The sequence below is a fragment of the Chryseobacterium sp. SIMBA_029 genome (assembly GCF_046535275.1).
In the GTDB taxonomy this organism is placed as follows: domain Bacteria; phylum Bacteroidota; class Bacteroidia; order Flavobacteriales; family Weeksellaceae; genus Chryseobacterium.
The window spans coordinates 1-57,671 of sequence record NZ_JAWRXA010000008.1; the positions used below are offsets into that span (position 1 = coordinate 1).

43 protein-coding genes (1 of these 43 running past the window's edge) are annotated in these 57,671 nt (G+C 36.5%); 13 read left to right on the top strand and 30 right to left on the bottom strand.

The genetic code is table 11. From position 1 onward, the window contains the following. The coding region (locus SB679_RS15150) for a hypothetical protein (protein ID WP_410703127.1) at positions 1–180 on the top strand (180 nt) is incomplete at its 5' end. A gap of 351 nt (positions 181–531) precedes the next feature. Here SB679_RS15150 and SB679_RS15155 read toward each other — a convergent pair. The 4 genes from SB679_RS15155 to rpsA form a co-directional block, all read right to left on the bottom strand. After that, a complete protein-coding gene (locus SB679_RS15155; RefSeq protein ID WP_410703128.1) occupies positions 532–1,527 on the bottom strand; it encodes an alpha/beta fold hydrolase in 996 nt (331 codons plus the stop codon). Between the two features lie 87 nt (positions 1,528–1,614). After that, on the bottom strand, positions 1,615–2,589 hold the full coding sequence (locus SB679_RS15160; RefSeq protein ID WP_410703129.1) for an EamA family transporter: 975 nt from the start codon (positions 2,587–2,589) through the stop codon (positions 1,615–1,617). Positions 2,590–2,718: 129 nt separating this feature from the next. Then, positions 2,719–5,337 carry a T9SS-dependent M36 family metallopeptidase gene (locus SB679_RS15165; RefSeq protein ID WP_410703130.1) on the bottom strand — a complete coding sequence of 873 codons (2,619 nt, stop codon included), beginning with the start codon at positions 5,335–5,337 and terminating at the stop codon, positions 2,719–2,721. Positions 5,338–5,617: 280 nt separating this feature from the next. Beyond that, on the bottom strand, positions 5,618–7,417 hold the full coding sequence (gene rpsA / locus SB679_RS15170) for a 30S ribosomal protein S1 (RefSeq protein WP_034715337.1): 1,800 nt from the start codon (positions 7,415–7,417) through the stop codon (positions 5,618–5,620). Between the two features lie 312 nt (positions 7,418–7,729). Here rpsA and SB679_RS15175 point away from each other — a divergent pair, with 312 nt between their 5' ends. From SB679_RS15175 to SB679_RS15185, 3 genes are all read left to right on the top strand, one after another. Further along, positions 7,730–8,998 carry a carcinine hydrolase/isopenicillin-N N-acyltransferase family protein gene (locus SB679_RS15175; RefSeq protein WP_410703131.1) on the top strand — a complete coding sequence of 423 codons (1,269 nt, stop codon included), beginning with the start codon at positions 7,730–7,732 and terminating at the stop codon, positions 8,996–8,998. Between the two features lie 72 nt (positions 8,999–9,070). Beyond that, entirely contained in the window at positions 9,071–10,378 is a 1,308-nt protein-coding gene (locus SB679_RS15180; RefSeq protein ID WP_410703132.1) for a DEAD/DEAH box helicase, read from the top strand. A gap of 41 nt (positions 10,379–10,419) precedes the next feature. Further along, positions 10,420–11,244 carry a PhzF family phenazine biosynthesis protein gene (locus tag SB679_RS15185; protein ID WP_410703133.1) on the top strand — a complete coding sequence of 275 codons (825 nt, stop codon included), beginning with the start codon at positions 10,420–10,422 and terminating at the stop codon, positions 11,242–11,244. Positions 11,245–11,367: 123 nt separating this feature from the next. On the opposite strand, the gene SB679_RS15190 is transcribed toward SB679_RS15185, so the two are convergent. Then, on the bottom strand, positions 11,368–12,261 hold the full coding sequence (locus tag SB679_RS15190) for an SMP-30/gluconolactonase/LRE family protein (RefSeq protein WP_410703134.1): 894 nt from the start codon (positions 12,259–12,261) through the stop codon (positions 11,368–11,370). Positions 12,262–12,622: 361 nt separating this feature from the next. On the opposite strand from SB679_RS15190, the gene ccoG reads away from it, so the two are divergent. Then, positions 12,623–14,065 carry a cytochrome c oxidase accessory protein CcoG gene (gene ccoG / locus SB679_RS15195; protein ID WP_410703135.1) on the top strand — a complete coding sequence of 481 codons (1,443 nt, stop codon included), beginning with the start codon at positions 12,623–12,625 and terminating at the stop codon, positions 14,063–14,065. A 3-nt stretch (positions 14,066–14,068) separates the two neighbouring features. Here ccoG and SB679_RS15200 read toward each other — a convergent pair whose 3' ends face one another. Beyond that, on the bottom strand, positions 14,069–14,953 hold the full coding sequence (locus SB679_RS15200) for an AraC family transcriptional regulator (RefSeq protein ID WP_410703136.1): 885 nt from the start codon (positions 14,951–14,953) through the stop codon (positions 14,069–14,071). 240 nt (positions 14,954–15,193) lie between these two features. Here SB679_RS15200 and SB679_RS15205 point away from each other — a divergent pair, with 240 nt between their 5' ends. Continuing rightward, complete coding sequence (locus SB679_RS15205) at positions 15,194–15,538, top strand: MerR family transcriptional regulator (protein WP_034715348.1); 345 nt, start codon at positions 15,194–15,196, stop codon at positions 15,536–15,538. A gap of 208 nt (positions 15,539–15,746) precedes the next feature. Then, on the top strand, positions 15,747–17,039 hold the full coding sequence (locus SB679_RS15210; protein ID WP_410703137.1) for a hypothetical protein: 1,293 nt from the start codon (positions 15,747–15,749) through the stop codon (positions 17,037–17,039). A gap of 81 nt (positions 17,040–17,120) precedes the next feature. Here SB679_RS15210 and SB679_RS15215 read toward each other — a convergent pair whose 3' ends face one another. The 7 genes from SB679_RS15215 to SB679_RS15245 all read right to left on the bottom strand — a co-directional run bounded on the left by SB679_RS15215 (position 17,121) and on the right by SB679_RS15245 (position 22,717). Next, positions 17,121–18,344: a YncE family protein gene (locus tag SB679_RS15215; RefSeq protein WP_410703138.1), complete on the bottom strand. Its 1,224-nt coding sequence runs from the start codon at positions 18,342–18,344 to the stop codon at positions 17,121–17,123. A gap of 234 nt (positions 18,345–18,578) precedes the next feature. After that, positions 18,579–19,301, bottom strand: coding sequence for a 23S rRNA pseudouridine(2604) synthase RluF (gene rluF, locus SB679_RS15220; protein WP_410703139.1), 723 nt, complete (start codon positions 19,299–19,301; stop codon positions 18,579–18,581). Beyond that, positions 19,301–19,879 carry a hypothetical protein gene (locus tag SB679_RS15225; protein ID WP_410703140.1) on the bottom strand — a complete coding sequence of 193 codons (579 nt, stop codon included), beginning with the start codon at positions 19,877–19,879 and terminating at the stop codon, positions 19,301–19,303. The genes rluF and SB679_RS15225 overlap by 1 nt, the downstream gene beginning before the upstream one ends. Beyond that, positions 19,876–20,574 (bottom strand): tRNA pseudouridine(55) synthase TruB, encoded by a 699-nt coding sequence (gene truB, locus SB679_RS15230; protein ID WP_410703141.1) that lies wholly within the window; start codon positions 20,572–20,574, stop codon positions 19,876–19,878. Before truB ends, SB679_RS15225 begins: the two co-directional genes overlap by 4 nt. Positions 20,575–20,597: 23 nt before the next feature. Then, complete coding sequence (locus tag SB679_RS15235) at positions 20,598–21,416, bottom strand: undecaprenyl-diphosphate phosphatase (RefSeq protein WP_410703142.1); 819 nt, start codon at positions 21,414–21,416, stop codon at positions 20,598–20,600. A 102-nt stretch (positions 21,417–21,518) separates the two neighbouring features. Continuing rightward, entirely contained in the window at positions 21,519–21,815 is a 297-nt protein-coding gene (locus SB679_RS15240; protein ID WP_034715359.1) for a DUF3098 domain-containing protein, read from the bottom strand. A 2-nt stretch (positions 21,816–21,817) separates the two neighbouring features. Then, the gene (locus tag SB679_RS15245) at positions 21,818–22,717 is read right to left on the bottom strand and encodes a cell division protein FtsX (RefSeq protein ID WP_034715361.1); all 900 of its coding nucleotides are present in this window, start codon (positions 22,715–22,717) and stop codon (positions 21,818–21,820) included. Between the two features lie 90 nt (positions 22,718–22,807). Here SB679_RS15245 and rsmA point away from each other — a divergent pair, with 90 nt between their 5' ends. After that, positions 22,808–23,578, top strand: a complete 771-nt coding sequence (gene rsmA, locus SB679_RS15250) for a 16S rRNA (adenine(1518)-N(6)/adenine(1519)-N(6))-dimethyltransferase RsmA (RefSeq protein WP_410703143.1) — start codon at positions 22,808–22,810, stop codon at positions 23,576–23,578. A 59-nt stretch (positions 23,579–23,637) separates the two neighbouring features. Here the strand turns inward: rsmA and SB679_RS15255 are convergent, their stop codons facing one another. The 9 genes from SB679_RS15255 to SB679_RS15295 form a co-directional block, all read right to left on the bottom strand. Further along, a complete protein-coding gene (locus tag SB679_RS15255) occupies positions 23,638–25,899 on the bottom strand; it encodes a choice-of-anchor L domain-containing protein (RefSeq protein ID WP_410703144.1) in 2,262 nt (753 codons plus the stop codon). Between the two features lie 213 nt (positions 25,900–26,112). Beyond that, on the bottom strand, positions 26,113–29,694 hold the full coding sequence (locus SB679_RS15260) for a choice-of-anchor L domain-containing protein (protein WP_410703145.1): 3,582 nt from the start codon (positions 29,692–29,694) through the stop codon (positions 26,113–26,115). 462 nt (positions 29,695–30,156) lie between these two features. After that, positions 30,157–32,511: a choice-of-anchor L domain-containing protein gene (locus SB679_RS15265; protein WP_410703146.1), complete on the bottom strand. Its 2,355-nt coding sequence runs from the start codon at positions 32,509–32,511 to the stop codon at positions 30,157–30,159. 265 nt (positions 32,512–32,776) lie between these two features. Continuing rightward, the gene (locus SB679_RS15270; protein WP_410703147.1) at positions 32,777–33,328 is read right to left on the bottom strand and encodes a DUF1003 domain-containing protein; all 552 of its coding nucleotides are present in this window, start codon (positions 33,326–33,328) and stop codon (positions 32,777–32,779) included. A gap of 12 nt (positions 33,329–33,340) precedes the next feature. Continuing rightward, the gene (locus tag SB679_RS15275; RefSeq protein ID WP_410703148.1) at positions 33,341–34,111 is read right to left on the bottom strand and encodes a TIGR02757 family protein; all 771 of its coding nucleotides are present in this window, start codon (positions 34,109–34,111) and stop codon (positions 33,341–33,343) included. Between the two features lie 7 nt (positions 34,112–34,118). Continuing rightward, on the bottom strand, positions 34,119–35,033 hold the full coding sequence (locus SB679_RS15280) for a ribonuclease Z (protein ID WP_410703149.1): 915 nt from the start codon (positions 35,031–35,033) through the stop codon (positions 34,119–34,121). 128 nt (positions 35,034–35,161) lie between these two features. After that, positions 35,162–35,740, bottom strand: a complete 579-nt coding sequence (gene rdgB, locus SB679_RS15285; RefSeq protein ID WP_410703150.1) for an RdgB/HAM1 family non-canonical purine NTP pyrophosphatase — start codon at positions 35,738–35,740, stop codon at positions 35,162–35,164. A gap of 5 nt (positions 35,741–35,745) precedes the next feature. Further along, positions 35,746–36,255 carry a hypothetical protein gene (locus SB679_RS15290; RefSeq protein WP_410703151.1) on the bottom strand — a complete coding sequence of 170 codons (510 nt, stop codon included), beginning with the start codon at positions 36,253–36,255 and terminating at the stop codon, positions 35,746–35,748. A gap of 6 nt (positions 36,256–36,261) precedes the next feature. Beyond that, positions 36,262–37,092 (bottom strand): CPBP family intramembrane glutamic endopeptidase, encoded by an 831-nt coding sequence (locus SB679_RS15295; RefSeq protein ID WP_410703152.1) that lies wholly within the window; start codon positions 37,090–37,092, stop codon positions 36,262–36,264. A 354-nt stretch (positions 37,093–37,446) separates the two neighbouring features. Between SB679_RS15295 and SB679_RS15300 the strand changes: the two genes are divergently transcribed. After that, positions 37,447–38,169: a hypothetical protein gene (locus SB679_RS15300; RefSeq protein ID WP_410703153.1), complete on the top strand. Its 723-nt coding sequence runs from the start codon at positions 37,447–37,449 to the stop codon at positions 38,167–38,169. 92 nt (positions 38,170–38,261) lie between these two features. Continuing rightward, positions 38,262–39,857 carry a peptide chain release factor 3 gene (locus SB679_RS15305; RefSeq protein WP_410703154.1) on the top strand — a complete coding sequence of 532 codons (1,596 nt, stop codon included), beginning with the start codon at positions 38,262–38,264 and terminating at the stop codon, positions 39,855–39,857. A gap of 71 nt (positions 39,858–39,928) precedes the next feature. Here SB679_RS15305 and SB679_RS15310 read toward each other — a convergent pair whose 3' ends face one another. Beyond that, positions 39,929–42,232, bottom strand: a complete 2,304-nt coding sequence (locus SB679_RS15310) for a reprolysin-like metallopeptidase (protein WP_410703155.1) — start codon at positions 42,230–42,232, stop codon at positions 39,929–39,931. Positions 42,233–42,619: 387 nt separating this feature from the next. Here SB679_RS15310 and SB679_RS15315 point away from each other — a divergent pair, with 387 nt between their 5' ends. Then, positions 42,620–43,585 (top strand): hypothetical protein, encoded by a 966-nt coding sequence (locus SB679_RS15315; protein WP_410703156.1) that lies wholly within the window; start codon positions 42,620–42,622, stop codon positions 43,583–43,585. A gap of 226 nt (positions 43,586–43,811) precedes the next feature. On the opposite strand, the gene SB679_RS15320 is transcribed toward SB679_RS15315, so the two are convergent. Both SB679_RS15320 and SB679_RS15325 read right to left on the bottom strand, forming a co-directional pair. Further along, positions 43,812–44,177, bottom strand: a complete 366-nt coding sequence (locus SB679_RS15320) for a hypothetical protein (RefSeq protein WP_410703157.1) — start codon at positions 44,175–44,177, stop codon at positions 43,812–43,814. A gap of 22 nt (positions 44,178–44,199) precedes the next feature. Next, positions 44,200–45,339 carry an acyl-CoA dehydrogenase gene (locus SB679_RS15325; RefSeq protein ID WP_034711031.1) on the bottom strand — a complete coding sequence of 380 codons (1,140 nt, stop codon included), beginning with the start codon at positions 45,337–45,339 and terminating at the stop codon, positions 44,200–44,202. 145 nt (positions 45,340–45,484) lie between these two features. Here SB679_RS15325 and SB679_RS15330 point away from each other — a divergent pair, with 145 nt between their 5' ends. Next, positions 45,485–47,263, top strand: coding sequence for an AMP-dependent synthetase/ligase (locus SB679_RS15330; RefSeq protein WP_410703158.1), 1,779 nt, complete (start codon positions 45,485–45,487; stop codon positions 47,261–47,263). Between the two features lie 145 nt (positions 47,264–47,408). Here SB679_RS15330 and SB679_RS15335 read toward each other — a convergent pair whose 3' ends face one another. Further along, positions 47,409–48,185 carry a zinc ribbon domain-containing protein gene (locus SB679_RS15335; protein ID WP_410703159.1) on the bottom strand — a complete coding sequence of 259 codons (777 nt, stop codon included), beginning with the start codon at positions 48,183–48,185 and terminating at the stop codon, positions 47,409–47,411. A 2-nt stretch (positions 48,186–48,187) separates the two neighbouring features. Continuing rightward, on the bottom strand, positions 48,188–49,285 hold the full coding sequence (locus tag SB679_RS15340; protein WP_410703160.1) for a Nif3-like dinuclear metal center hexameric protein: 1,098 nt from the start codon (positions 49,283–49,285) through the stop codon (positions 48,188–48,190). Positions 49,286–49,346: 61 nt separating this feature from the next. Here SB679_RS15340 and SB679_RS15345 point away from each other — a divergent pair, with 61 nt between their 5' ends. Further along, entirely contained in the window at positions 49,347–50,174 is an 828-nt protein-coding gene (locus tag SB679_RS15345) for an ion transporter (protein WP_410703161.1), read from the top strand. Between the two features lie 378 nt (positions 50,175–50,552). Here SB679_RS15345 and SB679_RS15350 read toward each other — a convergent pair whose 3' ends face one another. The 3 genes from SB679_RS15350 to dnaE all read right to left on the bottom strand — a co-directional run. Further along, positions 50,553–52,517: a T9SS type A sorting domain-containing protein gene (locus SB679_RS15350; protein WP_410703162.1), complete on the bottom strand. Its 1,965-nt coding sequence runs from the start codon at positions 52,515–52,517 to the stop codon at positions 50,553–50,555. 126 nt (positions 52,518–52,643) lie between these two features. Beyond that, positions 52,644–55,352 carry a fibronectin type III domain-containing protein gene (locus tag SB679_RS15355; RefSeq protein WP_410703163.1) on the bottom strand — a complete coding sequence of 903 codons (2,709 nt, stop codon included), beginning with the start codon at positions 55,350–55,352 and terminating at the stop codon, positions 52,644–52,646. Positions 55,353–55,678: 326 nt separating this feature from the next. Continuing rightward, positions 55,679–57,671, bottom strand: partial view of a DNA polymerase III subunit alpha gene (dnaE, locus tag SB679_RS15360; protein WP_410703164.1) — the final stretch only. Its footprint extends 2,675 nt past the window's final position; the window shows 1,993 of its 4,668 coding nt (coding positions 2,676–4,668); its start codon lies off the right edge, out of view; it ends in the stop codon at positions 55,679–55,681.

The window sequence follows — 57,671 nt, forward strand, 5'->3', positions numbered from 1 at the left end:
GCTCTGCGCTCCCCCTTAAGGGACTGCAAAGATACAAACTTTTTTAAATTATCAAAATTAAATCCTGATTATTTTTTAGTTCATTCCTTATCTCAATTACTGTCTCTGCGCTACCTACTATCTCTCGTTTTCAGTGGGGCAAAGATAGAAACTTTTAACCACCACACCAACTTTATTTAACATAAAGTTTACTTTTAATTCATATTATACACTAACTCCCTCACTTGTAGAAGGTAAAATTTAAACATTTATTTAAATTTGGGGAGGTATACTTCTATATGGATCATAGGACCTGTATATTTCGGTTAAAGCCGAGGAATATTTTTTATTGACTTTATTTATTGAGGCCGGGCTAAAGCCCAACACTATTGAATGTTTATTATTCTAGATAGAATATGAGGACAACATTATCGGTTAATATTATTTCTAATATAAACCGATGGATCTTTCTGCTTTTTCTGTTATACTATAATATAAGGTAGAGCCACAATGCCATTTTATTTTAAACTTATTGTATTTGATCAGGCTGCATTATTTAACAAAATTATATAAAGCATCAAAAAACATTGAATATACTTCTATGTGGGGAAGATGTCCAACGTTTTCAATCTCTATCAATTTTGATCCGGAGATTTCTTTTTGGGTTTTCTTTCCCAGTTCTTGATACTGTCCCATTTTAGATTGAAGTTCTTTGGGCGCTCTGTCTTTTCCTATAGCAGTCCGATCTCTGGTCCCAATAATTAATAAGGTAGGAACTTTAATGTTTTTAAATTCATAACAAACCGGCTGGTTGTAGATCATGTCTGAAGTGAGTGCAGCATCCCAAGCTACTTGTGGATAGTCTTTATGTAATGTCCATCCAGCGATCAGATCTAACCAAGGTTGGTATTCATCTTTCCATTTATTATCATAATAAAATTTCATCTGATACTTTTTGTAGGTATCAGCCGTATTTTTCAATTCAGATTGATATGCCTGGTCGATGGTTTGATACGAAGCGAATGTTTTATAGTCTTCCAGGCCGATAGGATTTTCGAGAATTAGTTTTTGAACGCGATCCGGATACAGCAATGTAAACCGTACAGCTACCATTCCCCCCATTGAATGTCCTAAAACGATAGTCTTATCAATTTTAAGCTGATCCAGAATTGCCTTTGTATTTTCAGCAAGTTGAGAAAAAGAGAATTGATAGTTATGAGGTTTTGAAGATTTTCCAAATCCAATCTGGTCCGGAATGATCACTCTGAACCCTTTATCTGAAAGGTCTTTTGCCGTTCTTTCCCAATAGGCTCCATTAAAATTCTTTCCATGAAGCAGCATGATCGTTTTTCCATTAGAGTTTTGGGGATGAACATCCATATAAGCCATCTTCAAATTGTTATCCTGAGACTGGAGATCAATAAAATGGACTTCATAGGGATATTGGTAATTTGAAAGCACAGCATCCAAAGGTTTTATTTGAGAGAACATCAAAGTTGGCACAATCGATAGTATGATTACTGTTATTATATGTTTGCAATATTTCATGAAATTTTATTTTAGTTATAAAAATAAAAAAAACCGCTTCAAAGGAAACGGTTTTCGACTGTTATTTTAATTTAAACATTTATTTTTTTAAGATAATTCTGCTACTTTAAGTTCTTTCTTAGGCAGATTCATTAAAACAATGGCGAAAAGAATCAGAATAATTCCAATCCATTGTATTAAAAATACTTTTTCACCCAGCAACACAAAGGCCATCGTTACAGAAACCGGAAGTTCTAATGATGACACGATACTTCCCAACCCCAATCCTGCATTTGGAAAACCTATATTGAATAAGACAGGCGGAATAATGGTTCCGAATAACGCCAGAATAAATCCGTATGTCCAGAATATTGAGTAATTAAATGAGTGAATGTGTTCTGTATTATCTGTAAAGTTTAAATACACTGATCTTAACCCTTCAGAGTAAAGCGGCCCTATCTGGGCGAAAAATAAGAACAGAAGTACAACAACAGATCCTCCCAGCAGCATAATAATACTTTTCCGGAAAACAGGAAGATGAGTCGCCAAGGTATTGGATGTAAACATTGTCATAGTATAAGATCCCGCTGCCATTAGTCCCCAGAAGACTCCATGCCAGTCAAGCTCAATATCCATATTGATAAGGTTAGTGGCTAAGACTGTTCCTAATAAAACAATAACTACTGATATTACCATTCTTGCATTCGGTAGTTTTTTCGCCAAAATACTCTCTACAACAACACTGAACCAAACGGACTGCATTAAAAGTACAATAGCAATGGATACATTAATGTATTGTACGGCGATATAATAAAACAGACTGGTACACCCAAGAGAAGTTCCAGCGAGCATAAGCATTTTCACTTCTTTGGAACTTGGTGACGATAATCTTTGTTTTGATGTTATTGTCTGGATAAAATTAAGGATTAAAAGCCCTACGATTCCCAGTAAAAATTGCGATGTGGTGACTTCGGAAGTCGTGTAGCCATCATGATAAGACATTTTTACAAATGTTGCTAACATACCATATATACTGGCCCCGATCCCTACAAATAAAACTCCTTTTAGTATATTCTTCTTCATATTTTTTTTTTTAACAGCCCGCAAATTTACGACATATTAATTTAAATCACCGTCAGCATTGGTATGATAGATAAACAAAATCGTCCCAGGCAGGCCTGAGACGATCTTTATCATTGATGAGATGAATTTTTATTTTTTTACAATCACTTTTGATAAAGCATCGAAACCAAGGCCTTTTACTTTAACCATATATGTTCCGTTGATTAATCTGTTGGTAGAAATTGCTTTTTTAGCATCCGGAGAAATTTTATCTTCAGAAGAAACCAACTTACCTGACATATCATAGATTTCAACACTTACTTTTCCAAGGGTATTGCTTGGGAAGTTGATATAGAATTCATCTTTAGCAGGGTTTGGATAGATAGAAATGGTATTTTTAACCGCTTTTATTTCTTCTGTTGAAAGTGCAGAACAATCATCCGGCAGTAATAAACTTTCTGTCTGATCATTAATATTTGTTTTACTTCCTGCTGATGCACCAGCTCCCAAACCTCTTTTAGCAAAAACTCTCCAGATCATACATTTATCCTGTCCTCCGGTTGTTGCCATTTCAGCAGCTAAGATTGCATTCCTACCATCAATAAAGGTAGGATTACAAGCCTGAAGCTTCAATGCATCCGTTACCAGTTGCAACACTCTGGAGCTTCCGTTAGTAGTATTTGCTGTAACATCTGATGAATACCCATATTTTTCAACATACTTCCAATGCAAATCCCATAGCATGGTTGCCCATACAAATCCTATAGAATGGACATCAGGAACTAAAACATTATTCGCATTTGGATACTCCATCCCATTAGTATCAGTATAGGTAAAATTATTGATCGTAAAATCAGGAGAATACTTTGCTGGTCTTATACCATCGCCTGTGATTGACTCCCCTGCTGCATAGGTTCCCATACCTCTCGCTACAGATGCATTATCTCCTTCTTTATTGGTTAGCATTATTGCAAAGAAATCGGACCAGCCCTCACCCATTTGTTCTTTATCAGCAGATGAATTCAGACAGTTATACCCTGTACCTGTTAATCTATTTGATATTCCATGTCCATATTCATGGGTAACGATTCCGTTATCAAAGCTTCCATCTGGTGTTATACTTGTTGCAGGATCATTTTTCAGTGTTACATTTACAGTTGTATTTGCTGTAAGCTGACTTTTAATATATTCGCCTTCAGCATTTGTAATTAATACTGATGGTATAGTAACGGTAGCATCTGTTCCAGACATATTGGATAAAGTAGATCCATTAGCCGTGTTGTTATAAATAATAGCTGCTGTTGCCCCAGCATCCTGAAGGGTTTTTGTTTTAATAACAAATGAGCAAGTTCCTCTTTCCACCAAACCAATTTTTCCAGCAAGTGATCCTGCTGGCAACGCTGTACATCCATCCAATACTGAGGAAAGCTGTACATTACCTGTTACTCCGGTTGCATCTAAAGGGTTACCAAACACAGCTGTTCCTGCTCCAGGCTGGTGGGTAATAGCAGAAGCGGGTGTATTATAAAAAAATAATCTCGTAACTGTAGACCAAAGATACATCTGCATTTTCGGATTGTAATTATCGGGAGGTGAGGAAAAGTTAGCGTTATTCAAGCCACCACCATCTTGTGCTTCTGCATATACTGAATCATCATCTAGTCCACCATTTGCGAAATTGTTCTGTTGGAAATTTTTTGCAGACTCTGTGAAACCGAATTTGTAAAATACATCATGAATTCTATTATTTAAATAAAATAAATTCGTGATCGCAGCATTTTGATTAGCCGTAGATGTTCCGTTAATACTAAAAGGAAAATCAAAATTTCTTGACGCTCCTCCTTCTGCTGAAAGTCCTGGTGCATTTATACCAGCCGTATCTTCGTAAGCATATACATTATTTCCTCTGGTATAGGTATAATGATTGGTACCATCAGAATGCCAACCTTCTGGCGACGCCTGTAACGTCCATGGATTGGTAATAACAGATCTTGATCCAAACGTAGCTGCTTCAATAGGCAGTGGAAATACATTATATGAAGCTGCGTCCGGAAGTAATAATGAAAAATTATTCTGATCTGTTTTAGTTTCCGGGCCAGTCATTACATTTCCAATATGATCTAAATGGGTATCATCAGTTTCTGACGCATAAGAATGCGGTCGGAAGTTACATGACAAGGTAAGGTTAATTTTTTCTAAAATAGACCCGGTATTAGCATCAACCAGAATATCCCAGTAATTAGAAGATTTTGGTTCTTGTAAAATATATTCGTAAGCGAGACGTAAATTCCCATTCCCGTCATTGGCATAGACTAACCTTTGATTCGCTGAGCTAGCTCTCTTTCCATTTTTTTCCAGAAATCCAAGGATTGAGAAATTAGCGACTTCTGAAATTTTTAATTCATCTGCTATCTTTTGAAGTGCAGTGGTTTTATTGATTGCTGCAGCATTTGGCGTAGATGAATTGTAATCATGCACAAAAGTATCTGTATAATACACTACTTTGCCATCCTGAACCAATGCAGTTCCTACAGAGTTATGAACGGGCAGTCCATTATACGTCTGTTGAAATTTGACGACGCTTCCTTTTAATGATTTTGAATTATCAACATTGTCGACAATAAAATTGGTAAGGTCAGACTTTTTATATTCTCTTATCTTGTTTTGAGAAATATAGTCTTTAATCAGTTTCTCGTTATCTTGTGAAAATAAAGAGGAAGGAATCACTGCGAATACAGCAAACAAAAGGGGTAAAGTTATCTTTTTCATTTCTACTAATAAAGGCGCTAATTTACAAATAATTCACATTCAGAAATTACTTTATTTAAAAATTTTACAAAATAAACAAATTACTAATAAATAGTCCACACAAAAACTGATTTTACATTTTCCACAACACCTAAATAATTATGTTTCCGGCATAAACAAATCAGTTTAAGCCTGTGTAATATATACCTGGTAGAAATGTATGTTTCCTTTAAAGATCAACACTATTTCACAAAAAAAGCCACTCTTTCGAGTGGCTTCAGATATTCATATGGTGTAAGGATTATTTACCCTCTTCCATTTTTCTTTTCAATTCTGCTAATGCATCGATATCTCCAAGAGTTGATCTTTCTTCGTTGTTTGAAGAAGATGATGTATTATTAGATCTGTTGTTAGAAGATTCTCTTACGTTTTTCTTCTCTTCATCTCTAAAGATACCAGTATGAGATACTACTACTCTTTTGAATTCTTTGTTGAATTCGATTACTTTAAACTGAGCATCTTCACCTTTTTTGATTTTAGATCCATCTTCTTTCTCTAATAATCTTGAAGGACAGAATGCTTCAACTTCAGCATCTTCGAATTGTACAGAAGCTCCTTTATCGTGAACTTCTACAGCTTTACCAGCGTGGATAGTTCCTTCAGCATATTTAGTTTCGAATTTATCCCATGGGTTCTCAGTCAATTGCTTGTGACCTAGAGATAATCTTCTAGCTTGGATGTCTAATTCTAGAACTACAACATCTAATTTATCACCTACTGCACAGAACTCAGATGGGTGCTTGATTTTCTTAGTCCAAGAAAGATCAGAGATGTAGATTAATCCATCGATACCTTCTTCTAATTCTACAAATACACCAAAGTTAGTGAAGTTTCTTACCGTTCCTACATGCTTAGATGCAACTGGGTATTTAGCTTCAATATTTTCCCATGGATCTTTAGATAATTGTTTCATACCTAAAGAGATTTTTCTGTCTTCTCTATCTAAAGTAAGTACTTCAGCTTCTACTTCATCACCTACTTTTACGAAATCTCCTGCAGATCTTAAGTGAGTAGACCAAGACATTTCAGAAACGTGGATCAATCCTTCTACACCTGGAGCGATTTCTACGAATGCACCATAGTCAGCAAGAACTACTACTTTTCCTTTTACTTTATCTCCAACTTTCAAGTCAGCAGAAAGAGCATCCCAAGGATGAGCTTCTAATTGCTTCATACCTAACTGGATTCTAGTTTTCTCATCATCAAAGTCAAGGATAACCACTTTCACAGTTTGTCCGTCTTCTAAGATTTCAGATGGGTGGTTCACTCTAGACCAAGATAGATCTGTAATGTGAATCAATCCGTCTACACCTCCTAAGTCGATGAATACACCGTAAGAAGTAATATTCTTAACAGTACCTTCAAGAACCTGACCTTTTTCAAGTTGAGCGATGATTTCTTTTTTCTGACCTTCGATATCTGCTTCGATCAATGCTTTGTGAGATACTACTACGTTTTTGAACTCAGGGTTGATTTTCACAACTTTGAACTCCATAGTTTTACCTACGAACTGATCGTAATCTTTAATTGGCTTAACATCAATTTGAGAACCTGGTAAGAATGCTTCGATTCCGTGAACGTCAACGATCATACCTCCTTTAGTTCTAGACTTAACAAAACCGTTAACGATTTCTCCAGTTTCGTGAAGTTCGTTTACTCTATCCCAAGCTTTAAGCGTTCTAGCTTTTCTGTGAGATAACTGTAATTGTCCTGTTTTGTCTTCTCTTCTGTCTACCATTACTTCAACTTCGTCACCTACTTTTAGGCCTGGGTTGTAACGGAATTCGTTAAGAGAAATAACACCTTCTGATTTGAAGTCGATGTCAACGATAGCTTCTTTATCAGTTAATCTTACTACTTTACCAGTGATAACGTCGTTATCATTTAAACTGCTTAAAGATCCGTTGTAGATTTCCTCTAAATCGCTTTTTTCTTTTCTTGCGTCTGCATCAAGACCTGATTCGAAAGAATCCCAATCAAATTGTTCTGGTGCTACGTTTTGGTTTAAAATAACCTCTGCTGAATTTGTCTCTTTTGACATTTTCTAATAAAATTTGTATTCCTTCTTTTTTAATGGTCTGAATAAATGTGGATTTAAAAAATACGGAAGTAATTAATTTATAATATTTTACCTTTTCAAACCTTACCCACAAAAAGTGGTGCAAAGATATGAAATTTATTTACAATGAACAACAGATTTTTCTTCTCTGTATAATTCATACTCAATAAAAATATTACCCTGTAATCCAGAACATCTTTATCTCTATTGCTTTATAAATCAATATTTTATTTTAAGCCGCGCTTTAACAACCTGACTTTATTCTAATCCAACCATGCATAAAACAATATAATCATGCACAAACATTTCCTTCTATTATTAACCTGCATCTTATTTTATAGCAGCCATACAATAAAAGCCTGTACGATCTTTTCCTGTTCCAGAGGAGGAGAAGCTTTCGCCGCAGCTAATGAAGATGACACCACTCCTTTTACCAGAATATGGTATAATCCCGCTACAAAAGACCGCTACGGATCAGTCTGTTTCGGGGCACCGGATATGCAGGTAGCATCAGCAATGAATGAACACGGATTATTTTTTGATTTCGCCGCAGCCAATTATGACCTCAGTAAATTAGCAGCTCCAAATCTTCATAAAGGATTTCTAATGTGGGAAATATTAGGAAAATGCAGAAATGTGAAAGAAGCGATGGTGTATCTCAAGAAATATAACTTTTATGGCCAGGCTAAGATTTTAATCGCAGACAAAGAAGGAAATTCTATTGTAGTAAATCCAAAAGAGATTATTGAAAAGAAGGGTGAATTTCAGGTGAATGCCAACTGCAATATGCTAAATGGAAAATTATCTTGCAGAAGACCTGATATAGCTAACGAAATGCTTGCAGGTTCAAAGCAGAACGGTGTAGAGTTTTTAAAAACGATACTGGATAAAACACATCAGGAAGGGGAACTCAACACCCTATACTCCACTATTTATGATTTGAAAAAAGGAATCATCTATGTCTATCTTTTTCATAATTTCAATACAGTGTATTCCATAGACTTAAAAGCTGAACTGAAAAAGAGCTATCGAATAGAGAATCTTGCAGATCATTTTTCTACCAATTTTGCCTATGAAAACTATTCAAAAAATCACGCGCTCTACCTTAAAGAATCTATTTTCCAGGAAATAACAGACAAAGGATTAGATCCAACTATTGATCATTATATTGCAGAAAGCGAAAAAACATCAGCCACCAACAAAAACCTTGACCCGGCTTTGCTGGAAGTAGCCTTACAGCTTATTAAATACTCATGGAATGCCCATACCAACGGTGGAATGTGGGGCTATTGGTTCAGTGTGCCGGAAGGCTATGAAGTACTGCAATACAAAGATCCTAAAATAGATGCGGCGCAAAAACTGTTGCAGTATTTATCTGCTAAAGATTCTTCAGATCCCAAGCTTCAAAATTTCATGTATGAAATATCCGGCTTTACAAATCTTATCCAGGGAAACAGGGACACAGCAAGAGAATTGTATGAAAAAGCAATACACAATCCCGACCAGACTTATACTGTTACTTTGACGCGTGGAAAAGAAATGCTGAATAGAATCAGCAGGTAATTTCTGCCTGTTTATTGCTTTTTATTTTACATTTCCCATTCGCAAACCGTTCCTTTATTTTAACTTTGCAGCATGGAATTAGAATCAATATATCAAAAACTGCAGATTCAGGATATGAATCAGATGCAGAAATCTACATATAAAACCTCTGAAAATAATACGGATGTTGTTTTGCTCTCTCCTACGGGTTCAGGGAAAACACTCGCTTTTTTATTTCCGGTCCTTCGGAATCTTAAAAAAGATGTTTCAGGAATCCAGGCATTGATTTTAGTTCCGGCAAGAGAACTGGCGCTTCAGATTGAACAGGTTTTCAAATCAATGGGAACCGATTTTAAGGTTTCTGTCTGCTATGGCGGCCACGATAAAAAAATTGAAGTCAACAATTTAATTGAAGCTCCGGCTGTTTTAATCGGAACTCCGGGAAGAATCGTCTACCACTTGAGAAATAACAATTTTGATCCTTCAACGATTAAAACTTTGGTACTGGATGAGTTTGATAAGGCATTGGAATTAGGCTTCCATGAGGATATGGAATTCATATCGAATTCTCTGAGAGGTCTTTCCCAAAGAATTTTAACTTCTGCCACCGCTATGGATGATATTCCAAAGTTTACAGGATTAAAAAATGAAAAAATTATCGACTTTTTAAAATTGAGTGAAGTAAAACCTGATATTCAACTGCGAAAAGTAATGACTATTTCGGAAGAGAAACTGGATACTTTATTTAATTTAATATGTAAAATCGGCAACAAAAGAACATTAATCTTCTGTAATCACCGTGAAGCGGTAGACCGTATTTCTGACCTTCTGGCTGACAAAGGAATCGACAGAGAAACTTTCCACGGCGGAATGGAACAGGATGAAAGAGAACGCGCCCTGCTGAAATTCCGAAACGATTCTGCCAGAATTTTAATAACGACAGATCTTGCTTCCAGGGGACTTGATGTTCCTGAAGTGGAATCTATCGTTCACTATCAGCTGCCTTCCAAAGAAGATGCTTTTATTCATAGAAACGGACGTACAGCGAGAATGAATGCTAAAGGTTTCGCTTATTTAATCATGACTGCGGAAGAGAATTTCCCGTTTATTAAAAACAATACTCCTGAAGAAACGGTTGCCGGATTCGATAAAATACCTGGAAAGACACCTTTCCAAACGGTTTATATCAGTGCCGGTAAAAAGGACAAAGTGAATAAAGTAGACATTGTAGGATATTTAATTAAAAAAGGGGAACTTCAAAAGGAAGATATCGGTTTGATTGAAGTAAAAGACACCACTTCTTATGTTGCCGTTGCAAGGGCAAAAGTAAATGCTTTGCTGAAGAAATTGTCCACGGAAAAGCTGAAAGGAAAAAAAGTAAAAATGGAAGTCGCTTATTAATTAAGACTAAAACATCAAATTAATTTTTATAAAATTCATATATGAAAATTAAAACATTCATTGTAGATGCGTTTACTGATAAATTATTCAAAGGAAATCCTGCTGCTGTTTGTATTTTAAAACAGCCTGTCAACGAAGAAAATATGATTCAGATTGCCAAAGAATTTGGTTTTTCGGAAAGCGCATTTGTGATTCAAAAGGGACCGTCTGATTTTTCTATACGTTATTTTTCTCCGGTCACTGAAATCCCTTTATGCGGGCACGCTACGATAGCATCTGCAAAAGTTTTATTTTCGGAATACCAGCATCTCAATAACATAACATTCCAAACTCAGTTTGGCCATACTCTTGAACTTAACAATAATATTGATCAGATTGAGATGGTCTTTCCTGTACATAAGACTCAAAAATCTCTGTTTCCTGATGATCTAAAAGAAGCAATCGGGATAAAAAACATCATCAATTGTGAATATAATGAGGATCATAATATTCTGATGGTGGAAATAGAAAGCAGCAAGGAACTGCAGGATTTAACCCCCGATTTTGCCGTACTGAAACAGATCAAAACACCAATCAGCGGAGTTCTGGTAACAGCCACTTCTTTGAAAACCGATTATGATTTTGAGTACCGCTACTTCTGGCCATGGTCGGGATCCAATGAGGATCCTGTGACGGGAGGGGTACAAAGCTTTTTATGTAAATACTGGTCTTTGAAACTTGATAAAAAGATTCTTCGTGCCTTTCAATGCTCTGAACGCACAGGAAGTATGGAGGTTGAATTAAGAGGAGATAAAACAATAATAAGAAGCAATGCTGTAATATTCCTAACCGGTGAGATTGATCAGCTAACAGATGAATCTATGTAATACTGAAATGATTTGGAGCTAAACTTCAAAAATTAATTTTAGAATAAAACCTGTTTTACAGATAATAAAAATAGCTGATGAAAGTAATCTTACAAATTATTTCATCAGCTATTTCTCTGACAATTATTTTACTCCTCTTACTTTAGTTGGTAATATGTAAACAGATTTTGAGGCCGTGATGAATAGTACATCATTGTTTTTCCCTCCAAAAGCAACATTAGACGTCCATTTTTCAGGAATAGGAATCTGATAAATCTTTTTCCCGCCACGATTGAAAATATGTACTCCATTTCCTGTTAAATAAAGACTTCCGTGTTTATCTACCGTAATTCCGTCTGAGCCCATTTCACAAAAGAGTCTTTTTTCAGATAATTTTCCTTCACCTAGAATATCATATACATAGGTTTTTCCAGCATCGATATCTGAAACGTATAATTTTTTAAACTTCTCACTCCCCACAATTCCATTTGGTTGGGTGAAGGTGTCCAGTTTGGTTATTTTTCCATTTTTATTTCTGTAATACAGACTTTTATCAGGAATTTCTTTCTTAAAATTAGTCCAGTAATCTCTTTCATATAGCGGATCCGTGAAATACATTCCTCCGAAAGAATCATTCCATACATCATTTGGTCCGTTCAGTCTTTTGCCTTCAAAACCTCTGAATAAAACCTGTATTTTTTTATCTTTTGAGATCTTCCACATTTCTCCCTGGTCGTCGGAACAGGTGATCAGGTTATCATCTTTATCGAAATTAGTACCGTTTGCCCTTCCCGTTTTATTTAAAAATTCGATCACTTTATTAGATTTCCAGTCCCAATAATAAATTTTATCATTCGGCTGATCCGTGAAATAAACATTTCCTTCTTTATCCGAAGATGGTCCTTCAGTAAAACTAAATTGATCCGAAACGACTTCCGGCTGAACCCCATCATAAAACATATTCTTGTAATTTACTGATTTACAGTTTACTAATACGAAAACCAAACCAATGAGCCCTGTTTTAAATATATTTTTCATTTCCTTATTATAAAGTTCACAATTTACGAATTGGACTCATACAATACCAACCTTATTCTCTCATTTTGATTTATTAACAAAAAATCACAGCATCTCCGATTGTGAAATATCTTCTTTACATCAGTTATTTCATTAACCTGTTTAAATAATCCTTTTACAAATGTACATCATCTGATTTCAAAAATGTCCTAATAATCCTATTTTACAAGTAGATACTATTAGTAACAAAATAGTTTATTTCAGAGCTTTGCATAAACGAAAAGAGGATTCATTTTCTTATGAAAATGTTTCAACAAATGGGATATTAATCAAGCTTTAAGAGATTATATGACAATCTTTTAAGCGTAATACAAGTACAGCAATGAGCATAGAGCCCGGAAATATAACAACTTCAGCTATTGAAAATGAAGATTTCAGAAATTCAGTAGGAACAATGGATGAAACCGGAAACCGGAAATGGGTGTTTCCCCGGAAACCTAAAGGAAAATATACCAATTACAGAAATTACACGAGTTATCTCCTGCTGGCCTTATTTTTTGGACTCCCTTTCATCAAGATTAACAACAATCCTTTTTTGCTGATTAATGTTATCGACCGAAAATTTTTCATCGTAGGACAGCCTTTTTATCTTCAGGATTTTTTCATTCTTGCTCTGGGAGCAGTGACTTCAGTAATCTTTGTTATGCTGTTCACCGTGGTATTTGGAAGAATATTCTGTGGCTGGCTATGTCCGCAAACCCTGTTCATGGAAATGGTTTTCCGTAAAATTGAATATTGGATCGAAGGAGACCGAAATAAACAGATGAAGCTGGAGAGACAGGAATGGGATGCTGAAAAAATACGGAAAAGAGTGACAAAATGGTCGGTTTTCCTTTTGGCATCATTGCTCATCAGTCATTTTATGTTCATGTATATTGTAGGCTATGAAGAGGTTTTAAACATTATGATGCAGGGTCCGGCAGAAAGTCCTTTCCAGTTCATGGGGATGCTGGCTTTTACGGCAACGTTTTATTTCACTTTCGCCTGGTTGCGTGAGCAGGTATGTACACTGGTTTGTCCGTATGGAAGGCTTCAGGGAGTGTTAATCGACAAGCAGACCATTAATGTATATTATGATTTTAAGCGGGGAGAAAACCGTTCAAAATGGAGAAATAATGAAGACAGAAAAACAGAGGGAAAAGGCGACTGTATCGATTGTCATCAATGTGTAGTGGTTTGCCCAACCGGTATCGATATCAGAAACGGCCAGCAGTTGGAATGTGTTAACTGTACCGCCTGTATTGATGCCTGCGATGAAGTAATGGAAAAAGTCGGGATGCCTAAAGGACTGATCCGCTATGCCACAGAAGCCGAAATCGAGAATCAGGAACAGTTCAAGTTTACCGCAAGAATGAAAGTCACTACCCTTTTCCTTGCTTTGCTTATTGGATTTCTTGGATTCCTGATGTACGACAGAGGATCAATGGAAGCAAAATTCATCAAACCTGCAGGATCCACCTTCTTTATTAAAAATGGTAAAATAACAAATACGTTCATTTATACCCTTCTGAACAAAACCAATCAGAAAAAGACCATTACGATTAAAGTCCTTACTCCTGAACATGCTGAAATCACCTACTTTGGATCAGACAAAATCACTTTGAAAGGGGATGAAATTCTGAAAGGAAATATCAACATCACTTTTCCGGAAGATGACATTAAGTTTTCAAAACAGAATATGGTGATCGGTGTTTTTGATGAAAAAGGGGAAATGCTGGATTCTTTCGACACTACTTTTGAAGGTCCTTTTAAACTTTCTCTATAATTATTAAGCCTTATATTTCTTTATAAATTGCGTGGGAGTCATTCCGGAATTTTTTCGGAATACTCTCACAAAATAGGAATATTCTTCATAGCCTAACCGAAAAGCAATTTCTCCAAGACTTTCATCAAGGTACATCAGCATTCTTTTGGCTTCCAGGACCACCCGCTCTGTAATCACATCCGTTGCTGTTTTCTGAACGGTGGTTTGGGCAATTCTGTTCAAATGTTTGGGTGAAATCTCCAGCAAAGACGCATAATACGCCATGGATTTCTGGGTGGTAAAATGCTGTTCCAGCAGATTTTCAAAATGCTGGTAATGCTTAAAATAAGAAATACTTGCGGGTGAGGCCAGATGTTGGTAGTCTTTTGAAAACTGCCTTGCCGCATGGATGAAAATCTGTGACATTACAGAGAGAATATACGATTCTTTCATTAAATGTTGAGAATGGTATTCTTTTCCCAGCTCTTCAAACTGAGCAATGCATTTCTTCAGATCATCAGACTGCAACTGAAGTTTTCTGGGAAATGCCACAGAACCGAAAAAGGGAAAATTTTTAAGCTTCTGATTAACATAATGCATCTCATAATATTCCTGAGAACAAAAGAAAATATAGCCATCTATGTCTTCAGAGAGCTCCCAACTATGGATTTGGCCCGGTGATAGAAAAAACAGACTGCCTGCGGAAACTTCGTACTTTTGGAAATCAATTTCATGAACGCCTTCTCCTTTCGTAAAAAGAACGGCTGCATAGAAATCATGACGGTGAGGTTTTTCAATATGTTTATGCCCCAACACCAAATGGTTTTTCATTGAGTTGAAATAAAAATCCGAGGCTTGGGTTCCCGGCTGGAAAAGATCAATATGAAGTACGGAGATCGAATTTACCACCTATATTTTTTTAAGCAAACAAATGATTTGCTGATTATAAAAATACTATAAATAAAAGCAAACTGCAAGTTCTGCCTGTACTGAATGAAGAAATTGACATCATCAAATTGAAAATATGTTGAAATATAGCCATTCGAAGTGAAGGAAACGGTTGTTACAGAACATTTAAACAAATATTTGACCCTGCATATTTGGGTTAAACTTTAAAAAATTTTATCTTTGGCTTTTAGGATTCATACAATGAAGATAAATTTACCTGATAAGCTATATTATTCAATAGGAGAAGTAGCTAAAGCATTTGATGTAAACACCTCATTAATACGCTATTGGGAGCAGGAATTCCCTATTATTAAGCCTAAAAAGAACAAGAAAGGGAACCGTTACTTCACTCCTGAAGACATCAAGAACCTTCAGATGATCTATCATCTGGTAAAGGAAAAGGGATATACTTTAGACGGTGCACGTGTTGCACTGACAACAAACAGTAAAATTTCTGAGACTGTAACCCTTATTGACCGTCTGGAGTTTGTAAAAGCTGAGCTTTTAAAGCTTAAAGATTCTCTGGGAGAGAAAGATTCTGAATAATGTAATCAAAAATACATAATAAAAGCTTCCTTTGGAGGCTTTTTTTGTGCTTAATGGTTTAGAAATCTTGGGGTTATAAGGTAAAACCATTCACCATAAAAAGTATTTTTGTGTATTTTAAAAATCATTATAAAGAATTTATATTCTAAAATAATGCATTCCTATGCTTACCATTGCTTCACTTTGCTTTTATCATTAAGTTTACGATATGATGAAAAAAAGCTATTACCAAAAACTGGCATTGATGGGATTATTGCCCATTGCCTTATTGATCTTTCAGCAGTTTACGAGCAAAGAAAAAGGAAGTTTTTCTGATGTAAAATTCATTACAGAAGCAAAGGTTCCTCTTGACTTAACTGAATTTGACCCTAACGTTCTGGATGAGCAGCAATGGCAAAAGCTCGGCTTTACTGAAAAGCAGATTTCAACCATTCTGAACTATAAAAAAATAGTAGGCGGAAAGTTCACCTCCAAGGAACAGCTAAAAAAATGCTATGCGATCTCCAGCGACCAATTCAAAGTCCTGGAATCATATATTCTTCTTCCGGAAAATGGTAGAGCATCTTCTGCAGCAGCATTTAAAAGTTTTGAGAAAAGGCAGCTTACAATTTCAAGAAAATTCAATCCTGACGAACTTTCTGTTGATGACTGGATGGCTATGGGATTGAGCGAAAAACAGTCTCAAGCTATTTTAAAATATAAAAATTATTTAGGTGGAAGCTTTATCAGCAAAGAGAAGTTTAAAGACTGTTTTATTATTTCCACTGAGAATTATAAAAAATTAGACCCCTATTTGCTTCTTCCTGCAAAAACGCCTGAGAATTATAAAAATTTCTCTAAAAATTACAATAAAGAGAAACAAAAAATACAATATCATTCTTTTGATCCTAACAGTACGGATACAAATGGCTGGCAATCGCTTGGCTTTTCGGAAAAACAAGCTCTGGGTATTATCAATTACCGGGACAGAATCTTAAAAGGAAGCTTTAAAAGCCCGGAAGACCTCCAGAAATGCTTTATGATTTCTGCTGAAAAATTTGAAGAATTAAAACCTTATATTAAAATTATCCCATCTATTGCAACTGCTACAAAAAAGACAGAAACTAAGCAGGAAACCGATTTTTCAAAAATCAATCTGAATGCGATTACGTTCAAACAGCTTGTGGAATTTGGTCTGGATGAAAAAAGTGCTGCATCTATTCTGGGTTTTAGAAAAAAACTGGGTGGATTTATCAATAAGCAACAAATTCTTGATACGTATAATATTGATAAGGAAATCGTCGGAAAATTAATTTCTACATGCCCGCTCGATAATTCTGGAGTTGCCAGGTATACTTTGGTTACAGCTCCTGAAGAATGGCTGAAGGAACATCCTTATTTTAAATATTCTGCTGATAAAATTATATTCTACCGGACAACCTACCCTGATGACAGGAAGATTCTGAAGCTTTTAAAATTAAAGCCTGAGTATGAGGAAAGAATGAAATTATATTTAAAATAACTGGAAACCCTACAGCAAAAACTACCCAAAACAGCAGATACTATTTTGGGTAGTTTCTCATCTGAGGCATTATTTTAAGTTTTAGTGGTGCATGTAGCTGCTTGGACCATTAGTTCCTTCAATGGATTCAGGCAGTATTCCATATTTGCCGCGTAAATCGACTGTACCTAAGGTTTTCCCCGTCTCGATTTCAATAACACTAATAGTGCCAGAATTTAAGTTAGGAATATTCAACAAGTTATTTTGTACTGCGACAACTTCTTTTCCTTTTTTCGTCTTAAAGAAAACCATATGATGGGCTCCTTTATCTGCGGTAAGGGTTTTTAAAAGTTTTAGCTGAGGAAGGTTGCTTATATCAAAGACCAAAACTTTTCCGGGATCTGCAAAACTTACATAGAGCCTGCTGTTATCATCAATGTACATTTCGAGTGCCCAGCCTAATCCTAGTGTACTCCCATCAAACAATTTGGTAAAAGCATCATATTTTTTGGTGGTCGCATTGTATGGAGCAATCCAGATATCACCGCCCAGCATTGTTGTTGCAAGGGCATATTGTGGAAATTTTCCACGCAGTAACAGAACCTCGACAGGACTGGACATATCCGTTGGTGAGTCTGCGACCAGATAGGTTTCTTTCAATTCATAGGTGTTTAGATCTAATAAAGTACAAGTGTTCCCCATCCCAGTAGTAAGATCCGGGTGAATGGTTGAAGTGACCATCATTATTCCTTTTTCCTCATTAACAGAAATACCATGGGGATACATAATAAATTGATTTGGATTGGTTTGAATGGGCGCCTTAATCGTTTTGATAAGCTGGTTAGTATTTGCATTAAAAACACCTATACTGCCATCTTTTGGCCCTCCTGCTCCGCCCATAAAAGTCATCAAATATCTTCCGTCATTGGTGAAAAACAAATTTTCTCCTACTGTATTCTCTCCTGTATCAATAGGTGTTGCATTAACTAATTTTGGCTGTCCATTTTTGTCTTTTTCCGTTTTTATCTGGTACAGATAACTTCCTCCTAAAGCAGTGGAATATAATTTGTTGGCACTCTGATTATAATAAAGATGGTGCGGCAGGACACCAACCCCTAATTCAAGTTTGCTGCTAATACTTCCAAAATTTGGGGCTTCAGGATCGAGCTCAATGACAGCTATTCCATCCGGTAATCCATTCAGGCTTCTATAGTCAATGTAAAAAGCAGTATCGTGCGGAAGCTCCGAATTATGATCATCATTTTGGCAATTACACAATGTTATTAAAATAAAAATAAGGGAAAGTGGGCTAAATTTTAATTTCATGGGTTTAGTTTTTTATTAGTTATTATAAATATAATATATTTTCAATAACAAACTAAAAATATTACACCAACATGTGAATATTATAAAAGCAACACCTTAAGTATCTTTTCTATTGCTTTTCTCAGATCGATTACGATTACCCGGAGATAGAAGATCTAATTTTATTAACAATAAAACAGATATAAAAAAAGCAGGAAAATATTTTCCTGCTTACTTATTATTAATTATAAAATCTTAATCGATTGTTTTGGTAGAATCTTCGAGAAGCCTATTTAATGTACTGAATTCTGTTTCTGTTAAATCCCTCCATTTTCCTACCGGAAGATCAAGCTTGATGTTCATTATACGGATCCTTTTCAGCTTTTTTACTTCATAACCCAGATATTCGCACATTCTTCGGATCTGTCGGTTTAATCCTTGTGTAAGAACGATACGGAACGTCATATCATCAATTTTCTCTACTTCACATTTTTTGGTGACTGTATCTAAAATAGGAACTCCATTTCTCATTTTTTCCAGAAATTTAGGATTAAGAGGTTTATCCACTCTTACCAAGTATTCTTTTTCGTGGTTGTTTCTTGCTCTCAGGATTTTATTTACAATATCTCCGTCGTTGGTTAAAAGGATCAATCCTTCACTCGGTTTATCCAGTCTTCCGATCGGGAAAATTCTTTTAGGATAATTGATGTATTCGATGATGTTGTCTATTTCCCTCTTAGTATCTGTAGTGCACACAATCCCTACCGGTTTATTGAAAGCAATGTAAATCGGTTTATCCTCCGATTCACGGATAGGTTTTCCATCCACTTCCACTACATCATCATCAGAAACTTTTGTTCCCAGTTCCGGAACTTTTCCATTGATGGTGATTCTGCCTTCCTCCAATAATTTGTCTGCTGCTCTTCTTGAGCAGTATCCCACTTCTGATAAATATTTATTAATACGTGTCTTTTCCATTAATCTTCGCTGTAACCGGTATAATTTTTATTACTGAAAATGGTAATTCCATAGTTCAAACCTATGAAGAAACCGTTAGAATCTTCTACTTGATGTCTTTCAAAAACAATCCCTCCTTCCTGGCTCAATCTTTTTGAATACGAAACCTGTATTCCCAATCTGGCACCCCAGAAATCAGCATCAGAAACCACAGAATGATTAAGCTGTTTTCCATAGCTAAGATCGATATAAAAAGGCTGGTCGCCTGGTGCAAAAATAATCCTTGGTTGAAGTACCCAATATACTAAATGATAATTGTCTTCTACAAAGCTATATTTTATACCCGTTCCCAGTGCAAAGTTAGGAAGAAAATTATAACCTCCAATTGCTGTGACTCCATAGGTGATTTTACTCAGTGGTTTGGCTGCTATATACTGAGTATTATTAACGACATCGTTCTTATTATTTTTAAGGTTGTAGCCAATATTAACTGATGGATTAAAATAAAAACCCATTGTAATTTTTTTAGCATCTGCTTCCTGTGAAAAGAATTTCGAAAATGAAAACAGAATTAATAAAAAGAGGAGATTTTTTTTCATAAGCTTTCAAATCTAAATTCGTTATCTAAAAACTGCTCTGTAGCATCCTCAATCTTATATTCCCCAATCTTTGTTCTTTTTAATTGTGTAAGATAAGCACCAACTCCCAGCTCCTGCCCGATATCATGGGCCAGACTTCTGATATACGTTCCTTTTGAACACCCTACCGTAAAACTTATCATAGGAAAATCAATAGTAATATCATTAAGATAAAAAATCGTCGTTTTTCTTGATTTCATTTCTACTTCTTCTCCCGCTCTGGCCATATTGTAAGCCCTTTTTCCATCAATTTTTATAGCCGAAAACACAGGAGGTTTCTGGTCTATTTCACCGACGAATTTTTCTAGGGCCTCTTTTACCTGTTCTTCTGTAATATGAGAAATATCCTGATTAAGGATTTCCGGCTTTTCAGTGTCATAGGATTCGGTCTGTACTCCTATTTTTATTTCTGTCCAATACTCTTTGGGAGCATCCTGTATTTCAGAAATTTTCTTTGTGAATTTTCCACAGCAGACAATAAGCAATCCGGTTGCACGGGGATCTAATGTTCCCGCATGTCCGATTTTAAATTTCTTTGGAAGGTTGAACTCTCTTTTGAGTTTGTATTTCATTTTATTGACAGCCTGAAAAGAAGTCCAGTCCAATGGTTTGTCTAATAAAAATATATGTCCTGCTTGCAGATCTTCAGCTGTCATGAGTAATTAATAATACGTAATGTTTACTTAAAAAAATAGAAATAAATCAACAAAGCTATTCCTACAAAAATACGGTACCATCCCCATGGCTTAAAACCGTACTTGTTAAGGACTCCGATAAATGCTTTGATTGCTATTAAAGCCACGACAAATGCCACAATATTTCCCACGATGAAAATCATGATGTGATCCTGTGATGCCATAATCATTTCGTAGCCTTTTTGCGGATTGGGAGTTTCTTTACCCCATGTTTTCACAAAAACCGAGTATACAGTCACGGCAAGCATGGTAGGAACGGCTAAAAAGAAGGAAAATTCTGCAGCGGCTTTTCTTGTAAGCCCGCGGCTCATTCCTCCGATGATAGACGCAGCACTTCTGCTGGTTCCCGGCATCATGGCAAGACACTGCCAGAATCCAATGATCACCGCATTCTTTATGGAAACGCCTTTTTCGTCATCAATTTTAGGATTTTTAAACCACTCATCAGCAAACAGCAAAACAATACCTCCCAGTACCAGGACCGAGGAAATAGCAATCTGATTTCCCAGAACAGCTTCAATTTTATCATCAAAAAGATATCCTAAAGCCAATGCAGGAATGACCGCAAAAGCCAGCTTATAATAAAACTTGATATTGCTGAAATCAAAGAATTTTTTCCAATAGGCTACTACCACAGATAAAATAGCTCCAAACTGAATAGAAACCTGAAACATTTTTAAAAACTCAGTGTCTTCCATGCCCATCAGGCTTGCTGCGAAACCCATGTGTGCTGTAGAAGAAATCGGAAGATACTCTGTTAATCCTTCGATGATCGCAATAATAATTCCTTTGATTAAATCCATATGTGTCTATATAAAAAAATTTAAAGATTAAGAGATCTTGAAATTCAGATCTAATGACCTAAATCTCTTAATTTCTTAATCTCTAAATTAAAAGTTTATTGTTTATTTTCTTTTTAAGATAGCGTAAACCTCTATCACAAAACCTATCACGACAAACAAAGGTGCAATTCTAATTCTTCGAATAGAAAAAATACCGTCGTTCCAGGAATTGGGGTCAAATTTGCCATCAACTGTGTTCGCGTCAGGTCCCATCATTAAAAGGAATCCTACCACGATAAATGCAAGTCCTATCAGCATCCATTTAAAGTTTTGCTGTCCGAAATAAAACGTGTTTTCCGGTTGAACTTCAGTTTCCTTTCCAAATTCTGAAGCGGAAAATTTATTTGTTTTTTTGCTCATTTTTAAGAGTAATATAAGTCGTCAACGTTTGATTTTAAGAATCTCCAGGTGGCAACAATGGTACTTAATACCGTTATAAAAATCCCCACTCCAAGGATCAGTACGACCAACCAGAAATACTGTTGGTTCTCCTGTACAAATGCTGATCCGATCTGGCTCGTGAAGTAATACCATACGCCAAACAAAGCCAGAAGCCCGATAAACGAACCGATAGCACCCAATACAATTGCTTCAACGATAAAAGGTTTAAGGATAAATCTTCTTTTCGCTCCTACCAGCTGCATGGTTTTGATAATAAATCTCTTGGAGAATATTTTCAGACGGATGGAGTTATTAATCAGGACTACTGCCAGGACTAAAAACAGAATAGAAAAACCTAAAATCCATTTTAAAATCCTGTTCAGGTTATTGTACACATCCACCATCAGGGTGCTGTTGTTTTTTACATCCACAATTCCCGGAACCGATTTAATGGTTTTAATTGCCGCATCAATTTTCGCCGGATCTACATATTCCGGTTTTAAAGCAATTTCGATAGATGAAGGAAAAATATTTTCTTCAAAAAGCGCATCACTGTCAATCCCCATACTTGCTTTTGCTTCCTTCGCAGCCATCTCTCTGGAAATGTAGGTGGCTCTCTTCACAGGAGCTAAAGTCTGTACTTTTTTAAAAGTTTCTTCCTCTAGTTTAGCAATTTTCACAGAATCTTTAGCATCGTAATTTTCGTCAAAGTAAGCATTTACCACCAGCTGTTCTTTGATATAGTCAGAATATTTCTGGGCATTAATTAATATAAGCCCCATTAAACCTAACAAAAATAACACTAAGGCAATACTTATCACTACTGTAATATTGCTAGACCGAAGCCTTTTCTTATTAAACTCATCTACAGATTTAGCCATTAATATTAAAATTTTTGGCTAAAATAGAAAAAAACTTCCGAAATTTGAGACCAAATAAGGAAAATCATTGTTAATAAAATCATAAAAACTTTGAGTGTAAAAGCAAAAAAACATCTTGGTCAGCACTTCCTGACAGATGAAAACATCGCGAAAAAAATCGTGGAAGGGCTTAGTTTTGAGAACTATACCAACATCATGGAAGTAGGCCCGGGAATGGGTGTTCTTACCAAATATCTTCTTGAAAAGGAACAAACTACCTATCTTGCAGAAATAGATACAGAATCTATCGAATACCTGAAAAACAACTATTCTACCATTACAGACGATACTTTTGTTGGAGATTTTTTGAAACAGGACTTCAATTTCATCAATGGAGAACAGATTGCCGTTATTGGAAATTTCCCCTATAATATTTCATCACAGATATTATTCAAAATCGTTGATTATTATCTGCTTGTACCTGAAATGGTAGGGATGTTTCAGAAAGAGGTTGCCGAAAGAACGGCAGCTGTACCCAGAACAAAGGACTACGGAATTCTTACGGTTCTTATTCAGGCATATTATGATGTAACGTATTTATTTACGGTTCATGAAAATGTATTCAATCCACCTCCGAAAGTAAAATCAGGAGTAATCAGGCTGACAAGAAATCCAAAAGAAGGATTGGCCGGTAATGAAGTTCTTTTTAAACAGATTGTGAAAGCCGGGTTTAATCAGAGAAGAAAAAAACTTTCCAATTCACTGAAGGTTTTAAATATTCCTGAACCCTTAAAAACGCATGAATTTTTAGACAAAAGAGCGGAAGAACTCAGTGTCTACGATTTCATTAATTTTACGATTCTCTGGAAAGAAAATCAATAAGCATAAAAAAGCCTTTCAATATTGAAAGGCTTTTTTTGTATCTGTCTATTCTGATTCTGCTATTCTCTGTTTTTCAGCATAATCCATCCTGACCAGTCAACCTGGGCTTTGGATTTAGGATATTCAAAATTAAACTTGTACCAGTAAGTTGCTGTTGGCAGTCTTTTTCCTGCTACTGTTCCGTTCCAGATTGGCGTTAGTTTCGAGAATCTGAACATCTCAACACCATATCTGTCATAGATCGATCCGGTAAAGTTTTTGAAATCTCCAAGAGCGGTAAGATCCAGCACATCATTAACTCCATCATCATTAGGTGTAATGATATTTTTGATATTAAGAGTGTAGAAATCAATAGTTCCAACACAGTGAGTTCCTACTCTTCTTAATAAAATAGTATAATTGGTATTATCCAGCAAATTGGTAAATACATTTGAAGTTTGCCATGTAATTCCGTTATCTATAGAATATTCAAGAGTTCCCTGAATATTGTTCATAGGTGGATTTTCTGCAGTTACTGTCAATGATTTATTAATACTGTTATAATTAAGACCGGTAACAAAAGGAGTAGATGCTCCCATTACCTTAACACTAAATATTTTTTTACAAGAACCATTATCTATCTCCACCGTATAAATTCCCCACTGATCTACATTGATCGTCTGCGTAGTAGCTCCTGTACTCCATAGATATTTGTAGTTTGGACCCGCACCCGCATCCAGGGTAACACGGTCTCCGATACACATCTCTACGTCCGCCAGAGGGGAAGTAATCTCCGGAGTAACTTCTATAGTTATCTTAGCCGGATTTAAAGATTGACACCCTTTCGCTCCAATAGCATACACGGTAAAGGTTGTAGTCTGGTACAAAGTAACCGTTTGAATATTGCCTGTACCTGTAAAGTTATTCCACAGATAGGTCGTACCTCCATCACCCGTTAATGTAACGCTTTCTCCCGGACAGATTTTGATTCTGGAAGCTTTTATGGTAGCTACAGGAGTGGCTTCTTTTAAAAGCTTTAATTCTATAAGTTTACTACAGAATCCTCCGTTTGAAACAACCACATATAATATCTGGCCGTCAGTTCCATTGTAATTTAAAGGAGTTTGAATATAATTACCATTCTGTGCCTGTGCATCAGCCTGATTAACATAAAATTTAAATATGGCTCCAGGTGTTGTACTTATAGACGGCATCGCATCACTGAGGTCAAAGGTTGTAATATCCGTAGTGGTACAGAGAAGCAAAGTAGCATCCTGTGCCTGCGGAGTTGTTCCCCCATGAATTTGTATCGTTGCTGTACCCGGACAAGGATTCCCAGGAACACTTACCTGAATTGTATAAGAACCCGGCTGTACCGCTGTAATGGAATTAGTGGTAGCTCCCGGAACAGGGTTTCCGTTAAGAAACCATTGATACACCAGGTTAGGGTCACTTACAGAAGCTGTAATAAGCTGAGGTTCGTTGTCACACACATTAATGTCTGCTGGAAGTGTAGCTCCGGCAGGATCTAAAAGTTCTACTCCAATATTGAAAGATCCACCTTCTAAAAATACGGCAGAATCATAAGATGAGTCATTTCCAAAAGGACCATAATCCGCTACTACCATTTTAAAATGATATTCCTGCCCCGGAGTTACAGTAGCCGTTGCGGTAAGAGGAACTGTTCTTCCTGCAAAATTAGTTTCAATATTTGCCGTGTTATATCCTCCGAAATACTGTTCATTAGCGGCCCCACATGATCCCGGCACTGCCGGACGGATATTGGTAATACTTACCGGTCCTGCTCCTCCCGGAAGCACAGCCATATTCTGATAAGGACCTCCCGAAGTAGGTCTGAGCAATAATGCAAAAGCATCTGCATAATTACATGGGAATGAACCTGTATATTCTTCAGAAGCTAATATATAATTAAATTTAATCTGTGACGTGGTAGGTGTAAAATCAAATTCCAACAGCACTGCGTCAGTTAAGTATCCGGTAGCTGCGGTTGCCTGAGCAAGATCAGTATCTGTACCTCCCCCATTAGTATCACTTAAATTGCCTTCAATATTGTTTCCGGCTCTTCTTGCAATACCTGTAGAAAGAACAATCCCATCTTTAAAAGGAAAATTTGTGGTTGCCTTGTTAAAATATCCCCAGGCTCTGTCCGCATTGCTTGCTGCATGATTGGGAGTAATCTTTACATTGGATACATTCGGAGTAACACAAGTATTAGTTCCTGATGATATCAAAACATCTTTTACGAGTTGGGTAATTGAGTAGCTGGATTCTGTATAGGAAGGTGCATTAACATCAATAAAGGCTCCTGCTTTGTTGGACAATGTTGAGATTTTCTCTTTTGGGGGTTTCCTACGGTTTATATCTTGTGAATGTAAAAATGTCGAAGTGACTAAAAAAAAGAAAAAAAACGGTAGATATCTTCTCATAATACTTTTTGTTTCAACAAATTTAATTTTTTTTTAAATATATCACATATATATTTGAATTTTTTATGCAAAAAAATAAACCTCCTAAATTTAGGAGGTTTATACTTTTTAGTTTCTATTTTTCAATAATATCCAACCGGAACGCAGTTCAAGCTTTTTGCTGGCAGGATTTTCCCACTGAACCCTGTACCAATAAGTGGCGGTAGGTAGATTTATTCCTTTCATAGTTCCCGTCCAGACCGCATCACCTTTTACTGCTTTGAAAAGTTCAGCACCATATCGGTCAAAAATAGAGGCTGCGAAATTCTTATATCCGCTGATACCGGAAAAATCTATGGTATCATTGGCCCCATCCATATTTGGTGTAATGGCATTGCTGATGACAAAAGTATAGTAATCTAATGCTGTACTACATTGTGCATCTTTTACTCTTACCATCATATTATAATTGGTATTATCCAGAACATTGTAAAATATATTCGAAAGCTGCCAGGTTACCCCTCCGTCTATAGAGTATTCTAAAACACCTCCCGTTGGGTTACTAGCAGTAAGGGTAAGAATGTGTTTATCATAAACGACATTAGTAAACTGAGGGAGATCCGGGTTTAATAATTTTGCAGTGAATACTTTAGAACATACTCCATTGCTTATGGTAACAGAATAGGTTCCTGTAACACTTGTCGTTATAGTCTGAGTGGTTGCTCCCGTACTCCAAACATAAGTATAATTAGGTCCGGCTCCAGCATCAAGCGTTCCTTTATCTCCTACACAGACATATACATCTTTTAAAGTAGAAACAATGGCAGGAACCACCTGAATAGTAATGGTAGCAGGATTAACAGAGCTACATCCGTTACCTCCCAATGCAAATACAGAATAGGTTGTAGTTACCGTCGGTGAAACAACCTGGGTATTTCCATTACCGGTCAATCCTACCCAGCTATAGGTAATTCCTCCGGTTGCGGTAAGTGTAACAGAATCTCCGGCGCATATCTTCGTTGGATTGGCAGAAATCCCTGCTACCGGGGGTCCTACAATCACAGTAACAGTAGCTGGAGTAGCAGAAATACATCCATTGGCTCCAACAGCATATACCTGATATACGGTTGTAGTGGTAGGTGAAACCACCTGTGTGTTTCCATTTCCTGAAAGTCCCCCACCCCAGTTGTAAGTTACACCTCCGGAAGCAGTAAGAGTTACCGATTCGCCCACACAGATTTGAGCTTGAGATGAAACAAGTGCTGCAACCGGTTTTGTTTTATCTTCAATTACCGTGACTGCTGCTGCAAAGGTACACCCTAGATTCCCAGGCTGCGATACATTGGTAACCGTTAAGGTATACACTCCTCCGGCATTAACCACAGGGGTCAGGGTATTAGCCCCGGACACAATATTTCCTCCGGTTGTTGTCCAGGTAATGGTAGAACCGGCCGGTATTACAGAAGCCGAAGCATTTATGGTAATTTGATTGGTAGTACAGGTAATGGTTTGTGGTGCAGCTATTGTAAGCGTAGTCTCGGCAGTTCTCAATAATTGCAGAGATACCACATAAGTACATCCTCCATTTTTTACCAACACATAAATGGTTTGATTGGCTGGAGGTGAATAAGCAGTTGGAACAGCAATAAAATTACCATTGGCCGCATTAGCATCTACCTGATTCACGTAATAGGTAAAAGTAACCCCGGCAACTCCGGTGATCTGACTTTGAGCAGTCGTAAGATCATACGTCATATTTCCCGGTTGGTAACATTTAAATAATGTTGCATTTTGTACCGTTATCGGCTGTGAAACCTGAATAGTAATCGTTGCCGGATTTTGAGAAATACAACCATTGGCTCCTACTGCTGTTACCGTATAGGTTGTGGTAGTGGTAGGTGAAACAGTTTGTGTATTTCCTGTTCCCGGTAGTCCTACCCAGTTGTATGTAGCTCCTCCGGAAGCCGTTAAAACAACTGATTCTCCATTACAGATTTGTATTTTACTTGCTGTAAGGCCTGTTGCAGGCGGAGCACTATCTCCTGTTACCGCCACACTTGCTGTTGCAGTACAGGTAACGTTTCCAGGTTGATATGTATTGGATATTGTTAAAGTATAATTCCCAGCTGCATTGACAACAGGATTCAACGTATTGCCTCCCGAAACAATATTGCCTCCGGCTGTTATCCAGTTGAAAGTAGATCCTGCAGGATAAACAGAAGCGGATGCATTTAAAGTAATTTGTGAATTAGTACACGTCAGCGCTGTCGGAGCTGCGATGGTTGGGATGATCTGTGGTGCTTTTACCAACTGAAGCTGGGCTACTTTGGAACAGAATCCGTTTTTAACCAAAACATACACCGTCTGCCCTCCCGCACTGGGATACGCTGTAGGTGTTGCAATTGTATTTGCATTTCCTGCATTGGCATCTGCCAGATTCGCATAATATGAAAATGTAGCCCCTGGCGTTGTACTTATAGAAGGTTGAGCTGCTGCTAAATTAAATATCGTATTTCCAGCAGCATAACAAGCTGTTAAGGTAGCATTCTGCACTGTTGGCGAAGTTCCGCCTACAATGGTTATACTTGCTGTTCCGGGACAGGAATTCCCTGCGATAAACACCTGCACTGTATACACCCCCGGCTGGGTAGCAATATAAGTAGCGCTGGTTTGCCCCGAGATTGGGACATTATTGAGCAACCACTGATAGGTAGCTCCGGGAACCTGTACAGAAGCTGTAAGAGTCTGCGGGGCATTATCACATACATTGATCGAAGCAGGAAGTTGCACACCAGCTGGATCCAGAAGTTTTACCCCAATATCGAAAGATCCGGCTTCCAGAAACACGGCTGAATCAAAATTCACATCCGAATAATCCGCAAGAACCATTTTAAAATGATACGTTTGCCCTGGAATTACAGTAGCTTTTGCAGTAAGAGGCACAGTACGGCCATCAAAATTGGTTTCGATCTGAGGGTTATTCAATCCTGCAAAATAGGCGGCATTTTTAGGTCCGCAAGGTAAGTTCGCTGGAATAATATTCGTTACACTCACCGGAATCGTTCCGCCGGGAAGTACCGCCAGATTGGTATAGGTAGGGTCTGTAGATTTTTTAAGTAATAGGGCGAAACCATCTGAAATATTACAGGTAAACTGTCCCTGATATTCTTTGGAAGCAAATAGATACCTGAATGTAACCTCCGTGGAAGAAGGTACAAAATCAAATTCTATATAGGTAGCATCTCTCAGGTCAGCATTATTTACTCCTAATGCCGCAGCAAGATCAGGATCTCCTGAAGAAGGAAGCGGATCACTTAATGTGTTCTGGAAATTGTTTCCTGCTTTTCTTGCATATCCGGTTGTAAGGACAATCCCTTTATCAAAAGGGAAATTAGTCGTAGCTTTATTAAAATAGCCCCAGCTTCGGTTTTGATCACTGGTAGGTAAATTAGGTGAGACGGTAACATTGCTTACATTCGCAGTAGAGCAGCCTCCTCCGGATATCAGAACATCTTTTACTAATTGAGTAACACTATAATTAGATTCTGGATAGTTAGGAGTGTTTACATCTATAAAAACACCAGCCTTCATAGATGACGGTGTAGGTTTTTTAAGGGTTCCTGTTCTCTCTTTATTTTGGGAAAAGGCAAGATTCCCGGTAAGAGCCAAAAATAAAGCCAAAAATAAACTTCCTGTCTTCCAATTTAACATTTTATATTATTTTAAACAAAAATACTATTTTTTTCAATTGAAATCCCATTCAACATGCTTTACATTATTACTTATACAAACTTATTTATTGTAAAGTATCAATTTTCTTTGTTGTGAAAAAATAATAAAACATTAAAAAAATATGGCATTCATTACAATAATCCAACAAAAGCACTTCATTTAATCAATGATATTAATACTTTTAAGGCTTTTCAATATCACATAATAATGAATTAATATATTTTTATATTATTTAGAAATTACACAAGAAAGCAGCTCCTACCCATTGTTTTTAACATTATTTTCATTTTCAGCTCCTCTGAAAACATTTCAAACCTTTATAATGACTGGAATAATAACAGTCAGGATATTTGCTAGAAGTTTACAGCAGTGAGCGGTATGGAACTGTAATACCATAAAAAAGGCTGACCCATGGTCAGCCTTTTCAATATCATTCGGAAATTATTCTATATTTTTCAGGAGTATCCATCCTGTTTTTACCGCGAGTTGTTTACTTGCAGGATCTACATAAGTCACCTGATACCAATAAGATGCGGTAGGCAGACGTTTTCCCTGGAAATATCCATCCCAATAAGGTCTTGTCTTCTCTGCTTTAAAGACTTCTCTTCCATAACGGTCAGAAACAATCCCTTTAAAATCTTTATAATCACTTACTCCACTGAAGTCAATAATATCATTAATATTATCTCCATTAGGAGTAATTACATTTTTCATAACGAATGTAAAGTATTCCAGGAATCCTACACAGCTTGTATTCTTCACCTTAACACGGATAGAAATCACTTTGTTTTTAGGAACATTCGTAAATATATTCGAAGACTGCCAGGTTAACCCGTTATCTACAGAATATTCCAGAATTCCATTACTTGGATTACTTGCTGTAAGAATCATGGTTCCGTTAGGGCTGTAATCTACTTTTATAATTTCAGGAATCACAGCACGGATCACCTGAGTTTTAAATGTTTTTGAGCAAACACCATTAGTAATGGTTACTGTATATTCTCCAGGAACAGAGGTACTGATAGACTGGCTGGTAGCTCCTGTATTCCAGATATAAGTGTAATTAGGTCCTGATCCCGCATCTAAAACAATCTGGTCTCCCTGACAAATAAATCCGCCTTTAAGATCAGAAACGATTGCAGGAACTACTTCAACTGTAATTTTAGCAGGCTGCAGAGATTTACATCCCTGTGCTCCTATTGCATATACAGTATAGGTTGTAGTTTGTGTTGGACTCACTGTTCTTACCCCTGCAGTAGTAGAAGTATCACTCCATTGATAGGTTACTCCTCCTGCAGCTGTTATAATTAAAGATTCTCCCAGACATATTTTCAATCTTGGAGCAGTAAGCTGAGCAGTAGGTGTTTCTTCTTTTTTCAGTGTTAAAGTGGCTACTCTGCTACAAAATGCACCATTTGAAACATTAACATACAAAACTTGTCCGTCAGTTCCATTATAGTTGGTTAAACCTGTTATATTAGTATTGTTCTGAGCCTGAGCAGCTGCTAAAGTAGTATAAAAACGGAAAATTGCACCTGGCGTTGTACTGATAAGCGGTTTCGCATCTTCCAGGTTAAAAGTTGTAAGAGTCGGTGTTGAACACAGCTTTAACACGGCATCATGAACCGTCGGGCTTGTTCCTCCTACAATCGTAATTATCGCTGATCCCGGACACTGATTTCCAGGAATCATAACCTGTACTTCATAAACACCCGGCTGATTAGCCACATAGGTAACAGTTGTTGCCCCAGGAATAGCTACACCATCTTTAAACCACTGATAGGTCATTCCTGTTATTGTGGCCGCCTGTGCTTTAAGTGTTTGCGGCGTATTGTCGCACATATTAATCGTGTTTGGCAGCTGAACACCATTCTCATCTACAATTTTAATTCCGACATCGAAAGATCCACCTTCTAAAAACACTGCTGAATCATAACCTGGATCTCTGGCATCCGCCAATACCATTTTGAAATGATAGGTCTCCCCCGGAATTACATTAGCAACTGCTGTTAAAGGAACTGTTCGTGCATTATAATTGGTTTCGATATTCGTTGTATTCATACTTCCGAAATACTGAGCGTTAATAGGACCGCAGCTGAAACCATTCCCAGCAGGGACAATATTAGTTACGCTCACCGGACCTGCACCTCCCGGAAGAACTGCGAGATTAGTATAAGAGGGATCTCCCACTTTCTTCAGCAAAAGAGCGAATGCATCAGAATATCCTGAACAAGGAAAATTGGAAGAATATTCCTCAGAGGCAAATATATAATTGAACTTTACCTGGTTAGAATTAGGTACAAAATCAAATTCTAAGGCTACTGCATCCTGAAGCGCATACGGTGGATTAGTTGCCGTTACAAGATCCGCATCACTTCCAGAACCTACTGTTGAGCTCAACTGCCCAATTGCAGTATTTCCGGCATCTTTTGCATACCCTGTTGTAAGAACAATACCGTCTTCAAAAGGGAAGTTGGTCGTGCCTTTGTGGAAATACCCCCAAAATCTGTTCGTATTTCCTATCAGATGGTTCGGAGAAACGGTAACATTGGTGACATTGGCTGTGGTACAGGTAGTTCCGCCGTTAATCAAAATATCCTTTACAAGCTGTTCGGGAGTATAATTGGAGGCGGGATAAGGAGGTACATTTACATTGATAAACGCTCCGGCTTTCATACTTTCAGAAGTAAACTTCTCTTTAATGGGTTTTCTTGGTGCATTTTGAGAAAATACAGAAGTAGAGACGAATAGCAATACTAAAAAGAAAAAGTAGTTTTTCAATCTATAGTTTAACATTTTATTACTGTTTGCCCAAATATAGCAAAAATATTGCATAAAATTTGCCTTTACTCAATCATTTCTTGCATAATAACTTATATTAATTGTATTTATTAAAGTTTATCATTAAATATTTAATAATTACAAATACAGCAAATAATTACTTATTCAGCGTTTATAAAACAAAAGAGACCAGCTATTGGCCGGTCTTTATTCTTAATCAAAGAAATGATCTTTCTATGATACAGAGTATATTATTGATGACATAATCCTATAGTTAATATTATTCTTTCTTCAGTTGATCAATTTCATCTTTCAGCTGTGCAATAATATCTTTCAGGGCTTTTATTTCGTTCTTATTGGAGCTTACATTGCTTTTAAGCATAACATTTTTAGCACGTTCACTCCGCTCCTCCTCCTCTTCTTCTTCATTAATTTCCTCAATATCCTCCTGGATATCTTCAATATCTTCGTTAATCTCTTCGATATCCTCACTGATCTCCTCAATATCTTCACTGATTTCTTCAATGTCTTCCTGGATATCCTCAATATCTTCACTGATCTCCTCGATATCTTCCTGGATATCTTCTATTTTCTCATGACTTTTATTCACAGACATCTGGATAAAAATAGCCAGATAAATAGCTTCCAATGATACGACAGTGGTAAGGATCAAAAGCATTTTATCGAATTCAACAATATGCAGTAAAGGAAGAAGAAATGAAATCGTAAAAAACAAGGTATGCACGATCAATGAAGGGATAGAGCCTATCCACCAGGTAATACCATTTGCAATTTTTTCTAAAACTTCAATTTTTTCGCTGTCTTTTTTCATTCTGTTCCAAGATTAAAATAATTCTTTAGTCACTCCCAATCCAAATAACGCATAGTCATATTTCGCAGGATCCTTTTCATCAAATTTCCGGATAGCTACATCAAGCTCTTCTACGGTTTTCCAATCATTTTGCGTTCTGGTGATCAATCCTAATTTTCTTGAAATATTTCCTGTATGAACATCTAGAGGAATGGACAGATATTTCTGATCGATATCTTTCCAGATTCCAAAATCTACGCCACGTTTATCTTGACGCACCATCCAGCGCAGAAACATAATGATTCTTTTTGCAGAAGAATTTTTATACGGCGAGCTTACATGTTTATGGCTCCTGTGTTTTTCCTTTTCTAAAAAATGACTTCTGAACCGTTCAATAGCATGATGAAAATTGGTTTCAGAATCCCTGACCATAAACAAAGTTTCCAGACTTTCATTTTCCTTATAAATCCGGTTGAACTGCCTGATAAAGTAGGCAAAATCTTCACCGTTAAAAGTTCTGTGAATGCTTTTATCCTGAATGGATTCTAAATCTTTTTCAGAATAGTTCAGTACAAAATCATAAGGTGAATTTCCCATGATATCAAGCATTTTTTCCGCAGAATTGATGATCGATTTCCGATTTCCCCACGAGATGGTTGCCGCTAAAAAACCTGCAATTTCAATATCCTGCTGTAAAGAAAAACGATGCGGAATCTGTAAGGGATCATTCTCAATAAAGTCAGGCGTATTATACTGATCTGCTTTTTCGTCTAAAAAGTTCTTTAAATCTTCAAAATTCAACATACAGATATTAAATTTTTACGCTTTCCAACGCTTTCGGTAAAAATGAATTGGGAAAAACGGTTCTTGCTTCATCCGTAAATACAGACAGATCTGCATACCGGTTAGAAAAATGACCTAAAATCAGTTTCCCCACTTCTGCTTTTTGGGCAATGATAGCCGCTTCCAGCGCGGTAGTATGTCCTGTGTAGTCTGCCATTTCCTTTAAATCATGAAGGAACGTTGACTCGTGGTACAACACTGTTACATTTTTAATGATCGGAATTACCGTTTCAAGATAACGGGTATCGCTGCAAAAAGCATATGATACTGGCGGAACCGGATCTTCCGTTAAAATTTCATTTTTAAGGACATATCCATCACTCAAAACAAAATCTTTTCCTGCTTTAATATGATGATAATCGCAGGTTTCAATCTCCTTGTATTTGGAAATTTCTTTCATATTAAGATGCCTGTCCTTCGATTTTTCTTTAAAAAGATAACCGTTGCAGTAAATCCTGTGATCCAAAGGAATAGTATATACTTCTACCCTGTTGTCTTCATAGATTTTCTCTGAATAATCTTTATCAAGTTCATGATAAATTACCTCAAAGCCCCGGTGGGTCTCTGTAATGGTAAAGATAGTATCCAGCATTTTTTTAATTCCTTTCGGACCATATACATGCAGCGGCACATCTCTTCCCAACAGACGGAAAGAGGCAATAAGCCCCGGAAGGCCAAAACAATGGTCTCCATGAAGGTGAGAAATAAAAATATGGTTGATTTTTGAAAATCTTGCTTTTGCTTTCCTAAGCTGTACCTGAGTTCCTTCACCACAATCTATCAGGAAGCATCTTTCTTCCATTTCTAAAAGCTGAGCGGTGGGTGAAGTATTCACTGTAGGAATGGCTGAATTAAAGCCTAGTATCGTTAAATAAGTACTCAAATCAAAAGTTTATTATACTGACAAATGTACGACAGAAAATCTAAACGTGGATTTTAAATTTAGGGTTGATTCTAAACTAAAATTCCATGAATAGCTTTATAAATTACACCAATAAATGAACGTATTCTTTATTTATCCTCTGTTTTCAGGAAATCCAGGAACAGATCCAGTGCTTGCTTACGGTGACTGATCTTGTTTTTATCTTCAGGATTCATTTCTGCGAAAGTCTTCTCATGTCCTTCAGGAACGAAAATAGGATCATATCCGAAACCTTTGAAGCCTTTATTTTCAGTCAGTAAATTTCCGTGGGCTCTGCCTTCAAAATATTTCGCCCCATTTTCATCGTAATAACACAGAACCGTAATGAAATAAGCTTTTCTGTTTTCAACACCATCCATTTCGCCGATCACTTTTTGAATGTTTTTAGCAAAATCATGGTCTCCTGCATAACGGGCTGAGAAAATCCCAGGTCTTCCGTCTAAAGATTCTACCACCAAACCGCTGTCGTCTCCCAAACTTGGAATTCCGGTTTTTTCGAAACAGTATTTTGCTTTAATCAAAGCATTGGCATTGAAAGAATCGCCGTCTTCTACAATTTCTTCGTGAATATTATAATCGGTAAGGCTTTTAACGATAAAATCGTTGCCTAGAATCTGCTGAATTTCTTCTTTTTTATGTTCGTTGTGTGTGGCTACTAATAACTCCATGTAAACTATTTTTTTATAAAAAAACTAATGATAAAAGTGACGATTGAAATTCCAAGAAGGATCAGGGATATTAAATAAAGATTAGTATTCGGCGTATCCGAATAACCTTCTTTTTGTATGGCAATTTCTCTGACGCCTGCATCTTTCGAATACGATTGTAAAAGATAATTTCCTTCTACATCTATCGTAAAATCAGCATATGCGATATACGTCTTGCCTTCCTGCCGGATCTTTTTAATCGAAGATACCGCATCGGTATTTGCAGGATCAGGAAACTTCTGTAGTACATTATTTTTCTGGTCTTTCAACTCGAAAAAATATTTTTTGCTTCCTATGTCGTTTGTGCTACTGTTTATCAAATAAACGGTGTACACTCCTTTACTTACATTAATTTTAGATTCTCCGGGTACTTTCGCATCAATGAAATCAGGTTTCACAGATATAAAAGTCCAGACAGAGAACAATATGGCAAGCCCGACAAGCACAAATGAAATAACTCTAATTTTCTTTCGCATACTTAATTAAATTTCAGAATAATGTACTTTATATTTTGTAGTAAAAAGGTAGCAGAATAGTGAAAAAAGTACAATTCCAACTGCTAATATGATCCATTCGGAAACCTTGAAAGCTTCTGAAAAACTTTCATTTTTTGTATAGGTAATCAATAATGATGAGCATAGATTATTAAACCCGTGAAGCAGCATCGGCAGTAATAAAGATTTTGTTTTATAATAGACTAATCCTAACACACATCCCAATAGAACAGCGCCTACAAACTGCCAGGGATTTCCATGAACCAACCCGAAAATAATAGAGGCATAGATAATCGCTTTCCATGGCGCTACTCCTTTATTCATCAATCCTTTCTGAATGATTCCTCTGAAGATGATCTCCTCAAAAATTGGTGCCATAATTACGGTCATAATAATCATCAGCACAGGATCATAGGTAATCTGGTTCATCAATTCCGAGAAAAATTCATAATATTTCCCGAAGAACGGGCCTGTAGTAGGAATCTGTGCCGTAATAAATTCCGCAATAAACATCATCCCTATCATCATAGGAAAGATAAGCAGATACGTATAAAAATTAGTTGGAGAAAAGCTAAAATTAAGCTTTTTCTTGGTCGTTGGCCTTACTATGATAAAGTCAAAAAAAGCAATAGCTGTTACAAATCCGGCTGCATTGGTAAGCATAAAAAACCAATCCCTAAGCTGTAAATTTTCTCTAAAAGCAATTTTCCAGATGGTGCTAAAAAAGGAAACAGACATCGTTCCAATCATTAATCCTGCCAATAAAACCAAACCGCCGATCCATGTAAACGTGAATTTCGGATATCTGCTGTTTTCCATGTATTTTCTGTAAAAAATTATTGAACAAAGATAATTTTTTTGAAAGCCTCAGGCAACTAAAAAAGGAAATACTTATAGCCAACTCCAGCCTCAAAGTATCTAAGAAACGGACAAAAACTACTAAAATATCATGAGATGAACCTGCACATAAGCATCATCAAAAATAAATACGGTTTATATACTCACTTGTTACAAGGAATCTTTATCTTCTGCCCCGATCAAACAACGAATCAGAAGCTTTTGAAAAATATTTTATCAGCCGCGAACCTGGCTAATTCATAGAAAGAATAATTTATGTCTCTTTTTTATTGATCTGGCCCGATCTTTTCATTCTTTTAACAAACACATTCAGTTATGGAAAAAGACTTCCAAAGTATAGAATCTGAAATTAACAGGCCGCTCACGTTGCTTGCAAGAATCTCTTCACTTTTATTTTTCACGGTAATTTTTACCGTACTTTTTATATTTCCCATTTATTATATTACTCAAAAAGGTATCTTATTTTATATTGAAAATGATAAAGAACTATTTTTCACGGTTCTTGCCACCCAGATTTTAGTATTGCTGGGTACAGTGGGTTTAATCAAATTTTACCGAAAAAACTGGACATCAATTCCTGTAAGAATCATCGTTAATGAAAAAGGGATTCTATATTATAATTCGAAGCATGAAATGGTGAACAGTATTTTATATACAGACTTGTTAAAAGGTGAGACAAAATTTTATAAAAAAGATGTATTTACGGATTATTCCAATCAAAAATATGCAGAGAGAAATTTAAGAGTCAACCTCAAACAAAACGGATTGATTGTACAGGCTATCGTTGCTATGAAACTTGACTTCAACATCCTCAGCAACAAATATATGCTGTACGCTCATTTTATAAGAGGAATACATATTTTCCGCCCTGAGCTTACCATCGATCATCTTATTTACAGCAATTATTATATTGATCAAAAATCCCAGCTTTACAGTAAAGCGAATCAGAACAAAGATAGAATAGCGATGTTTTTTTTAGCATTAACAGCATTTGGGATGATTTATCTTCTTGTGATTTTACTGCAAATGTTCGTTTAACCGATCTTTGAACAAAGTGCTTGCCTACTAAAGACAACTTTTATTTGAAATCCTCATAAAAAATCACGATTTTTGCAACTTCAAAATAAGATATGTCAGATTTAATCAAAGAAATAGAAAAAAGAAAAACTTTCGGGATTATCTCTCACCCCGATGCCGGAAAAACCACTCTTACAGAAAAGCTGCTGCTTTTCGGGGGGGCAATTCAGGAAGCGGGTGCTGTAAAATCGAATAAAATAAAAAAGGGAGCGACCTCCGACTTTATGGAGATCGAAAGACAGAGAGGAATTTCTGTAGCAACCTCCGTTTTGGCTTTTGAATATAAAAATCACAAAATCAACATCCTTGATACTCCGGGACACAAGGATTTCGCAGAAGATACGTACAGAACACTAACAGCAGTTGACTCTGTAATTGTTGTTATAGATGTCGCAAAAGGAGTTGAAGAGCAGACTGAAAAATTAGTTAAGGTTTGCCGAATGAGAAATATCCCAATGCTGGTTTTCATCAATAAACTTGACCGTGAAGGTAAAGATGCCTTTGATCTGTTGGATGAAGTGGAGCAGAAATTAGGATTGAGAGTGGTTCCTCTTTCTATTCCGATTGGGATGGGAAGTGATTTCCAGGGAATTTATAACATCTGGGAAAACAATATTCAGCTATTTCTGGAAGAAAAAAAACAGAGAGTAGGAGAAACTATAAAATTCGACGATATCAATGATCCTTCCATCGATGAGGTGATTGGAGAAAAAGCAGCCCAGACTTTAAGAGAAGAGCTTGAACTGGTACAGTCTGTTTATCCGGAATTCAGCCGTGAGGAATATATGAATGGTGATTTGCAGCCTGTTTTCTTTGGTTCTGCATTAAATAATTTTGGTGTTCGTGAGCTATTGGACGCATTTATTGAAATTGCCCCGATGCCGCAACCTAAAGAGAGTGACACCCGTCTTGTAAAGCCAGAAGAAAATCAATTCACAGGATTCGTTTTCAAGATCCATGCGAATATGGATCCTAAGCACAGAGACCGATTGGCATTCGTAAAGATTGTGTCAGGAACTTTTAAAAGAAATGAAAATTATTTACTGGTAAGAGAAGGTAAAAAGATGAAGTTTTCTTCTCCGAATGCTTTCTTTGCAGATAAAAAAGAAGTCGTTGATGAAAGTTTCCCAGGTGATATTGTAGGTTTACACGATACCGGAAGTTTCAGAATCGGAGATACATTAACCGGTGGTGAAAAATTAAGCTTCAAAGGAGTGCCTAGTTTCTCTCCGGAACATTTCCGTTATATCAATAATAATGATCCGTTAAAAGCGAAGCAGCTTGCAAAAGGTATCGATCAGTTGATGGACGAAGGAGTTGCGCAGTTGTTTACTCTTGAAATGAACAACCGTAAGATCATCGGAACAGTAGGAGCTCTTCAGTACGAAGTAATCCAATACCGTCTGGAGCATGAATATGGTGCAAAATGTACTTATGAGCCATTATCCATGCATAAAGCATGTTGGGTAGAGGCCGATGAAAAATCAGAAGAATTTAAAGAATTTGCAAGATTAAAACAGAGATTCCTGGCAAGAGATAAATACAACCAATTGGTATTCCTGGCAGATTCTTCATTTACCATCCACATGACTCAGGAAAAATTCCCGAATGTAAAACTGCATTTCATCAGTGAATTTAATAATGATTAATAGTAATTTCAATTAAAAATAAAAAAACCGTTCAGTTGAACGGTTTTTTTTATAGAATCTATTCGAATGATTTACTTAGGTATCATCATTAATTTCTTAACAATTTTTTCTCCATCTACGGAAACATGAATCATATAGGATTCAGTAGGTAAATGTTTTAAGTTAATCTGTTGCAGATCCTGATCAAATATATATTTCGTTTTTTTAGGAACAATCAGCTTTCCATCCATTGAAAATATTTCGTAACTAACAACGTAAGGATGCAACGGAACTTGTCTAGGGAAGTCAGTTTTAATATAAACATAACCATCATTGGAAGGCACGGGATATATCATCAGCCCCTTGTATATTCTTGTAGGGATTGTTACCACCGGAGGATTAGTGGGAGGTACTACCACTACTGATGAATTGATGGTAAAGTTTTGTAAATTGACATTAAAAAATATATTGTCAGTAGCTTTCACCATAATTCTGGCATTATTGGTAATTGTGCCAAGACCACCTGGAACAGTATAATTATAAGAACCATTATTAGGAGTGCTTGCCACCAAAACAGTTGGGAACGTAAGACCACCGTCTTTTGACAAAAGGATTTTTACGTTAGGTGCGCTTACCGGTGCCGCTGTTGTATTGGCAACATTCCATGTAATTGCGTATGACTGACCTTCAGTCCAAATAACTCCAGTAGTATTTTGTGAAGTTACTGTAAACGGACCTGCAGCTGCATTCACTGTAACGACCATATCATCAGAATTGTTTCCAGAACCTCCCGCTCTATTGTCACGAGTTGTAAACCTGAAGTTATAAGTTCTAGCAACATTTGATAAAGCTTCTACAGGGATTGCTAAACCTTGGGTGGTGGTTGCTCCCGCTAATACTGAAGTCATTGTTGGAAAATATCTGATAGGAGTAGTTTGTGGAGTCCAGGATCTGAAAGTAGGACCAGAAGCTTTTGTTGCAGTTGCCGCAGAATTTGCTCCGGTTTGTCCGGCAACAGCGTTATCCATTTGCTCCCAAATATAGGTTAGAGCATCTCCATCTCCGTCAGTGCCCGTTCCTGTAAGCATAAATGGAGTACCTTTCGGAATGATATAATCTAATCCTGCATCAGCTGTAGGAATAGTATTTCCGGTATTTGTAACTACCGGGCAGGTTTTAGTTTTAATATTATTAGTAACCTGCTGAATACTTATAGCATGGAAAAAAGGATCTGAATGTTGTTGCACATCTTGGTTGGTAATACCTGCATACCCCATAATTGTAGATCCTGAACCGGGCTCCACATTTACACCTGATGTCTCAATATTATGAGAAAATGTATGATTCCCTCCAAACTGATGCCCCATTTCATGGGCAACATAATCAATATCGAAACTATCACCAGATGGAATACCATTTGCCGGGGAAGTATATCCGCTTCCTTTTGATCCATTTGTACATACGCAACCGATACACCCCGCATTTCCACCACCTCCAGTTGCTCCAAATAAATGGCCGATATCGTAGTTTGCCTCTCCAATCGTCGCAGTTAGAGCAGTTTGTAACTGAGCATTCCAGTTAGCCATTTGGGCTGAAGGAGAATAAGGATCCGTAGCGGCATTAGTATAAATTACAGCATTATTGTTTGCAATAATGATCATTCTTGCAGAGAAATCTTTTTCAAAAACCCCATTTACACGAGTCATTGTATTGTTCATCGCTGCCAATGCACCAGTTATTGTTCCTCCGAAATAGGTTGTATATTCACCTGTACAAGATAAGGCTAATCTGAAAGTTCTTAATTTTCCATCATCAGCATTTGGTCTTGCGGTAAGACTAGAATTATCCAGACCTTTTTGAGCAACATCAAGCACAGTGCATTCAAATTTATCTAAACTCTCTTTTTTGTCTGATTTTTTATAAACGACATAGGTTGAAAGGTCTTTAGTATACGGCTCGATAAAAACCGCTGATTTATTTCCATAAATCTCCATTGAAGATAATCCCAATGGTGAAATACTGAAATAAATAGTAGAACTAGGGTCATCTTCACCTACACCAACATAAGATTTAATATCCGGATATTTTGCTGCTAATTCAGGATCGAAATTTGAGTTTTCTCTTACTTTGAAACTTTCAAGGTTACCATTAGAATTTGGGAAAGAAATAATAACATCAGACTTTCCTTTAACAGCAAATCTTTTGGGTACTTTCGCTAAAACATTCTTTAAATTATCAAAATCAAGATTATAAATTTTGGGGTGAAGAATGCTGGTCTTATTTTCAAAGATTTCCGAAGTATTTTTTTGAGACACTTCCTTCCAAAGTCGGCTTGTTTGTGCTAAAAAAACATTGGAAATAAGAAATATTCCCATCAAAAGTAGTTGTTTTTTCATATAGTTTTTTCTTTTTTTAATATTTAAGAGGTATAAAATTACTTTTCTTTTTTTAAAACTCATTATTACTGTGCTTATCTTTTTACAATTAAATAATATAACTTCATCATCAACAGGTATTGATCATCTCACTATTAAAAATGAAAACAAAAATATACATATTTCATTATAAAAATCTTAAAAAGCAAAGGTAAATATTATTATATTTCTAACGAATATTTTCTTTTAACATTTTTAACATTTAACTGTTTTTTTGTAAAACTCTTATAATAATTTTACAATCAATTGATTTTCAAAACAATAATAATTTACCAAAATCATACATTTCTTTTACAAGCATTACAAGAACTTCACCCCTAATTTTACTTCATCAAAAAAATTAATGTTATGAAAAAGTTCATATTACTGATTGCCGTATCAAGTACTTTTATAATGTGTAAAAAAAGTGAAGCGGTGCAATCTCAAATGGAAAACGCTGCAAAAAGTGCAGACAGTGCAGCATCTGCTGTATCGGAAACCATTAATTCTGTTCAAGCGAATACAGATAAAATGTTGGATTCTGCAAATATCAAAATAAAGGATTTTGAAAATGCCAAGGGTGAAATACAGCAGAACATTGAAAATACATCAAAAATTGTGGATTCTCTATCAACCAAAATTGCTTCTACCAAACTGGAGTCGAAAATCGAGAAAAAAGATTCTGCAGAGAAGAAGAATGAAAAAATCGTTGTTAATGTTCCTGCTCCCAAAGTTATTAAAGAGACAAAAATCATCTATAAAGATTCACCCAAAAATGACAGCTATGAGCTTAATGCTCCTAAAAACAGAATGGTAAAAAACGGTTACCTCTCTATAACAGCCGACAATGCTGAAACAGTAAAAAAAATGATCAAAGAAGAGGCTGCAAAAAACAATGCTTATATTAAAAGTGAGCAACTATCCTACACCACCCCTGAACCTGTAAAGAATACTACTCCATCCTACCCTGAAGACCATCAGAAGGTATACGATCTCCAGATTAAAGTACCTATACAGAATTTTGATGGTTTAATGAATTCTTTAAGCTCAACTATAAGTGATATTGAGAATAAAAACATAGAGGTTTCAGGAACTCAATATGTAGACAATACAATCTGTACAGTGGCTGTTACACTTATTGATTCCACTGGATCGGGTAAGGAACCTGACACTTTTGGCGGAAAATCTTTAGCAGCCATTTCATCCGGCTGGAATGTCATTACTTCTATCTTTCTTTTCATCCTTCCGTTATGGCCTTTACTGTTAATAGCCGGAATTGGATATTATTTCTACAATAAGAAAAATAAAAACTTTCCTGATAATAACTCTAAATAAATTTCTAAATCCATCATTTTCTGATGGATTTTTTTAATAATATTTTAATGAAATTCATATATCAAACTGGTATCTTCTTCTTACATTTACGATAGGAGCAAAGAACATCCAAATTCCCGGATTTGGATTGATTATAAAATAATTCAGAGAAAAATAGGATACTATCTTATTTAATTTTGTGGTTCGTGAAGATAAAAGGCTCTCAAAAATTGAGAGCCTTTTATTATTATTTCATATTCACTACTTTATCTACGATGTACTTCGTATTTCCTCTCCAAGGAAGCGTTCCATTATATTCCTTATAATGAAGATCAAAGCTTTTTCCGCTATTCGTTTCCAACTGTTTGAAAACTTCAGGGTCTGATACTGAGAATTCAAATTCATAACTCGTAATGGTACCGGTATTTCCTTTTCCAAAACCTTCCTGAATGATTTTCCCTTCATAGGTTTTGAAAACATAGCCTTTTTTAATAGCATAATTCAGATAGCCGGATTTTACTCCTTCTCCGAAAACGAAGAAGAATTTGTACCATACAAATACGCCTATCAGCAATATTACTGTACCGAGGACGATCCACCAAGATTTTTTCATAAGTAGTCTGTGTTTATAAAATTTATTTTGCGATACTTCTCGATATCACAATTCTCTGGATCTCAGAAGTTCCTTCGTAAATCTGAGTGATTTTTGCATCTCTCATCATTCTTTCTACGTGGTATTCTTTCACGTATCCGTATCCACCGTGGATCTGCACTGCTTCAATCGTAGTATCCATTGCTACCTGGGAAGCATATAATTTTGCCATCGCACCGCTTTCAGAAATATCTTTTCCAGCGTCTTTTTCACAGGCAGCTTTGAAGCAAAGCATTCTTGCCGCTGTAATCTGAGTCGCCATATCTGCCAATTTGAAAGCAATTGCCTGATGGTTGATAATTTCTGTTTTGAAAGCTTTTCTTGTTTTAGCATATTTAAGGGCTAATTCATACGCCCCGGAAGCAATTCCTAATGCCTGAGAAGCGATTCCGATTCTACCCCCATTCAATACAGCCATAGCAAAGTTGAATCCGAAACCGTCTTCACCAATTCTATTTTCTTTAGGTACTTTTACGTTATTAAAGATCAAAGAATGCGTATCACTTCCTCTGATTCCTAATTTATCTTCTTTTACCCCTACTTCAAATCCTTCCCATCCTCTTTCTACGATAAATGCGTTAATTCCTTTATGCTTTTTCTCAGGATCAGTCTGTGCAATAACTACATAATAAGATGCAGTTCCACCATTGGTGATCCAGTTTTTGATTCCGTTTAAAAGATAATAATCTCCTTTATCTTCTGCTGTTGTCTTTTGAGACGTCGCATCAGAACCTGCTTCCGGCTCAGACAAAGCAAATGCCCCGATTACCTGGCCGCTTGCCAAAGGAGTAAGGTATTTCACTTTCTGCTCTTCAGAGGCAAATTTTTCAAGACCGGCACATACCAATGAATTGTTTACAGACATTACAACTGCTGCAGAAGCATCCACTTTTGCAATCTCCTCCATAGCCAAAACATAAGAAATACTGTCCATACCAGCACCGCCGTATTTAGGGTCTACCATCATTCCCAAAAGCCCCATTTCCCCCATTTTCTTTACTTGTTCAGTAGGAAATTTCTGGTCACGGTCTCTTTCTATTACTCCCGGTAATAGCTCGTTTTGTGCAAAATCCCTAGCTGCCTGCTGAATCATCAGCTGTTCTTCCGATAAATTAAAGTCCATAAAAAATAATAATTAGATAGCCGTAAATTTACACTTTTTAAGGAAATGTGAAAAAATAATTGCTGTTTGAAAATTATAAATAGATTTATGGTATTTTCACAAAAATGCTTATATTTAGAATTGTTTAAAAATTACTTAAAAAATCATGACGATAAAGAGATTATTCGATATACCACGCCACGCTTTGGAAAAATTTCCTAAAACTGATATGTTTGTAACGAAGTATCAGGGCGAATGGAAAAAAACTTCCACTCAAGAGTTTATCAATGAGGCTAATAAGATCTCAAGAGGACTTTTGAAACTGGGAATAAAGCCTGGTGATAAAATTGCTTTGATAACCACCAATTCCCGTACAGAATGGGCCATTATGGACCTCGGTCTTTCCCAAATCGGAGTAGTCTCGGTACCTGTATATCCCAATATTTCTCCGGAAGATTATGAATTCATTTTTTCTAATGCCGAAATAAAATATTGCTTCGTTTCAGACAAAGATCTGCTGAACAAAGTAATGAAAGTAAAGCATAATATCCATTCCCTGCAGGGAGTTTTCACTTTCGATACGATCAGCGGAGCTGCCAACTGGAGGGAAATCCTGGACCTTGGTGAAGATGATTCTACCCAGATTGAGGTAGATGATCTCTCCAATGCCATCAATTCTGAAGATCTGGCCACCATTATTTATACTTCAGGAACCACAGGCAAGCCTAAAGGTGTTATGCTTACCCATCATAATATTGTATCTAATGTCTTAGGGTCTATTCCAAGAATTCCCAAGAAAAAGAGCCTTGATTATAAGGACACTAGAGTATTGAGCTTTCTTCCTATCTGTCATATTTTTGAAAGGATGCTTTTTTACCTTTTTCAGTATAACGGTTTCTCGATTTATTTTGCCGAAAGCATTGATAAAATGGGAGACAATGTAAAAGAAGTAAAACCACATTACATGAGTGTGGTGCCAAGACTGGTAGAAAAGGTATATGATAAGATTTACAATACAGGTTCTTCCGCGGGAGGCCTGAAATCTAAAATATTCTTCTGGGCTTTAAACCTGCTTACTAAAAAGAAAGACATTTCCAAACCGTCAGGGTTACAGGGAATTATTGCTGATAAACTTGTATTTTCTAAGTGGAGAGAAGGTTTAGGCGGTGAAATCATTACTTTAGTTTCCGGTTCTGCGGCTTTATCTACAAGACTCAACCTGATGTTTCAAAATGCAGGAATTCCTATTCTGGAAGGATATGGCTTAACAGAAACTTCTCCGGTAATTTCTGTAAACAGTTTTGAAAAAATGAAAATCGGAACGGTAGGATTACCATTGGATAATTTAAAGGTAAAAATCCAGGAAGATGGTGAAATTACGGTGAAAGGCCCTTCCATTTTCAAAGGGTATTTCAAAAATGATGAAATGACAAAAGAAGCGTTTACCGAAGATGGATTTTTCCGTACGGGAGATATCGGACACATCGACAGCGAAGGATTTTTACAGATCACCGACCGTAAAAAGGAAATGTTTAAAACATCGGGAGGAAAATATATTGCACCTCAGACCATTGAAAATTTAGCCAAAGCATCTAAGTTCATAGAGCAGATTATGGTAGTAGGTGACGGTGAAAAAATGCCGTGCGCCCTTGTACAGCCTGATTTTGAATTTGCGAAAAGCTGGGCCATGAGAAATAATCTGAATATCGGATCTACTCCACAGGAAATTGCGAAAAGCCCTGAATTAAAGGATAGAATAGAGAAAGAGCTGGCGGGTATCAATGAACATCTTGGAAACTGGGAACAGATCAAGAAGATTGAACTGACCCCTGAAATATGGAGCATTGATGCAGGTCTCCTTACCCCTACTCTAAAGCTTAAAAGAAAAGCGATAAAAGAAAAATTTATTGATCTGTACGATAAGATGTACGATCACCACGCATAACAATGAAAGCTGCTTCAGAAGAAGCAGCTTTTTTATTTTCTTTCGCTGAATGATATACAAAATTACATCACAGCTTTGAATAGTATATTACAAAAAAAGCTGTTTCAAAATTTGAAACAGCTTTTATATTGGGTGAAACCAGTAATTAGAATTTAATTACCGTTGTCATTCTTTCGTTTTCTTCCATAACTAATTCATCATCAACAAGAATTTTCCCGGAATGCTCATCAATAATGATTTTCTTTCTCTGAGCAATTTCCATTTGCTTTTGCGGTGGAATAGTGAAGAATGAACCTTTTGGAGCTCCTCTTTCTAATCCTACTACTGCTAAACCGTTGATAGAACTGGTTCTGATTCTGTTGTAAGAAGCTAATAATCTCTCATCAATCTTAGCGGCATATTCTTTAGACTGTTCTATCAGGTAATCTTCTTCTTTTTGAGTTTCAGATACAAGACCTTCTAATTCTTCTTTTTTGAATTTCAAGTGATTTTTCAGATCGTCGATCTTTGAATTCAATTCACTTAACGTTTCGTTTTTGTGAGCGATTTTAACTCCGAATTCTTTAATTCTTTTTTCAGCAAGCTGAATTTCTAAATCCTGGAATTCAACTTCTTTTCCTAATGCTTCAAACTCTTTATTGTTTCGTACGTTATCTTGTTGAGACTTATATTTTTCAATTAAGGTTTTCGCATGGTTGATTACTTCATGCTTTGTTTTTATCTGATCGTCCTGATCTTTGATATCCGCATGAAATTTTTCAGCTCTTTTTTCAAGCCCTTCAATCTCGATTTCAAGATCTTCAACTTCAATCGGCAATTCTCCTCTTGTATTTCGGATTTCATCCAATCTTGAATCTATGATCTGTAAATCGTATAAAGCTCTTAATTTCTCTTCAACTGAAATATCGGTGGTTTTTGCCATATCTAAAGGAAATAATTTACTGGGTTTGTTTTTTCGTGAGATTTTGAGATTGCAAATGTACTAAATTTTTGTGACAAAATTTCAAATAATTGTTGGGTGACAAATTGTTCTGATTCATAATGTCCTATATCGCAAATCAGCATTTTTGATTCTGCCAGATAGTAATCGTGGTATTTGATATCTCCCGTAAGGTAGGCATCACACTTTTTTGAGAGTGCAGATTTTATAGCACTGGCTCCTGAACCGCCCAGAACTCCTACCCTTTTAATTTTTTTATGGTTAAAAGCAGAATGCCTGATCACTTCAAGATTAAATTTTTCTTTAACCATCTTTAAAAAGTCTTTTTCATCCATTGCTTCTTCAAATTCTCCGTACATTCCCAATCCCGAATGTTGATTTTCGTTATCCAATGCATAGATCTGGTGAGCAACTTCTTCGTAAGGGTGGGCAGCTTTCATTGCTGCAATAATTGCCCCTTGCTTATAGCCCTCAAAAATAACAGAAATCATATCTTCATCAGCATTTTCACGAATATCCTGCTGCCCGGAAAACGGATTCGAACCTTCTATTGGTTTAAAAGTACCACTTCCTCCAACTGTGAAGCTGCATTCGTCATAAAAGCCGATGTTTCCTGCTCCGGCAGAGAAAAGAGCTTCTTTTACCTGTTGGCTCTGGTCTTTGGGTACAAAAACACTTAATTGTTTTAAGTTATTTTTTTTGGGTTGGAGAATATTCAGTTCTTTTAATCCCAGATGATTGCAGATTCCGGCATTGACTCCAAAAAAATCATTATCGAAAGCCGTATGAATCGCATAAATAGCAATTTTATTTTCTAGGGCCTTCAAAACAGCTCTTTCAACATAGTTTTTTCCTGTGAGAGATTTTAATCCTGAAAATATGATGGGATGAAAACATACAATAAGGTTTAATTTTTTATCTACGGCCTCATCTACAACATTTTCCAAAGCATCATGACAAATTAAAATCCCACTGACTTCGCGGGAAGGAATTCCACACAACAAACCTACATTGTCAAAATCTTCTGCCTGCTGTAACGGAATGCGCTTTTCTATTTCTGAAATTACTTCGCTTATTGTCATTTTATTATGTATGTTTGCCACGAAAATAAGGATAAATTTATTAATTTAAAAACAATTACCCATGGAAAGAGAACACCATCTTGTTCCTGAAGACGCCTTATGGAAAAGATTTCTTTACAGAATCATTTATCGCTCTGACACGAAGCTAGGCAAGCTGTTTGACATCATTTTATTATCCTTAATTCTGGTGAGCACTTTGATCATTATGATGGAAAGTGTCCCTAAACTGGACAAAAGATTTCATATTACCTTCATCATTCTAGAGTGGATTATTTCCCTGTTTTTCTCTGCGGAATATCTGATGCGTATAACGGTGATCAAGAACAGAAAAAATTATATTTTTAGTTTTTTCGGGGTCATTGATTTTTTGGCTCTGGTTCCTTTCTATCTCAGTTTTTTCTTTCCGATTACAAAATATTTCCTGATTTTCAGAATGCTGAGAATGTTGAGGATTTTCAGAATCTTTAACCTGCTCGATTTCATGAATGACGGCTACCTCATCGTAAGAGCTTTAAAGAACAGTTCCAGAAAAATATATATTTTCCTTTTATTTTTAATCATCTTCTCCGTCATTGTAGGATCTTTAATGTTTATGGTAGAAGGCGGAAGAGAGGGCTTTGAAACGATACCACAGGCTATTTACTGGGCAGTGGTCACCGTAACGACTGTTGGCTATGGAGATGTGTCCCCGATTACACCTATGGGTAAGTTTTTTGCAGTCATTTTAATGCTGGCCGGATATTCTATTATTGCTGTTCCTACAGGGATTGTAACGGCAGAGATGAGAAACAAAAGACAGAATCTTGAAAAGATCTGTGAGCGTTGCGGAAATGAAGATATTGATGATGATGCACGGTATTGCAAGCAGTGTGGCAAGAAATTAGCTTAATAGTATTTATTAATGTAATCTGTTAACCAAATACCACAAAATCATGGAACCAAATAAGAAAAACAAACCAAATACTTTAGTTATTATTCTCTTTTCCCTAGTTGTATTAATGATCATCATTTATTTTATATTAGCGATGTTCTTTCCAACAGTTTTTGAGCATATGAGTACAGGAGATATACAACCTGTGCCCAATAAATAATACGTGTAACATACAGACTATAAAAAAGGTGGCCATATGCCACCTTTTTCTATTTAATTCCTGCTTGATCTATTATTCATTTTTATACAAAAGCAACCTCAACATTTTTCCGACCTATTTTTGCATAAAAAAGGCGGATATGGATATCCGCCTTTTTATTTTTATTAATTATGTTATTACTTCTTAATTATTTTAACTGCTTGTTTAGATCCATCTTTCATAGTCAGCATCACGATATAAACTCCGGATTTTAGTTCACCTACCTGAATGGCTGAGCCTGGATTATCAATAGTTTTTACGATTCTTCCTGAAAAATCAGAAATAGCCACTGATTTTACTTTCGATGCTTCTGAAATATTTAAGACATCTGCCGCCGGATTAGGATACAGCCTTATTTTATCTTTCACTTGAGAAGTTTCTGAAACGGCAAGTGTCTCTTTGCTGATGTTGATAGTAAACGGCCACTCCAGTTCATCATCAAAACCACTGTAATATCCTACATTGACATAATATACGGTTCCGGCAACGGTAGGTACAGAAATAGTTTCTGTGCCGCCTTGTCCTTCGTCATCCATGGTATCTTCACATGCCAAAGTACTACAGTTACCACTATATACTCCAATTTTTGGATCAAAAATACTTCCTGAAGGCATTGTTACCGTAATGTCGAATGTAGCTCCATCTCCTGTAAATGTAAACCAGGTTCCGTCATTCATACTACTAGGACAAGCCGTAATAAATCCGTTATTATTGGTAGATCCGCCTGCATCAGATTGCGTGTAGGTATAAGGAAATACTGATGCTGATAACGCGCCTGAGCAGGCATCATTAGAAGGAGGCGGAGGTAATGTCCCTACGCAAATATTAAAGCTTTGAGCTGCTCCAGCATCATCATAACTATATAATCTTACATAATAAGTCTGTCCAGGAGTAAGCCCTGTAACAACACCCATTTCAGAACTTTCACATAAAACGTTTGAAAGTCCGGTGCATCCTCCGCTAAATACCTGGAATTCTATATCATCATTATCAGTGTCTCCAACAGACATTACATTACTAAGAGAAATAATATGAACCGTAGATGTTGCTGTAAATTTAAACCATACATCATCATCAGGGTTACCATAACACGGATCCGGAGTCAAGCCTGAATCACTGGCTCCTAATGTATATCCAGCCGTTATACTGCCACAATTCATATCAGGATTTACGGTTAACTCAATGGCACTTGTACAATCATCATTGGAAGGTGGCGGCGGAATCGTCTTAAAGACTGTTTCATAACATCCCGCAGATTCTCCTCCCGGCCCTACTGAAATTACCTTAAGATAAAATGTGGTATTAAGCGCAAGAGGTACAGAAGGGGTAAAACTTGGTGTAGAAACAGACTGCTGGTTTACGATATTAGTTCCTCCTGGTGTGGTTCCTATCGACACTTTGTAACTCACAGCACCTTGTGGCGCATACCAAGTAATCGTCGGTAACTGCGGAATAAATGTTGAATTATTTCCAGGATAGGCTACTGTAGGACATGCTGGTGCAGCGTTTGCCGTAAGTCCTAATATGCTAACCACTGATTTGTAATCATTTAAATTTCCGGAAGGAGGATTTAGGGGGTTCGGATTTATATTGTCATTTTTAAAAGAAATTGAGGAAGAAGGCACAGCATCATATACATAAAATACATCGTTGTAATCATTCGAATCATAACCCGGAGCATTTTCTTCAGCTGCTATGACTAAATTTTGAGTATTATTATAAGGAAATGGTACCGCAAAAGTGATTTCCACGACTCCATTGGTATTGGTTACTGTTCCTGAATACACCTGGGTAAGTTGATTCACAGGAACCCAATCTGCCTCAGAAGCAAAGTTGTTTTTTGAAGTATGTCCTACATATACAACCCAATCGGAGGAGTTGGTTATAGACATTGAAGGATCCATATAGAATTTAAGACCTGTAATATTACCTGCTGCATTAGCGTTAATTTCCTGTTTGGTGAAAATCTGCTGTACATAGGAGTATCCGTAATAGGTACTTATCGGGGCCTCCCCAACATTTGTACTGCCCGTTCCCAAGTCTATTTGGGCATTGAGCATCATGCTTATCATGAATAGGCATGAGAGTAAAAGTTTTTTCATAAATTATATATTTTAGCGTAATTCGAATTACTAAATTAGCAATAAGTATTATATTATTCATGAAAAATGAAAAAAGATAGCGGCCCATAAGGCCGCTATCTTAAATAAATATGATAAACATTGAGTTTATTTCTTAATTGCTTTAATGGTTTGTTTAGAACCGTCTTTCATATTTAATGTTACTAAATACATTCCTTGCTTCAGATTTCCTAATTGAAGAGCTGTTGAAGGATTTTCGATAGTATTCACTAATCTTCCAACAAGATCCGTTACTGATATTGATTTTACTTTAGAAATATCAGAGATATTCAATACATCGTTAAACGGATTCGGATATACTTTCAAGGTGTCTTTTGCTTTTGTTTCTGAAGTCGCCAATGCAGATTTCAATTGATAACTGACATCATCAATAAGGATACTATATGCATTTACTCCTCCTGTATGTCTGAATACAAGCTTGTTAACACCTGCAGGAACACCTATAATATCCAATGAATAATTATCAACTGTTGTTGCACTTGTCGATGTATAAGACCCTAAAGCCACAAAGGAAGAAGTATCTGCAGGATTAGTTAAATATCCGATCTCAACTGTACCTCCTGCTGTAAAATTAGCTCTTGCTTTAAATTTAAGAGCATAATTACCAGTCTGTAATGTAGAGATTTCAGGTGTGGCAGCCATTCCGGTAGCCGTACCATCATTGTAGATATACATTGCATTTGGAGATGATACTGCAGTACTTGCGTACACTCTTGCATAGGTAGAATTTGTTCCGATACTACTCCAGCATCCCGGTAAATTTCCAGCAGAAACGATAGTTGTAGAATCAAAATTCTCATTAAAGTCTGTTACTGCACTACATGCTGTCATAAATGTTCCTGCAATTGACCATGCACTCTTATCATTAGCATTACAGTTTGATCTTACCCATACATAATAAGTAGTAGATGGAGATAATCCCTGCAACATCGTTGAAAGCCCTGTAATTCCCGTAGCACTTGGCGTTGTAGCATTGGTAGGTGTAGTATTTGTTGTACTGTAATATACTTCATATCCATTTCCTGGAGATGAAGCCGGAGCTGTCCAAGCTATATTTACTGTTGCCGTGGTAATATTAGAAGCTGTTACTGCTGTAGGTTCTATACATGTTGGAGCTAATTGTAATTTGAAATCATCAACTCCCAAATACCAAGGAGCACTTGTGGATGAAACATTCAAGGCAAAGTAATAGTTACCTGTTGCAGTCGGAGTATAGATTACGCTATACTTAGTATAAGCAGCCGTACCTTGAGTTGAAGTAATAAATGTACCGATTGAAGTAGCTCCTGTAACAGAAGGAGTAGTATTTACCTGAACATCTCCTGAGAATCCAATATATGAACTGGAAGTTCCATTCGTATTATAATAGAAAGAGAATTCATAGGCGGTTCCTGCAGTTAAAGTAAATCCAGGAGTCCAAAGCTGACTTGCTGCAGTATTACTGTACTGAATCGTCATATAATTTGGTGCTGATCTAGGTGCATTATATGTCGTTGAAGAAGCATTCATAGAGGTCCAGCTATTTGTTCCAGCTACTGAAGCCCAGCAAGTCGGAACAACTCCTGAACCAATACTGCTCATCGTATCGAAATTCTCAGTCCATGGGAATGTAGAAATTGTACTGTTGCATAAAGTTGTAAAGCTTCTTTCTGAACAGCTTGCAGAAGTATTATTTGGAGTATAAGCGTTTATTGTATAATAATATTTTGTACTTGGCGATAATGGAGTAGTTAATGTATAGGAAGTTACATTTCCAAGGTCAGCATTATTCACTACATCAGTTCCTCCTGTAGTTGTACCGATAGATAATCTATATCCGGTAGCATCCGTAACTGCACCCCAAGTAAATGTTGGTAAAAGAGCGACACCCGATGCGTTAGCTGAAGGAGCCGTTACTGAAGGGCAGCCAATATTTTTAGTAGTAAAAGTTGTTTGATTACAGCTGCTTGATGAGCCGTTAGTGTTGTAAGAATTTAACGTAAAATAATACTGCTTACCATATAACAATGGCGTGCTCAGTGTATAAGTAGTAACATTTCCTAAATCCAGATTATTTACCACATCAGTTCCTCCTGAAGTTGTACCTACAGATAATCTATAACCTGTAGCTCCTGTAACAGTTCCCCATGTAATAGCCGGAGTTACAGACACTCCTGTTGCAGCATTAGAAGGTGCAGTAGCTATAGGACAAGCAGGTAAAAGACTTGCATTTAATCCTACAAAAGTAACATTAGATTTTCTTGCTGTTCTGCCTGTAGCGGTTGGCGGAGCAGAGGGATCAGGGTTTGTAGCATCATTAGCATAATAAATACTCGTATTCGAAGTAGAGGCATACGAATAAAAATTTCCACTTGTGCCCGCGTCGTATCCGGTCTTATTTTCATCAACTGCAACAACAAGATTATTGATATTGTCGTAGCTGAAAGGTGTTGTAAAAGTAATTTCTACAACTCCTGCATTGTTGGTCACAGATCCTGTGTAAACCTGAGTAAGAGATGAGACAGGAATCCAGTCAGTAGAGGAAGTAAAACTGGTTTTTGTTGTTGTTCCCAAATACACTGTCCAATCATTAGAATTAGTCAAAACAACTGAAGATGCACAGTAAAATTTAAGTCCTGTAATATTTCCTGCTGCATTTGAGTTTATTTCAGACTTGGGAAATATTTGTTGAGAGTAAGTATATCCGTAATAAGGATATACCGGGTAATAACTAGTAGTTGTTCCACTACCTAACGTTATTTGTGCTGATATGCCTATCCCAAGCAGTATCAAACACGCGAGTAGAAATTTTTTCATACTTAGTAAAAATTAAATTAGGAGGTAAAATTAAATAATTAATTCATTATAAATCAGAAAATATTATAAATTTTTACGATGTATAAAACAAAAATCAACTTTTATTATTGATAATTAAACAAACATTTGAATTAATTGAAAATATCAACAATTATTGAATTAATTATTAACTCCTCATTTACAAATACTTAATCTAAAATTAACATACTTATAATATCAGTCAACATTCTAAAAGTACAGCATTTATTTTTTTTAAATAACTCTACTTTTTTTCACAAAAAAAGTGGGAAAAAGCCACTTTTAGATATATTTTCTATGATATTATATTAATTCAGATAAAATTCATATTTATTAAGGAGTTGAATTTCTTTGATTAAATCACCATTCAAATCAACTGAGTGTTTCATGGACTGAACTTCAATGTGGGTATCGTCATCATCGTTTTTAATGAAAAACTTCAACTTCTGATTTCCTTTGTTTCTGTCAAGAACTGTTTTGAAAAAATCCAGGTCTTCAGGCCTAAAATCCATCACATCCATGACCAAAGAAATACTTTTAGCAAATCTTTCAAAAGCTTCCTGAAGTTCAATAACTTCATTTACATTCACGAAAACCCGACCATCTTTCACCTGGGCAAATTTTATTTTTAATATAACAAATCGCTGTACCTCAAGCTTTTCCTTCAAACGCATATAATCACGATCTCCCAACCTGAAAGAATATGACCCTGAATAATCCTCTAGTGTAAGGAAAGCTACTTTTTCTCCACTTTTAAAGCCATCCTGTACTCTGTATTCCGTGATCAGGCCGGCAACAGTGTATTCTTTTCCGCCACCGCCGTTTTCCCGTTCTTTCTGTATCTGTTTCCAGTCTTTCTTTTTCTCCTCAAACAATTCTTCCTGTTTATTAGCAAAAGCCTGCTCTTTATAGGCATCCACTTCATCGAGGTTTAAAAAGCCAAATACTCCTTTGGGCTCAGCTTTTTTAACAACTTGTTCTAATATTTCCTCTTCACCGGTAAGCAGTTCGTCCGAGACAATTTCCAGCACGTCCGGCGATTCATCCTGCACATCCTGTTCAAGGATCGGAGCTTCGTCAATCACTACTTTTTCACCCTCTTCTTTTTCCAAAACATTTTTTTTGGAAAGCTGCCCCTGCATGAATCTGAACTGATATTTAAAATCATCCAACGGGTGTGCAGAAAGATAGAATCCGATAATCTCTTTTTCCTTATTAAGGGTATGCATATTCGGCCATTCTGGACAAGGTGCCAGTTTAGGCTGTTCTATCTGAACTTCTTCGGCAAAATCTGCAAAAAGAGAGTTTTCCATTTCATGTTTACTTTCCTGGAAGCTCTGTCCGTATCTGATCAATCTTTCGAGATTGGTTCTTCCTGCCATATCAATATCAAAATACTGACCGCGGTGGTATCTGTCCAGTTCGTCGAAAGCTCCCGCCAATACTAAACTTTCCGCTACTCTTTTATTCATTTGAGAAGGAGGAATTCTTTCAAAAAAATCATAAATATTTTTAAATCTTCCGTTTGACCTTTCTCCTCTGATTCCCTCACTCGGCCCTTCTCCAATTCCTTTGATCGCTCCTAATCCGAAACGGATCTGTCCTTTTTCGTTTACAGAAAACTTATACTGAGATTCATTTACATCCGGACCTAAAACATCTACTCCAATACTTTTACAATCTTCCATAAACATGGTAATTGAATCTGTATTGTTGATGTTATTACTCATTACGCTTGCCATATATTCAGCAGGATAATTGGCTTTCAGATAGGCTGTATGGTATGCAATCAGAGCATAACAAGTGGAGTGAGATTTGTTGAAGGCATATTCAGCAAACGCTTTCCAGTCATTCCAGATTTTATTTAACCGGTCTTCATCCAAGTTGTTTTTCTTACCCCCTTCAATGAATTTAGGATACATTTTATTAAGAACATCGATCTGTTTTTTACCCATCGCCTTTCTCAGCGTATCGGCCTCACCTTTTGTAAAGTTGGCCAATTTTTGGGATAAAAGCATTACCTGCTCCTGATAAACGGTAATACCATAGGTTTCTTTTAAATATTCTTCTGTTTCCGGTAAATCGTAAACAATTTCTTCGATTCCGTGTTTTCTGTTAATAAAGTTCGGAATATATTTAATCGGACCCGGACGGTACAATGCATTCATGGCAATAAGATCGGCAAAAACCGTAGGTTTAAGCTCTCTCATGTACTTTTGCATCCCCGGACTTTCATACTGGAAGATCCCAACCGTTCTTCCTTCTTTAAATAATTGATATGTTTTGACATCATCAAGCGGA

What these genes read in the sequence shown, in the direction of transcription:
- SB679_RS15155 (WP_410703128.1), bottom strand. Translation starts at nt 1,527, where the DNA reads ATGAAATATTGCAAACATATAATAACAGTAATCATACTATCGATTGTG.
- SB679_RS15160 (WP_410703129.1), bottom strand. Translation starts at nt 2,589, where the DNA reads ATGAAGAAGAATATACTAAAAGGAGTTTTATTTGTAGGGATCGGGGCC.
- SB679_RS15165 (WP_410703130.1), bottom strand. Translation starts at nt 5,337, where the DNA reads ATGAAAAAGATAACTTTACCCCTTTTGTTTGCTGTATTCGCAGTGATT.
- rpsA (WP_034715337.1), bottom strand. Translation starts at nt 7,417, where the DNA reads ATGTCAAAAGAGACAAATTCAGCAGAGGTTATTTTAAACCAAAACGTA.
- SB679_RS15175 (WP_410703131.1), top strand. Translation starts at nt 7,730, where the DNA reads ATGCACAAACATTTCCTTCTATTATTAACCTGCATCTTATTTTATAGC.
- SB679_RS15180 (WP_410703132.1), top strand. Translation starts at nt 9,071, where the DNA reads ATGGAATTAGAATCAATATATCAAAAACTGCAGATTCAGGATATGAAT.
- SB679_RS15185 (WP_410703133.1), top strand. Translation starts at nt 10,420, where the DNA reads ATGAAAATTAAAACATTCATTGTAGATGCGTTTACTGATAAATTATTC.
- SB679_RS15190 (WP_410703134.1), bottom strand. Translation starts at nt 12,261, where the DNA reads ATGAAAAATATATTTAAAACAGGGCTCATTGGTTTGGTTTTCGTATTA.
- ccoG (WP_410703135.1), top strand. Translation starts at nt 12,623, where the DNA reads ATGAGCATAGAGCCCGGAAATATAACAACTTCAGCTATTGAAAATGAA.
- SB679_RS15205 (WP_034715348.1), top strand. Translation starts at nt 15,194, where the DNA reads ATGAAGATAAATTTACCTGATAAGCTATATTATTCAATAGGAGAAGTA.
- SB679_RS15210 (WP_410703137.1), top strand. Translation starts at nt 15,747, where the DNA reads ATGATGAAAAAAAGCTATTACCAAAAACTGGCATTGATGGGATTATTG.
- SB679_RS15215 (WP_410703138.1), bottom strand. Translation starts at nt 18,344, where the DNA reads ATGAAATTAAAATTTAGCCCACTTTCCCTTATTTTTATTTTAATAACA.
- rluF (WP_410703139.1), bottom strand. Translation starts at nt 19,301, where the DNA reads ATGGAAAAGACACGTATTAATAAATATTTATCAGAAGTGGGATACTGC.
- SB679_RS15225 (WP_410703140.1), bottom strand. Translation starts at nt 19,879, where the DNA reads ATGAAAAAAAATCTCCTCTTTTTATTAATTCTGTTTTCATTTTCGAAA.
- truB (WP_410703141.1), bottom strand. Translation starts at nt 20,574, where the DNA reads ATGACAGCTGAAGATCTGCAAGCAGGACATATATTTTTATTAGACAAA.
- SB679_RS15235 (WP_410703142.1), bottom strand. Translation starts at nt 21,416, where the DNA reads ATGGATTTAATCAAAGGAATTATTATTGCGATCATCGAAGGATTAACA.
- SB679_RS15240 (WP_034715359.1), bottom strand. Translation starts at nt 21,815, where the DNA reads ATGAGCAAAAAAACAAATAAATTTTCCGCTTCAGAATTTGGAAAGGAA.
- SB679_RS15245 (WP_034715361.1), bottom strand. Translation starts at nt 22,717, where the DNA reads ATGGCTAAATCTGTAGATGAGTTTAATAAGAAAAGGCTTCGGTCTAGC.
- SB679_RS15260 (WP_410703145.1), bottom strand. Translation starts at nt 29,694, where the DNA reads ATGTTAAATTGGAAGACAGGAAGTTTATTTTTGGCTTTATTTTTGGCT.
- SB679_RS15265 (WP_410703146.1), bottom strand. Translation starts at nt 32,511, where the DNA reads ATGTTAAACTATAGATTGAAAAACTACTTTTTCTTTTTAGTATTGCTA.
- SB679_RS15270 (WP_410703147.1), bottom strand. Translation starts at nt 33,328, where the DNA reads ATGAAAAAAGACAGCGAAAAAATTGAAGTTTTAGAAAAAATTGCAAAT.
- SB679_RS15275 (WP_410703148.1), bottom strand. Translation starts at nt 34,111, where the DNA reads ATGTTGAATTTTGAAGATTTAAAGAACTTTTTAGACGAAAAAGCAGAT.
- rdgB (WP_410703150.1), bottom strand. Translation starts at nt 35,740, where the DNA reads ATGGAGTTATTAGTAGCCACACACAACGAACATAAAAAAGAAGAAATT.
- SB679_RS15290 (WP_410703151.1), bottom strand. Translation starts at nt 36,255, where the DNA reads ATGCGAAAGAAAATTAGAGTTATTTCATTTGTGCTTGTCGGGCTTGCC.
- SB679_RS15295 (WP_410703152.1), bottom strand. Translation starts at nt 37,092, where the DNA reads ATGGAAAACAGCAGATATCCGAAATTCACGTTTACATGGATCGGCGGT.
- SB679_RS15300 (WP_410703153.1), top strand. Translation starts at nt 37,447, where the DNA reads ATGGAAAAAGACTTCCAAAGTATAGAATCTGAAATTAACAGGCCGCTC.
- SB679_RS15305 (WP_410703154.1), top strand. Translation starts at nt 38,262, where the DNA reads ATGTCAGATTTAATCAAAGAAATAGAAAAAAGAAAAACTTTCGGGATT.
- SB679_RS15310 (WP_410703155.1), bottom strand. Translation starts at nt 42,232, where the DNA reads ATGAAAAAACAACTACTTTTGATGGGAATATTTCTTATTTCCAATGTT.
- SB679_RS15315 (WP_410703156.1), top strand. Translation starts at nt 42,620, where the DNA reads ATGAAAAAGTTCATATTACTGATTGCCGTATCAAGTACTTTTATAATG.
- SB679_RS15320 (WP_410703157.1), bottom strand. Translation starts at nt 44,177, where the DNA reads ATGAAAAAATCTTGGTGGATCGTCCTCGGTACAGTAATATTGCTGATA.
- SB679_RS15325 (WP_034711031.1), bottom strand. Translation starts at nt 45,339, where the DNA reads ATGGACTTTAATTTATCGGAAGAACAGCTGATGATTCAGCAGGCAGCT.
- SB679_RS15330 (WP_410703158.1), top strand. Translation starts at nt 45,485, where the DNA reads ATGACGATAAAGAGATTATTCGATATACCACGCCACGCTTTGGAAAAA.
- SB679_RS15335 (WP_410703159.1), bottom strand. Translation starts at nt 48,185, where the DNA reads ATGGCAAAAACCACCGATATTTCAGTTGAAGAGAAATTAAGAGCTTTA.
- SB679_RS15340 (WP_410703160.1), bottom strand. Translation starts at nt 49,285, where the DNA reads ATGACAATAAGCGAAGTAATTTCAGAAATAGAAAAGCGCATTCCGTTA.
- SB679_RS15345 (WP_410703161.1), top strand. Translation starts at nt 49,347, where the DNA reads ATGGAAAGAGAACACCATCTTGTTCCTGAAGACGCCTTATGGAAAAGA.
- SB679_RS15350 (WP_410703162.1), bottom strand. Translation starts at nt 52,517, where the DNA reads ATGAAAAAACTTTTACTCTCATGCCTATTCATGATAAGCATGATGCTC.
- SB679_RS15355 (WP_410703163.1), bottom strand. Translation starts at nt 55,352, where the DNA reads ATGAAAAAATTTCTACTCGCGTGTTTGATACTGCTTGGGATAGGCATA.